We start from the raw sequence: 55972 nt of genomic DNA on the forward strand, positions 1-55972 counted from the left end.
CGATCGTGGTGGGCGCGGTCGTATCCGTGGTGGGCGCAGTTGTGAAGGGCAAGATCGAGCCCCCGGGCAGCTCGAATGCCTGAGGCAGTGCGCGACTCAAAAAGTCTGGTGCGCCCTGGATGCGCCCGGGCGGAATCTGAAACCATGTCTGACCAGGCGGTACAGTCTGTTAGCGCTTGCTTTGCAAGCAGGGGGTTAGGGGTTCGAGTCCCCTTGCCTCCACCGAACAGAAGGACCGTCTCCGGACGGTCCTTTTGTCATGTCCGGGGCAGTCACCCGGAACGACGACGGCGGGAGGCGGCGTATGAACGCACTGGTGGCGACGCTGGGCATTCTGGGAGTCTCGGCGTCCGGGCCGCTGATCTCCGGCACCCTGGCAGGGACCACGGTGGGCGCACTGGCCATCGCCTTCTGGCGCAACGCGATCGCCGCCGTCGTCATGGGCGGGCCCGAGGTGGTGCGCCGCCCGCAGTCGTTCGCGCAGCTGGGCCGCAGGGCGCTGGGCTACAGCGCTCTGGCGGGATTCTCGCTCGCGCTTCACTTCGTCTGCTTCATCTACTCGCTCTCCCTGACCAGCGTGGCGGCCTCCACCGCGCTCGTCTGCCTGCAGTCCGGCTGGATCGCCATCATCCAGCTGTTCCGTGGAGCCCGGCATTCCTGGCACGTCCTGGTGGGCCTGGGAATCTCGTTCCTGGGCGTCGTGGCCATCACCGGCTTCGACCTGGGCACGTCCCCGCACGCGCTCTGGGGCGACATCCTGGCCATTCTGGGCGGTGTCCTGGCAGGTGTCTACACCCTGGCCGGGAGCAAAGCCCGGGAGAGCATGACCACGGGCGCCTACACGGGGATCTGCTACGGCATCTGCGCCGCTGCGGTCCTGGTGATGGCCGTGGCCTCGGGGCAGCCGCTGCTCGGGTTCTCCTTCAACGGCTGGCTGGGCATCGTGGCCATCACCGTGGCGGCACAGCTGCTGGGCCATACCTCCTTGAACCACCTCGTGGGGCACCTGAGCGCCCTCGTGGTGTCCACGCTGGTACTGCTGGAGATTCCCGGAGCGGCGATTCTGGCGGTGGTGTTCCTGGACCAGGTTCCGCCTGCCGGGACCTATCTGGGGCTGGCGCTGATCCTCGTGGGCCTGGTGGTGGTCATCGTGGGGCAGCGCGGGGACAGGACGCCGCTGCTCGAAGCTCAGATCGACTAGGTCACAGACCGGTGCTCTGGTCCACGCCTCCGCGTTCGGGGACCGTGGCGGTGACGCTGTGGATGGCCCGGAGGAGTTTGGCCGGGAAATACACGGAGTAGAACACCACCATGGGCGCTTTCAGGGCGATCTTGCGGATGTTGTGGGCCTTGTAGGTGCGATCGAAGCGGGTCACGTAGTAGCTGTAGTCCCGCGGGGAGTCTTCCAGCCGGCGGGCCGACATGCCGGAGACCATGGTGGGCACGTACTGGACCCGCAGGCTGTGCTCGGCCAGGTGCAGGGACAAATCGATGTCCTCATGCATCTCGTCCTTCTCATCCAGGCAGGTCTCCGCGCGGATGATGTGCCATGCACTCCTCCGCAGGGCCATATTGGACCCGAACAGGAAGTGGTATTCGTGCCGGGCCAGGCGCAGCATGAGCTGGCGCATTTTGTCATCGGCCTTCTGCCCCCAGCGGCGCAGCGGCATGTCGTAGTAGAGGACGGGGCCCGTGGCCGCCTGGACCTCGGGATCCAGGAAGGCCAGTTGCACCTGCTCCACCCAATCGGGTTCCAGGACGGAGTCGGCGTCGATCCGGCCCAGGATCTCGCCGGTGCCGTGATCCAGCCCGGCGTTCCGTGTGGGGATGAGGCCCTGGACGGCGTCCTGCCGGATGAGCCGGATGGGGGACTCCGGGTACTCCTCCTGCATGGAGCGGACGATGTCCGCCGTCCGGTCCGTGGACTTGTTGTCCACCACGATGATCTCGTGCGCCGGGGAACTCTGGTACACGGCTGCCGTCAGGCATTGACGGATGACGCTTTCCTCGTTGTAGGCGGGGATCACGATCGACACACTGGGCCGGTTCACTCAATCCTCGATTTCCAGACAGGCGGATCCGCGTGTCTTGAGTCTCTGACTCCTCCAAACATAGCAACTGCCCCGCCCGCCGGATGGCGGACGGGGCAGTCGCTGTTCTGGATTCACTCCTTGGCGGAGCCCTCGGCCTTGTCGACGGCCTCCGTGGCCACGTGTTTGGCTTCGGAGACGCCTTCCTTGGCGGCGTCGCCGGCCTTCTGGGCCGCCTCGTGGATCCGGGCGGCGGCGCGGCGGGCGGTGTCCTTGGCCTTGTCGGTGACGTCGGCGGCCTTCACCGGAGCCGCTTCCACGGCCTCCTCGGCTGCGTCCGCGGCCTCGGTCGCCGCCTCTTCCGTCTCCTCCGCGGCCTCGACGACGTCGTCCGCAACCTCCGCCGGGGTCTCCTTGACGGCGGCGATGATCTCCTCAGCCTTCTCCTTGACGGCGGCGACCGCGCCGTCGTCGGCCGACGACGGCGCGGCGGGCTCCGGACGTTCCGACGGCACCTTCCAGGGATCCTCCACCGGACGGGCGGCCTTCCAGGCCGCGACACCGGCGGCGACCGCGGCACCGATCACCGCGACGATGAGAAGGCCCTTCTTCTTGCGCTTCTCCGGCTTCGCCAGTTCCTGGGTGACGGCCTCCACCGCGGCCGCGGCGGCCTGCTGGCCCTGGTGGCCGAGATCCGCGGCCTGTTCCTGGAGCTGCGTCACCACAGGAGACTCGGCGATGCGGCGAGCCACGGCGTCGATCTGCTCCGGGGCGTTCCCCAGGCCTTGGTGGACGGCCTCCGAGGCCTTGCCGAGCTGCTCCGAGATGAGGGGAAGATATTCCTCCACCACCTTGTCCCGGGCGATGGCGAGAGCCGGAGTGGTCTTGTCCAGGGCCTCCTGGATCTTCGGAGAGGCCTCCTCCACGGCGTCGTGGATCTTGGGGCCCAGCTGGGCGAGGCCCTCCTGGATCCTGGGGGTCACGGTGGCGACGCCGTCGGCCAGATTGCTGGCGGCGCTCTTCAGGCCTTCCTGAATGAGGGGGGACGCGGTCTCGATGCCCTGCTGGATCTTCGGCACGGCCCAATGCACCGCGGCTTCGACGCGCGGGGCCGCCCAGTCCCGGGCCTGTTCGATGCCCTGGGTCACGCTCTGCTCAAGTTCCCGCGGGGAATTGACGGTCTTCTTCATGGTGCCTCCTAGCATCAGCACGCAACGCGTGTGTCTCCATGGTGTCCGCTCCCCAGCCTATTACGCGGGGGCCCGCACCGGCGAGGGACCCGTCATGGGCGTCCCGGGGATTTCACCGCGCGCGGAACCACGGCTCACGCACAGGGTGCGCCGAGACCCGCATGGGAGAATCACACCATGAGTATCGCAACGGCCAAGGCCACCATTCACACCAACCTGGGCGACATCGTCGTCAACCTCTTCGGCAACCACGCTCCCAAGACGGTCGCCAACTTCGTGGGTCTCGCCACGGGTGAGAAGAGCTGGACCCACCCGGAGACCGGCGAGGACAAGACCGGCACCCCCCTGTACAACGGCACCATCTTCCACCGCATCATCAAGGACTTCATGATCCAGGGTGGCGACCCCCTCGGCCGTGGCGTCGGTGGCCCCGGCTACAACTTCGACGATGAGATCCACCCGGAGCTCAGCTTCAACGAGCCCTACAAGCTGGCCATGGCCAACGCCGGCATCCGCATGGGCCGTGGCACCAACGGTTCCCAGTTCTTCATCACCACCATCCCCACCACCTGGCTGCACGGCAAGCACTCCATCTTCGGCGAGGTCGCCGACGAGGAGTCCAAGAAGGTCGTGGACGCGATCGAGGGTGTGCGCACCGGCATGGCCGACCGCCCCGTCGAGGACGTCGTCATCAGCAGCATCGAGATCGAGCAGCTCTGATCCGGTCATGAGTTTTGGAACCCCGGCGGCCGAAGAGGCCCCCGTCTGTCCCCGCCACCCTGATCGCGTCTCCTATGTGAGATGCCAGAGGTGTGGACGGCCGGCGTGCCCGGAATGCCAGCGGCCCGCGGCCGTCGGGGTCCAATGCGTCGATTGCGTCCGGGAGGCCCGCGCGGCCGCGCCCCGGGCCCGTGGCGTTTTCGGCGGCCGCGCCGCTCGAGGCCGTCCCGTGGTGACGTGGAGCATCATCGGCCTCTGCGTGGCCGTGTACGTGCTGCAGCTGGCGATCCCCGGCGACTACGTCTTCCAGAATTTCGCCTTCGCCAATATGGCCGCCGTAGATGAGCCCTGGCGGATGCTCACCTCGGCATTCCTGCATTCCCAGTCGAACATCCTCCACCTGGGCCTGAACATGTACACGCTCTGGATCTTCGGACAGATGCTGGAGCCGTTGCTGGGCCGTGCCCGTTTCCTGGCCCTGTACCTGATCTCGGCGGTCGGAGGCTCCGTCGGCTACATGCTTCTGACGCCCGTGACATCCAATGTGGGTGTCATCGGCGCCTCCGGCGCCATCTTCGGCCTGTTCGGTGCCGCTCTCCTGATCCAGCGCCGCATGGGTGGCGCCATGACTCAGCTGTGGGTCCTGCTGGCGATCAACCTGGCCTTCGGTTTCATGGTCCCCGGCATCGCCTGGCAGGCGCACCTCGGCGGTCTGGCCACCGGAGCAGCGTGTGCGGGGATCCTGGTCGGCTCCGGCCACACCCGCCGTCCGGCCGTCCTGCAATGGGCCGGCCTGGCGGTGGTCGTGATCGCACTGGCTCTCCTGACCGTATGGAGGGACGCCTCCACGGTGATCTGATCCGATCCGGCGATGAGCTTCGAGCGCCCGTTCCCGTTGGGGACGGGCGCTCGTCATTTCCCTGCAGGCCGTACACCCGCGGCGATGATCCACAGGGCTTATCCACAGTGTTAATAAGTTACAGGTCTGTAGTTCACCGGAAGTTCTCCTGGATGGAGCCTCCGGCGGAGTAATCCCCATGGGTTATCCACTGCTGTGGACAACCCATGGGGATTACCTTGTGCACACTGTGGATGAGGCGGGTGGGTATTTGGGGGACGCACGGCAGAGACAAGCATCCCCTGCCATCTCTCTGCGCCGGCCCGGGCCATGATCCACGGGGATGTCCACAGAAGATATCCACATTTGGAGCTTCATGTGGACGGGGAATGGGTATGTTTTGCCCTCTGAATCCGCGGAATGACGCGGGACGCGGCGGTTTCCCACAGATTGTGTCCACAGCTGTGGATAACTTGGTCACGATCTATGCAGAGGGTGTGGGCAACTCGGAGTGGGCACTCACTTGTGTGCACAACGGTCCCTCAGAGCGATGCCGCGAGTTCGGTGCCTTCGCGGATGGCACGTTTCGCGTCGACCTCGGCGGCCAGGGCCGCCCCGCCGATGAGGTGGGTCTTCTGCCCGAGCTCCTTCAGCTCGGCGGCCAGCTCCGTGACGGACTCCTGGCCGGCGCAGATCACCACGCTGTCCACGGCCAGGATGCGCGCGTCTTTCCGTTCCGGCCCGAAACTCAGGTGGACGCCGTCGTCGTCGATCCGCTCATAGTTGACCCCGCTCAGCTGCTCCACGCCCTTCGCCCGCAGCGAGGCGCGGTGCACCCAGCCCGTGGTCTTGCCCAGTCCGGCACCGATCTTCCCGGCCCGGCGCTGCAGCAGATAGACCGTGCGGGTGCTGGGAGCGTGTTCCGGCGCCTGCAGGGAGCCCGGAATCTCCGCGTCCATGCTCACTCCCCACTCCCGGCGCCAGAGGGGCGCGTCGAGGCTGGGCGAGGAGGCGTGGGTGAGGAACTCCGAGATGTCCACACCGATTCCGCCGGCCCCGATCACGGCGACACGGTCCCCGGCGCGGCGGGTGCCACGGACCAGTTCCGCGTAGCTCATCACGCTGGGATGCTCGATGCCTGGGATGGCGGGGATCCGCGGGGTCACCCCCGTGGCCAGGATGACCTCGTCGAACGCGCCGGCGAGTTCCTTCGCCGTGACCCGGGTGCCGAGCCTCACCTCGACGTTCCGCAGTTCCAGCTGCCGTCCGTAATAGCGGAGGGTCTCCTCGAACTCCTCCTTGCCGGGGATCTCCCGCGCGATGCCGAACTGGCCGCCGATCACCGGGTCCGCCTCGAACAGCGTCACCCGGTGGCCGCGGCCGGCCGCGGTGACCGCCGCCGACAGTCCGGCCGGCCCGGCCCCGACCACCGCCACGCGCTTGGCCAGCACGGTGGGGCCGAGGATGAGGCTCAGCTCCCTGCCCGCGCGCGGATTGACCAGGCAGCTGACCTTCCGGCCGGCGAACGCGTGGTCCAGGCACGCCTGATTGCAGCCGATGCAGGTGTTGATCTCGTCCTCCCGGCCCTCGGCGGCCTTGAGGGACCAGTCCGGGTCCGCGAGCATGGGGCGGGCCAGGGACACGGCCCGGATGGCGGTCCCTTGCAGGATGTCCTCCGCCACCCGCGGCATGTTGATGCGGTTGGATGCGGCCACCGGGACGCCGACTGCGCGTGCCACGTCGTCCGTGAATTCCGTGAACGCCGCACGAGGGACGGAGGTGACGATGGTGGGGACTCGCGATTCGTGCCAGCCGATGTCCGTGGTGAACATGCCGGCACCCGCGGCTTCCAGCTCACGGGCCAGGTCCAGGATCTCGTGACGGGTCTGCCCGCCGGGCACCAGATCCGCCATGGAGAGGCGGAAGATCACCATGAAGCCGCCGCCCACCGCTGCGCGGATGCCGGAGACGATCTCCACGGCCAGCCGGCGTCGTCGTTCCGGAGTGCCGCCCCAGGCGTCCGTACGGTGATTGGTGGAGGCGCTCAGGAACTGATTGATGAAGTAGCCCTCACCGCCCATGATCTCCACGCCGTCGTATCCTGCGGCCTGCGCCAGGCGGGCGGTGCGCACGAAGGAGCGGATCTCACGGCGGACGCCGCGTTCGCTCAGCTCGCGCGGGGTGAAGCGGGTGATGGGCGCTTTCAGGCGCGACGGCGCGGTGATGAGCGGGTGATGACCGTAGCGGCCGGCATGGAGGATCTGGAGTGCGATCCGGCCACCGGCCGCATGTACCGCCTTGGTGACCAGGCGATGCTGGGCCAGTTGCACGCGTGAGTGGAGGCTGGAGCCGAACGGTGCCAGCCACCCGCTGATGCTGGGTGCGTATCCACCGGTCACGATCAGGCCCGCGCCGCCCCGGGCACGCTCGGCGTAGAAGGCGGCCAGTGCGGAAGCATCCTTCCGGCGGTCCTCCAGCCCTGTGTGCATCGAGCCCATGATGATGCGGTTCTTCAGCTGCACGCCGTCCACCGTCAGCGGGCTGAAGAGCAGGGGGTAGGCGGTGTCCGAGGCGCTGTGGTTCACAGCTCTATGTTACTGACCAGTAACTTATTCGGCCAGGGGGAGTGTGTTCTTTTCCACAGCTTTTCCCCACTGTGGGTAACTTACACCCGTGTAAGTCGCGCGATGCTCAGCGGCTCTCCGCGCATGGTCCGGACGGTTCCACATGGTTTTCCCACAGTTTTGTCCCCATTGTGGATAACCCGCCTGTGGTTTTGTGGATTCCCACCGTTCACCCGTGGCGGTCGTTAAACGCCGGACGCCGTCCCAGGCCTGGATACGGCCGGAACGGCGTCCGGAGGAAGGCGGACGGTCAGGAGCGCCAGCGGGTGGTCATGAGGAAGCCGAGGAGCAGCAGGCCGAAGCCGATGCCGATGTTCCACATCTGCAGGGCCGGCACCGGATAGACGCCGTTGGAGATGTAGAAGGTCATGATCCACAGGAGCCCCACGATCATCAGACCGAACATGAGGATCTTGTACCAGCCGGGGGTCGGCTTGATCGCCTTCTCCTGTTTCGGGGACCCCTGGCTCTTGGGCCGGCGGCGCTGCTTGGACTCGGGCATGGATCTCCTTCAGTGACACATGTTCAGTGCTTCATGCATACCCGGGCGAATGGCCGGTCTTGGTATCCTGCAAAGACACGAAAGGACCGGCCGCCGACGCCGGGGCGCGAGCGGTCTGTTCTCCATGGTAGCCGCTGGAGCCGACGCCTTCTCAGGGCGTGCAGCCGACGTGAAGTGGAACGATCGGTCACGTAAGGAGGCTTTGGTGCGCAAGACCATTCAGGTGCTTGGCGAACTCCTTCTGACCGTCGGCGTGATCCTCCTGCTGTTCGTGGGCTGGGACCTCTGGTGGACCAACGTGGTGGCGGACCACCAGCAGGACCAGGCGGTGCAGAACTTCGCCCGGGACCTGAAGGGTCCCACGGCCCCCGTGAAGCCCCCCAAGCCCGGGTCCCCTGAGGATTTCGGCCAGATCCCCGTGACTCAGCCGGCGGGCCACGGCGAGATGATCGGGGTGGTCTACATCCCCCGCTTCGGCGCCGACTACTCCCGGCCTCTCATCGAGGGGACCAGTCAGGATGTCCTGGACACGCTGGGCCTGGGCCACTATGACCAGACGTCCATGCCCGGTGCGGTGGGGAACTTCGCGCTGGCCGGGCACCGGCAGACCCATGGTGCCGTGCTGGACAACATCCACCTCCTGCAGCCCGGCGACCACGTCTACGTGCAGACCCGCCAGGGGTACTACACCTACGTCTACCGGAACACGGAGATCGTGCTGCCCCGGCGCGTGGACGTCCTGCTGCCCGTCCCCACAGATCCCCAGGCCCGGCCGAAGGAGCGCCTGATGACCATGACCAGCTGCAATCCCCGATTCGGTTCGGAGGAGCGCATCATCGCCTACTCCGCCCTGGAGAGCTGGCGTCCGTTGAGCGCGGGCCCGCCCCAGGAGATCGCCGCCCGGGTGGCGCACAACGCAGGGAACGGGTGACGCGGATGTACGCATGGATCTTCCGGCACCTGCCCGGCCCCCTCTGGCTGAAGATCATCCAGTCCCTGATCCTGGTGACTGCGGCGCTCTTCCTCATGGTCCAGTACCTCTTCCCGTGGATGGCCCATTTCACCTCCTTCACCGACTCGACGATTGGTTCGCAGCAGCACTCATGAGCACTTCAATCCTGGTCATCGACAACTACGACAGCTTCGTCTACACGCTGGTGGGATACCTCCAGGAACTCGGCGCGGAGACCACGGTGGTCCGCAACGATGACGTCTCGCTTCAGGAGGCCATCGAACTCGCCTCCTCCCGCGACGGCGTGCTCGTTTCGCCGGGCCCCGGCAACCCCGCAGGGGCGGGCGTGTGCATCGACCTCATCACCTGGTGCGGCGAGAATGCCAAGCCCATGCTGGGCGTCTGCCTGGGCCACCAGGCCCTGGCTGAGGCTTACGGCGGGACCGTCTCCCATGCGCCGGAGCTCATGCACGGCAAGACCTCCCAGGTGGAGCACGGTGACGACGGGCTCTTCACCGGTGTCCCGTCCCCGTTCACGGCCACCCGCTACCACTCGCTGGCCGCCGAGAACGACTCCATCCCACCCGTGCTGGAGGTGACGGCCCAGACCGCCAATGGCGTCATCATGGGGCTGCGGCACCGCACCGCGCCGCTCTGCGGTGTGCAGTTCCACCCCGAATCCGTCCTGACCGAGGGCGGCTACCAGATGCTGGGGAACTGGCTCGAGTCGGTGGGCCTCACGGGTGCCGCGGAGCGCGCCACGAGCCTGTCCCCGCTGATCAGGAAGTAATCTTCTCCGCGGTGAGATGACAGAAGCCCGGCTCCGAAGGAGCCGGGCTTCTTCCGTCCTGGGCGCTCAGCCCTGGGAGTTCTTGTTCCCCGGGGGCGGGGAGGTGGTGGTGTCCGACGGCGTCGGTGTCGGGGTGGGTGTCGGCTTCTGCGTCACGGTCAGGGTCACGGTGCCACCCTGCTCGATGGAGCCCTTCGCCGCGACGCTCTGCGCCGTGACCTGGCCGGCCGGGAGGGTTGTGCTGTCTACGTAGTTCGGGACGGCCTGCAGGCCCAGATCCTTCAGTGCGGCGGTCGCCTCGTCAAGGGTCTTCCCGAGCAGGGACGGGACCTCGACCCGGCCGTTGGACACGATGATCTCCACCTGGTCGTTGACTCCCACGGTCTGGCCCGGGGCCGGTTTGGTGGTGATCACGATGCCGGCAGGGACCGTGGAGCTGTAAGACAGAGTCGTCTTGATGATCGTGCTCAGCCCGAGATCCCGTAGCCGGTCACGCACGGTGGCCTCGGTCTGGCCCACGAAATCCGTGGGCATCTGGAACGACGACGGGCCGTTGGAGACGAACAGTTTCACCGAAGAGTTGATCTGGACGCTCTGTCCACCCGGCGGATCGGTCTTGATCGCGGAGCCCTTCGGCACGGTGGGGTCGGCGACGAACTGCGACTTGGGCTGCAGATGGGCGTCGTACAGCTTCTGCATGGCTTCGGAGGAGCTGAGGTTCGTCACCGACGGCACGGCCACCATCTCCGGTGGGATCGGCCGGGTGAGCCAGGCGTACACGCCGAAGCCGGCGCCGGCCAGGATCATCAGCACGAAAATCCACACGGTCACCATCAGCCCGCGGCGGTGCCGTCGCTTGCGCTGCGCCTGCTGGACCTCGGGCAGGTTGCGGATCTCCGGCAGCAGGCCACGCAGCTGATCGTGTGTCAGGGTCAGCGGGCCGTCGTCGGGGACCCCGCTCAGCGTCTGGGTGGCCGGGGCGGACGGCTGTTCCGCGGCCACCGCCGGCAGCGCCTCGGTGGCCAGGGCGGCGGCCGCCGGCAGCGCGGCGTGGGCCGCCGTCGCGTCCGCATCGACGTCGTGCACGGCGACACCGCCGCGCGCGGCACGCAGGGCGCGCCGGAACGCCGCCGCGTCCTGGAAACGGTCCTCGCGGCGCTTGCGCAGCGCCTTGGCGACCACCGAGTCGAGGGCGCCGTCGATGTCAGGATTGAGCTTGCTGGGCGGGGACGCGATGCCCTGGACGTGCTGATAGGCCACCGAGACCGGGCTGTCTCCCTGGAAGGGGGGTTTGCCGGTCAGCAGTTCGTACAGCAGGCAGCCGGCCGAATAGAGGTCGCTGCGCGCGTCCACCTTCTCGCCGAGAGCCTGCTCCGGTGAGAGGTACTGGGCCGTGCCCACCACGGCCTGGGTCTGCGTCATGGTGGCGGAGGAATCCGTCACGGCCCGGGCGATGCCGAAGTCCATGACCTTCACGGCACCGGATTCGCCCACCACCATGACGTTGCCGGGTTTGATGTCCCGGTGCACGATGCCGGCCTTGTGGCTGTACTCCAGCGCGGCCAGGACTCCCAGGGTGTACTCGATGGCCTGGTCCACGGAGAGCGGGCCCTGCCTCAGCAGATCCCTCAGGGAATGGCCGTTCACCATCTCCATGACGATGTAGGGGGCACGGACCCCGTCCTGGCCGTCTCCCTGCGACTCCTCACCGGAGTCGTACACAGCGACGATGGAGACGTGGTTGAGCCCCGCGACGGCCTGAGCCTCACGGCGGAAACGGGCCAGGAACTGCGGGTCCCGGGCCAGATCGGCGCGCAGGACCTTCACGGCGACGTCCCGGCCCAGGCGCAGGTCTGTACCCCGGTACACGTCGGCCATGCCGCCGCGACCGATCAGATCGCCGAGTTGGTAGCGCCCATTGAGGACGCGGGTGCCGGTGGCCAGGTCAATCTCCTCGCTCTGTTTCGTCAGGAAGGCGCGGATACGCTACTTGCTGGGGGTGGGGACGGGCTGGGTCTGAGTCGGCTGAGCGCTCGGAGTCGCACTCGGCTGCTCCGGCGCCGTGATCGTGTAGCTCACCTTCGACCCTGCGGGGACCTGCGCGCCCGCAGCCGGGTTCATGAAGGTGAGGCTGCCGGACCGGGCCGAGCCCTGGGTCGGTTCGGGAACCAGCCCCGCCGCCGTGAGCGCCGCCTGGACCTGCGCATCCGTGACCGAACCGCTGGGTCCGGGCGGGATGGAGGGCACGTTGACCGGTGCGGGGCCTTTGGAGGCGGTCACCGTGATCAGGCTGCCCTTCTCGACCACGCCGGTGGGGCTGACTCCGGTGACCTGACCGGCGGGCTTGTCCGAGGCGACGTTGTCGACGCTGACCTGCAGGCCGAGGCGTTCCAGGGCCGTCTGGACCTCGTCCACAGGGCGGCCCACGTAGTCGGCGAGATTGATGGCGACCGTGGACGGAGTCGCGCTGGGGGTCTCGCTCTGCGTGGTCTGCGTGACCGACGGCGGCGCCGACGACGTCTGCTGGGTGGCTCCTCCGAACAGGCCCATCGCGTTGAGCCAGAATCCGAGAAGTGCCAGGACCAGCAGCACCACCAGGGCGACGATCGGCCAGACCCACGGGCTGCGCTGCTTACGGCGCGGTTCCGGCGTGGGCTCCTGGTAGTCCTCCTCGTCCTGCGTCAGCCAGCTGTGTTCCGCGGCGATCTCCGCTGCGGGGACCACCGGCATGGCCGAGGTGGCCGGCGTCGTGCGCGACTGCGGAACCACAGTGGTGGCCGCCGTCTGCTGGACGTCCACCGGTGCCGTGATGGGGCCCGTGCTCTGTTCGAAGAGCAACATGCCGGGGACCGCCCGGTGTGCCGTGGAGATGTCGCCCCGGCGGATGGCCTCGGCGGCCTCGGACAGCTTGACGGCGTTCGCCGGGCGGTTGGCGGGGTCCTTGGCCAGCATGGACATCAGGAGCGCGCGGATCGGGGTGGCCAGGGAATCCGGCAGCGGCGGCGGTGCATCGTTGACCTGGGCCAGGGCGATCGCGATCTGTGACTCCCCGGAGAACGGGCGGTGCCCCGTGAGGCACTCGTAGCCGATGATGCCCAGTGAGTAGATGTCGCTGGATCCGGTGGCGGTCTGTCCGGTGGCCTGTTCCGGTGCGAGGTACTGGGCCGTTCCCATGACCTGGCCGGTCTGGGTCAGCGGCACCTGATCGGCCAGGCGTGCGATGCCGAAGTCGGTGATCTTCACCTGCCGTTCCGGCGTGATGAGCAGGTTGCCCGGCTTCACGTCGCGGTGCACCAGGCCCTTCTCATGCGCGACGGCGAGGGCCCGGGCGGTCTGGGCGATGATGTTGAGCGTCAGATCCGGCGTGAGGACGTGCTCACGCTCGATGATGGTGGAGAGCGGCTCTCCGGGGACCAGCTCCATGACGAGATACGCCGAGCCGGCCTCCTCGCCGTAGTCGAAGACGTTGGCGATGCCCTCGTGGTTCAGCAGCGCCGTGTGCCGTGCCTCATTGCGGAAGCGCTCCAGGAAGCCGGGGTCCCCGGTGTACTCCTCCTTGAGGATCTTGATGGCGACCGTGCGGCCCAGGACCTGGTCCTGCGCACTCCAGACCTCGCCCATGCCGCCGATCGCAATGCGCGTGGTCAGACGGTACCTCCCGCCGAGAGTGATTCCAGACGTGGGCCTCACTTGTTCAACACCGCCTCAAAGAGTTTTTTCGCGTTTGGACTGGTCAATTGTGCCCCGGTGGCCACGTCGACGCCGTGGATCGCGATCGTGACGACCACTTGGGGATTGTCCGCCGGGGCGAACCCGGTGAACCAGGAGTTGTTCAGGCCGTTCCCAAGCTCGGCCGTGCCGGTCTTGGCGGCGACCTTGACGCCGGGGACCGCCGCACCGGCGGCGAGACCGTTGTCCACCACGCCCACCATCCAGTCATTGATCTGCTGGGCCACAGCCGGGGTGGTGGCGGTCCGCAGGGCCTCGGGCTGGTATTCGGTGATCACCCGGAGATCGGGCGCCCGGAGCGTCTTGACGAGTTCCGGCTTCATCTGGACGCCGCCGTTGGCGATGGCGCTGGTGAGCATGGAGATCTGCAGCGGCGTGACCAGCACGTCGAATTGCCCGATGGCCGACTGCGCCAGCTGCGGCTGGTTCAGGCCGGTGGGGAACTTGCCCTTCCCATAGTCGAGGTGGAGCTGATCCCCGGGATCCTGCCCAATGCCGAAGGCTTTGGCCTTGTCCGCGATCTTGTTCTCGCCGAGATCCAGGGCGATGCCGGCGAACGGAGTGTTGCAGGAGTTCGCCAGGGCGAAGGCGAAGCTGGCCTGGGTCTGTGTGTAGCACTGGCCGCCGGCGTAGTTCGGCAGCTTGTAGTCGATGCCGGGGAAGGACATCTGCGCCGGGTTCGGCAGCACCGAGTCCTTGTTGTACTTCCCGGACTCCAGCGCCGCGGCGGTGTCCACGAGCTTGAACACCGAGCCCGGGGACAGCAGTGCACCCGTGGGTCCGGAGACGTTCTGGTACAGGTTGATGCCCTGTGTCCCGTCCAGCTGGGCCTTGGCGGCCGCTGCCGCGCTCCGGTCCAGGGTGGCCACGGTGTTCGGGTCATAGGACGGCTTGGAGACCATGGCGAGGATGGCACCGGTCTTGGGGTTCTGCACCACGATGTAGCCCTGGACGCCGTCCGGGATCAGGCCGTAGGCCAGCTTCTGGATCTTGGGGTCCAGGGTGGTCTCCACATTGGCGCCCTGGGGCTGCTTGCCCAGGAAGAGCTGCCGGACACGGTCCAGGAACTGCTGATCAGACGCTCCCGTGAGCTCGCTGTTCATGCTCCGCTCCATGCCGGTGGAGCCCTGCGAACCATTGGTGGAGTAGTACCCCGTGATGCCGGCGTAGACGGCGCCGTCCGGGTAGCTGCGCTTGGACTTGCAGGCCTCATTGCCGGCGACCGACTCCGCGATGGGCTGGCCGCCGGCCAGGATGGTGCCGCGGTCGTTGCACAGGCTGCGGGTCAGGGCCAGCGTGTTGAGGGGATTGGTGTTCAGATCCCTGGCACCGATCACCTGGATGTAGCTGACGGCGCCGAAGAGGAGGGCGAAGAGGACCACGGTGGCGATCCATGCGTTGCGGATGGCTTGATTCACTCAGCTCACCTCCTGGGTGACGTGGGTGTCCCTGATCGGAGCGGTGTCTCCGGACGGCGGTGCGGACGCGCCGGCCGAATCGTCATCCCCATGGTGCAGGGGGCTCGTGTCCACCGGTCCGCGGGCGGTGTTGGAGATCATCAGCAGCAGACCGACCACGATCCAGTTGGCCAGCAGCGAGGAGCCGCCGGCAGCCAGGAACGGGGTGGTCAGGCCCGTGAGCGGGATCAGGCGGGTCACGCCGCCGATCACCACGAAGCACTGCACGGCCATGACGAAGGAGAGCCCCACGCCCATCAGCTTGCCGAAGGAATCGCGGGCGCCGAGAGCCGCCCGGAAACCACGGGTGATGAGCAGAAGGTAGAGCAGGATCATGCCGGCCAGGCCGATCAAGCCGAGTTCCTCGCCGAAGGAGGCGATGATCATGTCGCTGTTGGCATACGGCACCAGATACGGCTGTCCCTGGCCGAGGCCGGTGCCGAAGATACCGCCGTCCGCCATGCCGAAGAGGCCGTTGACGATCTGGCTGCTTCCTCCAGGATCTCGGTTGTAGATCACGGGGTCGAACGCGTCGTACCAGCTCTCCATGCGGAACTTCACATGGGTGAAGAGCTGGGCCGCCACCGTTCCGGCGACGGCGATGAGGATCAGCCCGATGACCACCCAGCTGACGCGTCCCGTGGCCACGTAGATCATGACCATGAAGAGGCTGAAGAACATGAACGAGGTGCCCATGTCCCGCTGGAGCACCAGGATGCCGATGCTGACGGCCCACGCCGCCAGCATGGGGCCCATGTCCCGGAAGCGGGGCAGCTGCAGCGGACCGATCTTGCGGCCGGCCAGCAGGATGAGGTCCCGGTTCACGGAAAGATACCCTGCGAAGAATATGGCCAGGGTGATCTTGGCGATCTCCGCGGGCTGGAAGGTGAAGGGGCCGATCTGGATCCACAACTGGGCGCCGTTGATGTCGCCGGCGGTCAGGCCGGGGACCATTGGAAGCACCAGCAGCACGGCGCTGACGGCCAGCGAGATGTAGGTGAATCCGCGCAGCCGCCGGTGATCCCTGAGCACCCAGATCAGGACGATGGTGCAGGCCACGGCGATCAGCGTCCAGCGGAGCTGGTTATCCCCGGCCGTGCCCTTGGAACCGTCCAAGCGGTGGATCATGGCCAGACCGAGACCATTGAGGGCCACGGCCACCGGAAGTATAAACGGATCGGCATATTGAGCCCTGATCCGCAGCGTTATATGCATCGCGAGGGATGCGACGGCCAGGAGGCTCGACTGGAACCAGAAGGACCCGTTGAGCGAGCCGGGGTTGTTGACGCTGGACAGCACGCTGGCGCCGATCCCGACCAGGAGTGCCAGGACGAGCAGGACCAGCTCGATGTTGCGGCGCGGCTTGACCACCACGGAGTCGGTGAGGGCTGTACTCATCCGGCACCTCCACAGGCGTTGGCGGGGGATCCCGACGGGGATGGGGTGGGTCTGGCGGTGGGCGTGGCGGTGGCCCCTCCAGACGCCGAGGGCCTGGCCGTCGGGCTGCCACTCGGGCCGGGGCATCCGCGTTCGTCGAAGTTGAGATCCAGCGTCAGGCTCTTGACGATCTGTTCCGCATCGGAGAGATCATTGGCCGCGATGGTCTCATGGACCCGCTGCTGGGAGAACGGGGGCAGACTGCTGACCTGGAGGTCCGTGATGGAGTGGACGGTGGAGAGCTTGATGGGCCCGAGCTGCTGAGACACCCCGTTGTAGATGGCCACTCGCCCGTCCGCCTCTCCCACGTAGTAGCGGGTCTGCGTCCACGCGTATCCGAACCACACGCCCAGAACGACGATGGCGACGAGGAGGCCTGCCACCACCCAGCGGAACCAGTGCCTGCGCCGGCGCCCCTGGGTGACCGCGTCCTGGGGAAGCTCGATGTCCTCGCGTTCCTGGCGGTGGGTCAGGATGGAGGCCGCCCGCCGGGCGACGGCACGGCCCGCGATGTTCGGGACCTTCCCCGTCTCCAGGGCCAGGGCGGCGGCGCCCACCAGTTCGTGGGGGCGGCTCTCCAGCTCCAGGCGCAGGACCTCGGCCGTGAGGTGCGCGCCCAGATTGGGATCCGTCCGTGTGTCGTCCGCCGCCGGCGGGGCGAGGAGCACGGTGCTGGTGGTCAGCCCTGTGGACGGGGGGTCCGCCGGGGTCTTCCCATCTTCATCCTCCTGCTTGGAGGGCTCCCCGGCCGCGTCAGCGGGCGCCGCGGCTTCCGCCGCTGCGGGCGGCACGACGGCGGTGGCCCCGCCGTCGTCGTCGGGCACCAGGTCCAGGACGATCACGGTGACGTTGTCCGGGGCTCCCGCGGCGAGCGTCAGCTCGACGAGCTGGTCGGCGGCGCGGGCCACCGAGGCGGTCCCGCGGATCACGGCCTCCACCATGTGGTGCGGGACGTAGTTCAGGCCATCCGAGCAGAGCAGCCAGCGGTCGCCCTCGCGGATGTCCACGGTGCTCAGATCCAGCTCGGGACTCGCGTCCACATCGCCCAGGACGCGCATCAGCACGTTCTTGTGCGGGTGGGTCTCCGCCTCCTCAGGGCGGAGCCGGCCCTCATCCACCAGGCGCTGAACGAAGGTGTGGTCCACGCTGAGCTGTTCGAACTTGCCGTCGCGGAGACGGTAGGCGCGGGAATCGCCGATGTGGGCGAAGTGCAGCTCGCCCTCGGACAGCAGCAGTGCGGTGACGGTGGTGCCCATGCCGGCCAGCAGAGGGTCCACGTGCACCAATTGGGACAGGATCGAATTGGCCGTCTGGATCTCGTCGGCCAGGACGGTGCCCGCGTCGCCGTCGTAGTCGTCGTGATCCAGGTGGATCAGATCCAGGACGGTGGACGCGGAGGCGACATTGCCGCCCGCGTGGCCGCCCATGCCGTCGGCGACGACGGCGAGGTGCCGGCCCGCGTACGCCGAATCATCGTTCTTGGCGCGCATCAGGCCCACATCGGAGCGGGCCGCATAGCGCATGACCAGCTCAGGCGTGGAGGGTTCCGGCGCCGGGGCTGGCGTCTTCTTGTCGGATGCCAAGGTCAGGGCCTCAACTCGATGACCGTCTTGCCGATCCGGATCGGGACTCCGAGCTCCACCGGAAGGGCGCGGGTGAGCTGCTGGTCACCCAGATACGTGCCGTTGGTGGATCCGAGGTCCTCGATGAACCAGCGGCTGCCCTGCGGGAACAGGCGGGCGTGACGTCCCGAGGCGTAGTCGTCCTCCAGGACCAGGGTGGCCTCCTGGGCGCGGCCCAGCAGGACGGGGCTCGCGGCGAGCTCCACCTGGGTTCCGGCCAACGGTCCTTCCGTGACCATCAGGAGCCGGGCGTGCTGCTTGGGAGCCGGGGGCTGCGCCTGGGCCAGTTCCGGATGCTTGCGCAGCTGGCGTGCGGTGGGGGCTCCGGTCTTGGCCGTTCCGCCGATCATGAGGTCCCTGCGCATGGCGGCCACGATGCTGAAAATCAGGACCCAGATCAGCAGCAGGAATCCGAAGCGGAGCGCGGTGACCGTCAGGTCGCTGAGTTCACTCATGCATTCCTCCCCGGGCCGGCCGGAATGAGCCGGAAGATCAGGCGCGTGCGCCCCATGGTGATGACGGAGCCGTCCGTCAGTTCGATGCTGCCGTCCAGGCGCTGGCCATTCACGTAGCTGCCATTGGTGGATCCGAGGTCCACGGCCCAGGCGGTGTCGCCCTGGGTGCGGATCTCAAGGTGCCGGCGGGACACTCCGGTGTCCTCGACCGGGATGTCCGCGTCCGAGGCCCGGCCCAGGACGATGCTCGGAGCGTTCAGCGAGTAGCGCTGGTCCCCGACGTCGAGGACGGGCTGCAGCCTGGCGGGCGCGGGCTGCCGCGCCGGTGCCGGGCGCCGTGGGGCGCCGGAAGAGGTCTCCGTCTTGTCTGCCCGCGACGTCACCGTGAATGCGCCCGCCTTCAGCGAGGATTCCCGGACGAAGGCGACTCGGACGGGGCCGGGCAAGGTGTAGCCCTGACTTCGGGCATGGGCGATGACGACGTCGCACAGTTCTTCCGCGAGGGCCGTTCCCCACTCTTCGGCGCGGGCGTAGTCCATGTCACTGAGCAGGACTTCGAAGCTGTTCGGTGCGATGCTGCGGCTCGTGGACACCGTGAGGACCTTGTTGTCCATCTCCCGGCGGAGACGGCTGGAGATCTCCACGGGCTGCACCTGTGATTTGCCGCCGGAGGAGAACACACCACGGACGGCCTTCTCCAGGCCCCGCTCCACACGGTCCAGCAGACCCATGCCGTTCTCCTTCCTGCCTGATGATCGCGGGGTGCGGCCCCATGACGGCCGGTGGCGGGATGCCTGCCGGTTGTTCCGATACTACTGTCCAGGCTCGTTCCGGCCCTACCCCGGGACGGTCCGGACGGGTCGCGGAGGGGGAATTCCCAGCGGGCTCTCACCGGGGCTCAGACCTGGAGTGGAGAAGTCCGGAGCCCTGTTCCGGCGGGGCCCGGAGCCCGTTCCGGGCGCCGGGAAAACCTCCCCGTCCACCACGATTTCACTTTCCGGGCAGAACATGGTTATTATTGATCCCGTTGCTTTCACCGCTGGTGAAGGCAAAGTGCGCGCGAGTGGCGGAACGGCAGACGCGCTGGCTTCAGGTGCCAGTGTCCGAAAGGGCGTGGGGGTTCAAATCCCCCCTCGCGCACAAATCGAAACTCCCGGTTCATGTGAACCGGGAGTTTTTTGTTGCCTGGAAACGGCGCCTGAGCCCGTCACATTTGTCACATCTTTACTTGAAACGACAATACCTTCTAGATTGCCAGGACTCCGCCGCGAAAAGCCGCGGATCATTCACTGGCACACGATCCGGAGCAGGGTCCGGGTCTGAGGAAGGGACACCTTCATGGGAAACACCGACCATCGGCGGCGGCACCGCCGTTCTTTCGCGGTCGCGGCACTCGCCGCGCTGGGGCTGGGTGCCGCGGGCCTCGTCCCGGCGGCAGAGGCTCACGGCCGTCCGTCCGGCGCAGAGGCGGCCGCCTCCGTCTCCGCGGTCGCGGCAGGGCGTGGCCAGGAGACGGTCTCCGGCATCATCGTCACGTATAAAGAGAACTCATCCCACGGTGATGCCGTGGCTCATGCCTGGGGCGTCGTGGCCCGGATGCTCGGGGTGAGCCCGCGCGAGGTGCGCCATCTCGCCGTCGGGTCCACCTTGGTGTCACTGGGGCGGGAGGTGAGCGCACAGGAAGCGGACACCGCGGTGGCCGCTCTGCTCGCGTCCGGAGCGGTGGAATCGGCCGAACCCGACGCCCGGATGTGGCCCGAGCTCTCCCCGGATGACCCCCGCTACGCCGAACAGTGGGACTTCACGGGCGCGAACGGCATGAGGATCCCGGGGGCGTGGGATGTCGCCACCGGATCGGGCGCAGTGGTCGCGGTTCTGGACACGGGCATCACGCGGCACCCAGACCTGGATGCGAACATCCTTTCGGGCTATGACTTCATTTCGGATCCGGCCACCGCGCGGGACGGAGGCGGCCGGGATTCCGATCCGCAGGATGAGGGCGATTGGTACGCGGCAGGCGAGTGCGGCAAGACGACGGCCAAGAATTCGTCCTGGCACGGCACCCATGTCACGGGAACCGTGGCGGCGGTGACCGGTAATGCCGTGGGCGTGGCCGGAGTGGCGCCGGGGGCCAAGGTGGTCCCGGTTCGTGTGCTCGGCAAGTGCGGCGGCGCCACATCCGATATTGCGGATGCGATCGTGTGGGCTTCCGGGGGGACGGTGGCCGGGGTCCCGGTGAACCCTTACCCGGCGCAGGTCATCAACATGAGCCTCGGCGGGACGGGCACCTGCTCAGCCACGTACCAGAACGCGATCAACGCCGCCGTGGCGCGCGGGGTCACGGTGGTGGTGTCGGCTGGAAACAGCGCGGCGGACGCCTCCGGCAGCAGGCCCGCCAACTGCCAGAATGTGGTGGCAGTGGCGGCTGGCGACAAGGATGGCAAGCTCGCGTCCTACTCGAACTACGGGACGACGGTGGACGTCACCGCGCCAGGCGGGGACACCAGCAAGAGTGGCGGTGGAATCCTTTCGACACTGAACGCCGGGACCACGGTGCCCGGGGCGCCGAGCTACGCCTGGTACCAGGGCACCTCGATGGCCGCGCCGCACATCTCCGGCCTGGCCGCGATGATGAAGAGCCTCAAACCCGGCCTCACCCCCACCGATGTGGAGAGCTTGCTCAAACAAGGCGCGCGTCCCATGCCGGGTGGTTGTTCCCTGGGCTGCGGCGCCGGCTTGTCCGACGCTGCGGCGACGATGAGTCTCACGGCGGCCCGCTGATCGGGAAAGCCCGGAGTGGTCCCGGTGCTCGAGCACCGGGACCACCTGCTTGCTATTGACAAGCACCCCGGCCCGGATCACGCTGGAATCACTTGCAAAAAGCAAGCAGATCCTCGGTATCGGAGTTTCCTGTGAGCACCATGATTTTCGTGAACCTGCCCACCAGCGACCTGGAGCGGGCCAAGTCCTTCTACACCTCCCTCGGATTCACCATCAACCCGCTCTTCACCGATGAGAACGCGGCCTGCGTGGTGGTGGATGAGAACGTCTTCTTCATGATCCTGACCCGCGGGTTCTTCTCCACCTTCACCAGCCGTGACCTGGTGGACCCGGGCACCCACATCCAGGTCCTCAACGCCCTCAGCCGTGACTCCCGCGAGCATGTGGACAGCACCACCGAGGCGGGCCTCGCCAACGGCGGCAAGGAACACCGCGATCCGCAGGACCTCGGCTTCATGTACTCCCGGTCCCTGGAGGACCCGGACGGCAACATCCTGGAGTTCGTCTACATGGAGCCTCAGGCCGTGGAGAACGGCCCCGGCGAGCACGTGGCCGCTCAGGCCGCCGAGTGACGGCGTCCTCTTAAGAGAAGACTGAGGAGGAGAGTCGCATGGCCGCGCGTAGTTACGGCCAGTACTGCGGTGTGGTGCGGGCCCTGGAACTGGTGGGCGAACGGTGGGCGCTGCTGATCGTTCGTGACCTGCTGGTGGGCCCGCGCCGCTACTCCGACCTCAAAAGCGGCCTGAGCCGCATCCCCACCAACATCCTCAGCGACCGGCTGAAGGACCTTCAGGCCGCGGGCCTGGTGCACCGGGTCCCGGTGGCCCGCTGCGGCCTGGTCTACGAGCTGACCCCGTACGGGCGGGAACTCGAGGACGTGATCCTGGCCCTCGGCCGCTGGGGCTTCAAGGCCATGACCGGGCCCCGGGAGGGGGAGGAGGTCACGGCCGATTCCCTCACCATGGCCCTGCGCACGGCCTTTGACCCCGCCGCGTCCCGCCGCGTGCCCGCTACCGTCTTCACCCTCCATGTGGGGGACGTGACGCTCGTGGCACGCTCCGACGCGGGGCGCCTGGACGTCGTCGCGCCGTCGCGGGGGCCGGTGCCTGTCGCGACTCCCATGGGCGACGGGGACCGCCTGGAGTTCGCCGCGGCACCCGGGATCCGGGATCTCATCGCCGGAACGGTGACGCCGGCGGACGCTGTGGCGTCCGGCGCGGCGGAAGTGCTCGACGGCGATGTGAGGCTCCTGGAGCGCTTCGCGGCACTGTTCCATTTGGACGCGGCCGTGGCCGCCTGAGCCGCGGAACCGTCCTTCCGGAAAAAAATTTCACACGACGCGTAACCTTCCGGCCCACCGTGCCGGTTCAGGGGGTACAGGTCGCCACGGCGGCCTCCCGTATCTTTCATCCCCCAAGGAGCGCATCACATGTCGTTGTTCACCGCAGTCGCCACGAGCAAGCTCGCCGCCAGTGCCGTCGCCGCCCTCGGCCTCCTCACGGTCGGTGGAGTCGGGACCGCTGCCTACACCGGCTCCCTCCCCACCCAGGCCCAGGATGTGGCCCACCAGATCATCGGCGCCCCGGCAGCCCAGGTGGAGAACGTGAAGACCACCGCCACCGACGCGGCCGCGACCGCGCAGCAGAAGGTCGCCGGCAAGGCCGACGCCGTGAAGGCCGCCGCGCAGAAGGCGCTCACCGCCGCGCAGGACAAGGCCGCCGCCGTCGACGGCAAGGCCGCGGGTGTCGTCGACCAGGCCACCGCCGCCGCCCAGAAGGCCGTCTCCGGCCTCAGCAGCCTGCAGCTCCTGGACCTCTGCAAGGCAGACGCGGCCAGCACCATCGACGCCTCCTCCGCAGGTTTCAAGAGCCTCTCCGTGGCCGCCGGCGGCGCCGGCAACGTCGGCACCTTCTGCGCCGACCTGGCCGGCCAGCAGGTCTCCGTCCAGGGTTCCGCCGACGGGGGCACCTCCGTGAACGTCACCGTTCCGTCCGCCCCGAAGCTGCCCGCCCTCCCCGCCAAGCCCGCTCTGCCGAGCGTGCCGGGCGTCTCCGTTCCTCAGCTCCCCGGTCTGGGTGGCTGACAGAAACTTCGGGTAGCCTGTCTGCCCGAAGACGCCAGGGCTTCGAACACCTGGTGTGATCGCCAGGCATGGCCCGGGACGTTCCCCCACTCCCGGGCCATGCCGTCGACGAACAGGATCCACTGCTTGCAGACGTCAGAGGACCAGGGGCCGCTCACCGTCACGGACGGTGAGGACGGCCCGGAAGCTCTCTTCACGAACGCGTATCGTGCCTACTCCGGACCCGTCCGGGGATATCTTGCTGCCCGCGGAGTGGATGATCCCGACGCCGTCACGAACGACGTCTTCCTCACCCTCTACTCCCGGATGACGCCGCCGGAGGGGTCCGCGGTCCCCGCCTTCCGCGGAGGGCTCGCCGGGGCCAAGTCCCTCGCCTTCACCATCGCGCACGGCCGTGCCGTGGACCACCACCGGCACAGGGCCCGGACACCGTTCCTGGTCCCGCACGAGCAGGAGACGGACCCCAGGCGCGCCCCCGGAACCCCCGAGGAGACCGTCCTGGCCGGGCAGGGAGCCCAGGAACTCCTGGACCACCTGCCCGAGGACCACAGGGAGGTCCTTCTGCTGCGCATCGTGGCCGATCTGTCGATCGAACAGACGGCCGCCATCATGGAGAGGTCCCAGGGCGCCGTCAAACAGCTTCAGCGCAGAGCCCTCAAAGACCTCAAAGCCCACGTGTCATCCCGGAAGAGCATGCCATGACCACCGAACTCCCCCCGGATCGGACCGACGTCGTCGACGAACTGCTCGACGGCCTGGACTCCAAGGACGCCGCAGTGTTGCGGCCCGTCCTTGAGGATCTGAGATCGCTCTCCAGCGCGCCCCCCGTGACCCCGAACGCCGAACTCGCAGCGCTTCTGGCCGGGTCCGCCTCGCGGCTTGCGGCCCCCACTGAACCCATCGCCATCGTCGCGGAGAAGGTGGCTGAGGTGGTGGACCTCGACGCAGCACGTGCGGCCCGCAGGGGAGGTGCGACGCGCGGTGCCTCCGCCGTGCGCCCTTCCCGGCCGCGCCGCCGTCGGGCCGTGGTCCTCGCCGCCGTCGCCGCGGTGGCGGTCACCGCCGCGACCGCAGGGGTGGCAGCGGCGTCGCAGGACGGCGGCCTGCCGCGCATCATCAGGATCATCACCGGCCAGCCGGCCGAGGCTCCCGCACCCCCGGAGCCGGCCACGGAGGACCCGTTGCCGGCTCCCGCGCCGGCCTCCGCGAAACCACGGCCGAGCGTGAGTCCGTCCGCTCCGCCATCCACCCCGGAGGGCCCGGCACCGGCACCCGCTGTCACTCCGGCACCTGCGCCCGCGCCGTCGAGCCCGCAGTCACCCGAGCAGCCGGGGATCCTCCCGGCCCTTCCGAAGCTGCTGCCCGGCCCGCTGCTGCCGACGCAGCTGCCCACCGGTCTGCCCCTGCCGGGGCTGCACTAGAAGTACCGCCGAGTCTCTCAGGCCACGGGAAGCGGCAGGAAGCTGCGGAAGCCGCCGATCAGGGCGTCCAGCCCCATGGTGAATGCCCGGTCCGGGTTGCTGCCTCCCTCGGCCTCTTCGAAGCGGTTGACCGCCGTGGTGAAGTTCGGGGTGCTGGCGGCGGAGGCGCCGGTGTCGAAGATGTCCTCCGGCGCCGTGGCGTCGTAGGCCGAGCCGAAGATGAAGGACTCCAGAGCCACGACGGCGGGCACGATCCGTTCCTGCGGGAAGCCCGCCTGGCGGAAGCCGGCGCTGACCGCCTCATACATGGCCAGGGTGCGCGGGGCGTTCGTGACCGGCAGGACCGCGATGATCGGGATGAGCGGCGTGTGCTGGGCGAACACCTCGCGGTAGCTCCAGGCCCAGTGCCGGACGGCTTCCTCCCATGGCTGCGTGCCGAAGGCGCTGACATCCACCTGGGCGGCCAGGTGGTCCTCAATGAGGATCAGCACCTCCTGTTTGTTGGTCACGTGGTTGTAGAGGGCCGACGGCGAGACGCCGAGCTTCTTGGCCATGGCCGACATGGTGAGGCCCTCGTACCCCTTGTCCGTCACCAGCTCCAGCGCTGCCCCGACGATTGATTCGTGCGTCAGAACGGCTTTGATGGGGCGGCCCACACGTCGGCGGGGCGCCTCTGCGGGGGTGCTGGGGGTGGTCATAGGGGTCCTCTGCTCGGGTGGTCCGGGGGCTGGAACAACTGTAGCGGTCCGGCTTCTTCGTGCAGGGGTCTTTCGCGCGGTGCGTCATGTGGGTTATAGTCATTACTAAATGAATGGTGTTCATTTAGTGACCATGGTCACGGCACCGCCCGTCATCCCCTTCCTTGGAGGAAAAATGCTCAATCTGGATCGCGACGTCGTGATCGTGGGCGCCGGCCCCTCTGGCCTGACTGCTGCCCGCCGACTCAAGAAGGCCGGCCTCAGCGTGGCCGTCCTGGAGGCACGTGACCGCGTGGGCGGCCGCACCTGGACCGACACCATCGACGGCGCCATGCTGGAGATCGGCGGCCAGTGGGTCTCCCCGGACCAGACCGTCCTCATGGAGCTCCTGGACGAGCTCGGCCTCGAGATGTACTCCCGCTACCGCGAGGGCGAGTCCATCTACCTGGGCGCCGACGGCAAGCTCTCCCGCTACACCGGAGCCTCCTTCCCGGTGGGCCCGGAGACGGCCGCCGAGATGGACCGCCTGACGGCGATCATGGACGAGCTGGCCGCCGAGATCGGCGCCGAGGAGCCGTGGGCCCACTCCAAGTCCCGCGATCTGGACACCATCTCGTTCCACCACTGGCTGCGCCAGAACTCCTCCAACGAGGAGGCCTGCAACAACATCGGTCTGTTCATCGCCGGCGGCATGCTGACCAAGCCCGCCCACGCCTTCTCCGCCCTGCAGGCCATCCTCATGGCCGCGTCCGCGGGTTCCTTCACCAACCTCACGGATGAGGACTTCATCCTGGACAAGCGCGTGATCGGCGGCATGCAGCAGGTCTCCCTTCTCCAGGCCGCGGAGCTGGGCGAGGACGTCATCCTCGACTCCCCGGTCCGCACCATCAACTACACCGAGGACGGCCAGGGCGGCTACCGCGTCATCGCCGAATCCGACCGTGCAGTGGTCAACGCCCGCTTCGTCATCATGGCGGTCCCGCCGAACCTCTACAGCCGCGTGTCCTTCAACCCGCCGCTGCCCCGCCGCCAGCACCAGATGCACCAGCACCAGTCCCTGGGCCTGGTCATCAAGGTCCACGCCGTCTACGAGACCCCGTTCTGGCGTGACAACGGCCTGTCCGGCACCTGCTTCGGCGCCGACTCGATCGTCCAGGAGGTGTACGACAACACCAACCACGGTGACTCCCGCGGCACCCTGGTGGGCTTCGTCTCCGACGAGAAGGCCGACGCCATGTTCGAGCTGAGCGAGGAGGAGCGCAAGGAGGCCATCCTGGGCGCCATCGCCGAGTACCTGGGCGAAGAGGCCAAGAACCCGTCCGTGTTCTACCTCTCTGACTGGGGCTCCGAGGAGTGGACCCGCGGCGCGTACGCCGCCAGCTACGACCTGGGTGGCCTGAGCCGCTACGGCAAGTCCCAGCACGACGCCGTGGGCCCGATCTACTGGTCCTCCTCCGACCTGGCGGCCGAGGGCTACCAGCACGTGGACGGCGCCGTCCGCATGGGTCAGAAGACCGCGGACCGCATCATCGCCGCGAACCAGGAACTGCGCCAGGCCGAGCCGGCCCTGAGCCAGGCCTGATCCCCCGCAGCTGAGGATCCCCGGCGCCGCCCGCCGCCGGGGATCCTTCTGAAACGCCTCCGGCCCTTCTTACCCTTTGTGGGGCCGGGGCACGCCTCGCAACAGGCACGCCCGCCGCACCGGAGCTGACTCCCCGGTGCGGCGCCGGTGTTTAAGGTGAGCGACGGCGGCGGCCGCCCCGCGCCGCCGTCGTCGCTCACCTCGCACGGTGGCCGGGAACGCCGCCCACCGTGCCGCTCAGAGCGCCGCGAGGTCTTCCCGCAGCGCCTGCACGACGGCGGTGGCCCGGCCGGCGTCGGGCACCATCCAGTTGGTGAGGTAACCGAAGCCGATGCCGTGCACCGGATCGGCGAAGCCGAGCTGCCCGCCGGCGCCGTAGTGGCCGAAGCCTGCCGGGCTCAGCAGGTCCTGGTCCAGGCCGGGCAGCTGGAAGCCGGCCGCGAAACGGTCAGCCCACGGCTCCGGGAAGCCCAGTTCCGGCCGGCCCTCGCTCACCGGCCGAAGCGCGTTCTCCAGGGCGCCGGTGCCGAGGAGGAGGGTTCCCCCGGTGTCCCGGACCGTGGCCGACCACAGGGCCGCCAGGGCGCGGGCCGTCGAGATGCCGCCCGCCGCGGGGAACTCGGCGGCGTGGAAGGAGCGGTCGTTGGCGCCCTCGGTCTCGGTCACCAGTTCCGGCGGCAGCGCCCCGCCCATTTGCGGGCCCTTCGCTGCGAAGGGGTTGGGGAGCTGCTGCATGGCCGCCACGCCCTGACGGTAGGCCTCGGACAGGCCGATGTGCGCCACCCGGGTCTCCTCCGCGGCCGGCAGACCCAGCCACGCCTCGGCGGTGACGGGGGAGAAGACCTCCTGGAAGAGGGCGCCGGCGGTCCGGCCCGTGACCCGGCGGATGAGTTCGCCGCTGAGCCAGCCGTGCGTGATGGAGTGGTAGGCGAAGCCCGTGCCCGGTTCCCAGAGCGGCTCCTGCGCGGCCAGCAGGGCGGTCATGAAGTCCCAGTCCAGCAGCTGCTCCCGGGTCAGTTCCTGCCGGACCGCGGACAGGCCCGCACGATGGCCGAGCGCCTCACGGACGGTCAGGCGGCCCTTGCCGTTGGCGGCGAACTCCGGCCAGTAGGACGCCAGCGGGGCGTCGTAGTCCACGAGGCCCTGTTCCACCAGTCGGGCGATGAGGACGGAGGCCAGGCCCTTGGTGCAGGAGAACATCACGGCGGCCGTCTCCTCCTCCCACGGCAGTGCGCTGCGAGCGTCCCGGGTCCCGCCCCAGAGGTCCACCACCTTCTCCCCGTCCCGGTACACCGAGACCGCGGCACCCATGTCCGGGGCGCCGTCGAACCCCTGAGCGAACGCCTGGCGCGTCCGTTCGAAGCCGCGGGTTGCGGTGCCGTGGACGGTGACGCCGCTGACGGAGGCGGACGGGGTCGTAGTCATGCGGGTCCTTCCGAGGTTCTGACGAGTGCTGGACCAGACGCTACACGGTCACTCTGTCTGAGAGCCCGCGTACCCTTGAATGCATGCGAGTGAAGATGTGCAGCATCCATGTGACCGATCCCGCCGCGGCCCATGCCGTCTACACGGAGAAGTTCGGCTTCGCTTCCCTGATGGCCATGCCGGAGGCGAACCTGTTCATCGTGCAGAACCCGTCCATCCCCGGTGGCCCCGGACTCCTCCTGGAGCCCAGCGACAACCCCATCGGTGAGGACTACCGTGCGCGTGTCTACGAGGCCGGGATGCCCGCGATCGTGCTCGGTGTGGACGATGTGGCCGCCGAAGCCGAGCGCCTGGCCGGGCTCGGCCTGCGCGTGGTCGGCGAGCCCGTGGTGCACCCGTCCGGGACGTTCGTGGACGTGGACGACTCCTGCGGCAACCTGATCCGTCTGCACCAGGACTGATGAACCCGCCGCTGATGGACTCCCTGACCTTCCTGTACGTCCCCGGCGTCACCCCGGGGAAGTGGATCCGCCGCTGGGAGGAGCGCCTGCCCGACGTCGCGCTGGAGTTCCGCATGGTGGACGACGACGTCGCGGCCGCCCTCGACGCCCTTGACACGGGTGAGGCGCAGCTCGCCTTCCTCCGCGTCCCCGTGGGCATGGCCGCCGCCTTGCGTGAGGGACGGTTCGTGATCCCCCTGTACGAGGAGCAGCAGGCCGTGGTGGCCGCCAAGGGCCACGAGATCCAGGCCTTCGAGGAGATCTCTCTTGAGGATCTGGAGGGCGAGACCTTCTTCGACAACTCGCCCGAGGGCCTGCGCGCCCTGGGTGGGCTCGAGATGGCCCTGGAGGTCGTGGCAAGTGGTGCCGGACTCCTGGTGCTGCCGATGCCCGCAGCCCGCCACGTGAACAATCCCGAAGTGGTGGCCCGCCCGCTGGAGGGTGCCGAGCCCACCGAGGTGGTGCTGGCCTGGCGCAAGGACGCCGATTCGGACCTGGTGCAGGAGTTCGTGGGCATCGTCCGGGGGCGCAAGGCCGACTCGGGACGCCAGCCGTCCGTGAACAAGGAGCAGCAGGAGAACGCCGCCAAGGCCCGGAAGTCCCGGAGCGCGACGGCCGGGGCATTCGGCGCGGCCAAGGCCGGTTCCAAGGGTGCGGGCCCCAAGGGCGGCGCCCAGGGCGGCGCCCAGAAGGGCCGGTCCGGCGGGAAGCCGGGTACAGGGAAGCCTGGCACGGCCAAGCCGGGCGGCGGCAAAGGTTCCGGCCGGGGCCGCGGCAAGCCGCCGTCGTCGGGCCGCAAGGGCCGCTGAGGCACCCCACCACAAGACACCTTAAATGCCGAGGCCGCTGGTATCGGTCGAAAACGCTTGTTCACTCAGCGTTCTCGACCGAAACCAGCGGCCTCGGCGGTGCAGGCGGGATCAGACGCCCGCGGGGACCTTCTCCTCCTCGGTGGCGTCCTCGAGGACGGCCTCCTCGGCGCGCTTCTTCCGGCCCTTGCCGTAGCGGAAGTGGAAGAACACGTAGCAGGCCACCGTGAACGGGACACCGATGTAGAGGGCCGCGACCTGGGTGGGGTCGAAGGCGATGCCGATCATCGAGCCCAGGCAGGCTGCGAACGCCAGGATCGGGACCACGGGGAAGAACGGCGCCTTGTACGGCAACGTGGACACGTCCCCGCCGTTGCGGACGAACGCCCTGCGGTGGAAGAAGTGCGCGGCCGCAATGGACATCCACACGGCGACGGTGGCGAACGCCGCGATCGAGATCAGGACCAGGTACACCGTGGTGGGCGCGATGACGCTGCTGACCAGCGACGCCAGGCCGCCCAGGAGGCTCACCACGAGCGCCACCATGGGGATGCCCCGCTTGGTCAGCTTGGCGAACGACTTGGGCGCGTGGCCCTGGTCCGCCAGGGAGAACAGCATGCGGGCGCAGGAGTACAGGCCGCTGTTGCCGGCGGAGAGCAGCGCGGTGATGACCACGAAGTTCATGATGTCCGCGGCGTACGGGATGCCGAGCTCGGAGAACACCGTGACGAAGGGGCTCTCGTCCAGGCCGGCCTTGTCATACGGGATGGTGGCGGCGATGACCATGATGGCACCGATGAAGAAGATCACCAGGCGCAGGACCGTGGTGCGCATGGCGCGGGGGATGCTGCGGATGGGATCGGCCGTCTCACCGGCGGCGACGCCGATCAGCTCGGAACCGGAGAATGCGAACAGCACGGCCAGGACGGTGACCATCACGCCGGTGAAACCGTTGGGGAACAGGCCCTGGGCGGTGCTGAAGTTCTCGAACAGGTGCGGGTAGTGGCCCTGCGCGGCGGGGTGGAAGCCCAGCAGAGCGGCGCCGCCCAGGATGATGAGGCCGACGACGGCGGCGACCTTGATCATGGCGAACCAGAACTCGCTCTCACCGAACACGCGGGAGGAGATGGCGTTCATGGTGAACAGCACGGCGCCGAACACCAGGCAGAAGATCCACACCGGGACTTCCGGGAACCAGCGCTGCATCATGACGCCGGCTGCCGTGAACTCGGAACCGATGGCGACGGCCCAGGTCAGCCAGTAGAGCCAGGCCGTGGTGAAGCCCGTGGCCGGGCCCATGGTCCGGGCCGCGTAGATGTGGAACGCGCCGGAGACCGGGTAGGCGATGGCCAGCTCGCTGAGGCACGCCATCACGAGATAGACGACGACGGCGCCGATCAGGTAGGCGATCACGGCACCGAGCGGGCCGGCCTGGGAGATCGTGTAGCCGGAGCTGACGAACAGACCGGATCCGATCACGCCGCCCAGGCCGATCATGACCAGGTGGCGGGTGTCCATGGACCGCCGGAGACCCTGCTGGACGACGATGCCGGGGGTATCCGAAGGGCCGGATTCGGGGAGCGGGGCAGCGCTCATGGATCCTCCGTGAGGTAGTGCTGAAGGGGGACGCGGGCATGCTGAAAGAACCGGCACAGACCGGGTTCGGCAGGGGAGTGCGATCTTCAGAGTAAAGGTGAGGTGATCGCGGGGACGATGTTGGTGATCAAGCTAACACCGGGCGGCGTGGCACCTGTTGCGTTCGGCACAGCGGTTAAAGATCCTCACCGATGGGCCCTGAAGCGGTGCCGCGAGCAACAGTAGAGCTGATGCTCAGCTTCGGGCGGATGAAGCATTTCTGGTGGAACCTGCTAGAGTGCCCTGCGCCTCTCGCCGCTGAAACAGTGGGTTTCCGCTGAAACAGTGGTTTAAACCAACTGTCTCAGCGGAAACCCACTGTTTCAGCGAATGGGGTGCGCACGCGATGGCCGGGGCGGCCTTGGCCTCCGTGGTCCTACTCCGGGTGGACCGCCCGGTACCGCTCGATCTGCTTCAGGCGCCGGCCGAGGGAATCGCGGCGCGGGTGCGGCGTGGTCTCCGGATCCTCCGCCGTGAGTTCCACATGCTGCCGGCCGTACTTCCACAGGAGAAGGTCGTCCAGGAGGCGGTCCGGTCCGGGGGAGTAGCGGTGGTCCAGGGCGTCGCGGACCAGGCGGATCCGCTCGGGGCTCAGAAGCTCCGCCATCTCAATGGTCCGGGTCAGCCCGTGTGCGTTCAGCAGCTCGGCGGCCCAGCCCCAGTCGTCGTCGACCTTCCGGTCCACATGCGGCAGGAGGGTCTGCCAGACCCGCCGCACCCGGTCCGGGCTCAGCGGCACCGCGCCGTTGCCCTCCTCGTCCCAGTAGCTGCGGACCTCCTGGTAGCTCTCCTGCAGATCGGAGAAGGCGCCCTCCACGGTCTCCAGCATGGCCGCCGTCGCGGTGAACTGGCGGTCGAAGTGCGGCGTCCAGGCACGCGGGTCGTCCGTCTTGAAGCGGATGTCGTGCTCGATCTCGCTCCAGGCGTGCGCGAACACCGTGCGGATCTGGCACTCGAAGAAGTAGCTGCCGTTTGGCGGGATCTCCGGATTGAAGAGGTGCTGGTACTCCTTGACCACGTCGTTCTGGATGGTCCGCAGGATGAGGTGGCGGCTCGAATAGCCGTACGTGCCGGACTCGATGGAGCCGATGTCCTTCTCCCGGTCACCCCGGCAGTCGAACGTCTGGCGCTGCTTCTTGATCACATTGGCCACCGTGGCGTTGTCCGCCGGGAGCTTGGTGATGACCCGGATGCCCACCATGTCATTGAGGGTGCGGAACGGGTCCGGGAACTTCAGGGCCGGCCGGCCCCCGGGCTCCAGCGGTGCCTCCAGCCGGGAGATCTTCTCCCGGAAGGAGTCCACGGTCTTGGTCCGGCCCGTGACGAACAGCGGCGTCACCTCGGAGGCCTTCAGCATTCCGCGCAGCGTGAGCAGAACGTCCTGCGTCACGAGCTTCAGCGAGGGGCGGACCTTCCGGTAGAGGTCCACGTGTTCCTGCACGAGCGCGCGCTGGTCTTCGTCAAGCCGGTCCCAATTGCTTGCCATGGACTCAACCCTATCCCTCGGGCCTGACATCGATCCCGGCGGCGTCACGCAGTGCCACGGAGCCGTCGCCTGCTTCCGCGGACTGGCACGTGTTAGCTAGCATGAAGGACATGCTCACCGTCATCGGAGAAGCCCTGGTGGACGTGGTCCACAGCGGCGCCGGAACCTCGTCCCACGTGGGCGGAAGCCCCCTGAATGTGGCCGTCGGCCTGGCCCGTCTGGACCACCCCGTGCAGTTCCTGGGCCGGTACGGGCACGACGAGTACGGGGATGCCATCGCGGCCCACCTCAGGGCCTCCTCCGTCATGGTTCCGCTCCCGCCCGACGAACTGCCCAGCAGCATCGCCACGGCCACCCTGGACGAGAACGGCGCGGCGAGCTACGACTTCGACCTCGTGTGGCAGCTGCCCGGCCTGGTGGACCGGCTCCCCATGGTCCTGCAGGGCGGCACTCTGCTGCACACGGGCTCCATCGCCACCGTCCTGGAGCCGGGCGCCGTGGACGTGCTCGCCGCCGTCGAGCACGCACGACCCGGCGTGACCATCAGCTTCGACCCCAATTGCCGCCCCAGCCTGACCCCGGATGTGGACGCGGTCCGCACTCAGGTGGAGCGGTTCGTAGTGCTTGCGGACGTGGTCAAGGCCTCCGATGAGGACCTGGAATGGCTCTACCCCGGCGTGGACGTCAAGGACTCCGCGCGGCGGTGGCTGAGCCTGGGCGGGGAAAACGGGCCGGCGTTCGTGGTGGTCACACGCGGTGCGGACGGCCCGTGGGGCGTGGCCGCCGCCGGCGAGGTGGAGGTCCCGGCTCCGCGCGTCGACGTGGTGGACACGGTGGGCGCGGGCGATTCGTTCATGGCGGCGCTGCTCTCCGGCGTGGTCGATGCGGGGTACGACGGCGTGCTGCACCGGGAGCGCCTGCACCGGATCACCCTGGAGGAACTGACGTCACTCCTGGCGGCTTCCGCGCGCGCCGCGGCCATCACGGTGTCCCGCGCGGGCGCCAACCCGCCCAGCCGGAAGGAACTCGCCGCGAGGGCCTAGCCCGCCTCCCGCGCGCTGAGCCCGTGTTCCGTCACCAGTTCCGAGACGATGTGCTCCGCGATGGCCAGTGACGACGTCGCGCCCGGTGACGGCGCGTTGCGCAGATGCATGACCGGGCCCAGGTGCTGGATCACGAAGTCATCCACCAGGCGGCCGTCACGGGACAGGGCCTGTGCCCGGATGCCGCGCGGCAGGCGCTCGTAAGCTGCTCCTTCGATCGCCGGGACGTACCGCGCCGCGGCCCGGATGAACCGCTTGGCCGAGAGGACTCCGGCCAGCTCCCGCCGCGCACCGGCCAGATTGCGGCCCGCGAAGCGCCAGAAGCCCGGGTCCGCGGCCACGTCCAGCGAATCCCGCACGTCGATGCCCAGCCCGCGGTAGATCTCCCGGGAGAAGGACAGGAACGCGTTCGGCCCCACGGTCATGGCGCCGTCCACGCGCTTGGTCAGGTGCACGCCCAGGAACGGGTACTTCGGGTCCGGCACGGGGTAGACCAGGCCACGCGTCACGTCCCCGAAGCGCGGCTCCAGCACCAGGTACTGGCCGAAGAACGGCACGATCGACGGATCCTCGTCCGCCCCGGAACGGCGGGCGAGCCGGTCCGACTGAAGCCCTGCGCACGCCACCACGTGGTCGAAGCGCTCTTCGCCGGTGGATGAGCGGAGCCGCACCCCGCCGTCGGGCAATGCGTCCAGTCCCAGCACTTCCGTGCCCAGCCGCACGTCCGCGCCCGCCTGCCGGGCGTCCTCCACGAGGGCTCGCGTCACCGCCACGTAGTCGATGATCGCGGTGCCGGGTGAATGGATGGCGGCGATGCCGCGGGCCTCCGGTTCGATCTCCCGCAGCTCCGCACCGTCGATCAGCCGGACGCCGGGCACCCCGTTCCGCGTGGCACGGTTGAAGATCGCCTCCAGCCGTCCTCGCTCCTCCGCGTCCAGGGCCACCACCACCTTGCCGCAGCGCTCGTACGGGACCCCGTGCTCGGCCGCGAAGTCCTCCAGCAGCCCGACGCCGCGGCGGCACAGCCGGGCCTTCAGCCCGCCCGGCGCGTAGTAGAGGCCCGCGTGGACCACGCCCGAGTTGTGACCCGTCTGGTGCGCGGCCACGCCCTCCTCCTTCTCGAAGAGCGTGATCAGGGCGTCCGGCAGGCGCCGGGTCAGCTCGCGGGCGACGGCGGCACCGATGATCCCACCGCCCACGACGGCGATGCGTTTGGTTGCGGGCATGAAAGTCCTTTCGCTCGGTGTGCCCCAGTTCAGGGCCAGACGGCGTCGTCGACGCCGAGCGGCCCGGCGTCGTGGGCGAATGCCACCGGGGCGCCGTCCACGGTGCCTGGCACCGGGACCGCGAGGGCGTCGCCCCACGCGGTGTTCACAGGCTCCCGGAGCCCGTCCAGTAGCGCCCGGAGCTCCGCCTGGGAGGCGACCGCCGGAACACCGCCGGGCCCCATCGAGTACAGCAGATTCGCGGCCCCCACCAGAGACGCCGTCACCGTGCCGGCCGCGCCGCGGCCCAGCAGGGACAGCACACCCGCGGCGAGGTGATAGCCCGTGGAGTGGTCCAGCGCCTGCGCCGGCAGCGGGTGGGGAGCGTCCGACGCCGCGGCCCGGGAACCGTCGTCGGCGATCCCGCAGCTCATCTGCACCAGGGAGTCGAAACCGCGACGCCGGGCCCACGGCCCATGCCAGCCGTAGGCGTCCAGGCGTGCCACCACGAGCCCGGGCGCCACAGCGCGCAGGAGGCCCTGGTCGAGGCCCAGGGCCTCCAGGGCGCCCGGACGCAGGCCGTGGACCAGGACGTGTGCCCGTGAGAGCAGACCGAGGAACCGCTCCCGCCCGGCGGGTGACGCGAGGTCCAGGAAGGCCCGGCGCTTGCCCTGCGTCGTGACCGGCAGCAGCGCCGGCACCTCCTGGAAGCCCGGTGGGTCCAGGCGGAGGACGTCGGCACCGTGCGCGGCCAGGAAGCGGGTGCACAGGGGTCCGGCGATCACGCGGGTCAGGTCCAGTGCGCGCAGGCCCTCCAGGGGCCGGCCACCGGGGACGGGCGTCCAGGCCGACGTCCCCTCCACCACGGCGTGAACGGCCGGCTCCTGGGCCGTCGCGGACCCGGCCACGGATTCCAGCCATCCGAGGCGGCTGTGCAGCACGGCCGCCGCGCCTCCCGCCCGGAGCACAGCGGATTCCAGCTCCACGCCCGGAACGGCCAGGACATGCTCCGCCACCTCCTCCCGGGTGGCGTCCGGGGCCAGGCCGAGCGCGGCGGTGGCCGCGGCCCGGTGCGCGCCGTAGTTGGTGTGGAGCCGGATCCAGCCGTCCCGGCTGCGGTAGACGCCGGAGAGCGGGTCCCAGGGCGAGGGGAGGTCCCAGCCCTGCGGCGTGAAGACGGCCTCGGACAGGAAGGCGGCGCTCGCCTGCGCCCGGTCCACGCTGACGCGCGGATGCCCCGCCGTCGCGTTCCCGGGGCTTGCAGCCCGGCGCAGTACGGCCGCGAGCCCCAGATTCGCCGCGGCGACGGCCGAGGTGGCCAGGGACGTGACCGGGAAGGCTGAGGGCAGCACGGCGTCCGGGCCGGTCAGGACCAGGTGCTCCACGGAGTCCGGGTCACCTCCCACGGCGTCCAGGATCCTGCGGATGGTCTGAGTCGTGGTCTGCATTCACGCACCTCCTTCACTCCATAGTGCCCTGCCGTAGGCTGGTGTCCACGTACAGACTTAAGGAGACGGACTATGTCCTTCGATCCCTATGCGTCCCTTCCCCCCGTCGCCGCGTTCGACGTGACCAGCACCGATGTCCAGGACGGCGGAGTCCTGGCGTTGCCGCAGGTCAGCAAGGTCTTCGGAGCCGGCGGTGAAGACGAGTCGCCGCAGCTGAGCTGGGACGGCGCCCCGGCGGGCACCCGCAGCTACGCGGTCACCGTCTTCGACCCGGACGCCCCCACGGCCAGTGGCTTCTGGCACTGGGCCGTGCTGAACATCCCCGTGGAGATCACCAGCCTGCCGGCCGGTGCGGGATCCCCGGACGGCCGTCTCCTGCCCAAGGGCGCCCTGCAGCTGCGCAACGACGCCGGGTTCGCCGGTTTCGTGGGCGCCGCACCGCCCAACGGCCACGGCCCGCACCGCTACTTCGTGGTGGTCCACGCCGTGGACGTCCCGGCGCTGGAGGTCAGCCCGGAGGACGCCCCCGCCCTGCTTGGTTTCAACCTGTTCAGCCACAGCATCGGCCGCGCCACCCTCATCGCGAGGTACGAGCGCGCATGATGCACCGGACGCCGGCCATGCGTCTGGTGGCCAGCGATGTGGACGGCACCATCATGGGGCACGACGGCGTCATCAGCACCCGCACCCGGGCCGCCTTCGCGGCGGTGCGCGACGCCGGGGTGGAGGTGGTCTTCGTGACCGGCCGCCCGCCGCGCTGGCTGGGGCCGCTCGCCGACCAGATCGGCCACAACGGCACCGTGATCTGCTCCAACGGAGCAGTCATCTGGGACATGGCCGAGGACCGTCTGGTGGGGGTTCACGCCCTGATCCGGGAGCAGGTGCTGCGGCTGCAGGAGATCATCCGGGAGGTCCACCCGGAGGCCGGATTCGCGGCCGAATGCGTGCGGGGCCTGGTCTTGGAGCGCGGTTTCGTCGAGGCCCGCGGGGATTCCCCGCTCCTGGCGCAGGAGGTGGCACCACTGTCCGAGGCGCTCGGCCCGGAGGACCAGGTGGTCAAGTTCCTGGCCCTCTCACCCAGCCTGTCCGCGGAGGAGTTCCACGCCCGCGTGGCGGAGAAGGTGGGGGACCTGGCCCACGTGACGCACTCCGACGCACGGTTCTCCCTCCTGGAGATCTCCGCGCCGGGCATCACCAAGGCGCATACCCTGGAGGCCTACGCCACGGCGCGGGGGATCCGGGCGGAGGAGGTCGTGGCATTCGGGGACATGCCCAACGACGTCCAGATGCTCTCCTGGGCCGGCGAAGGCTACGCCATGTCCGGCGGGCACCCGGAGGCCCTCGCCGCGGCACGCTTCCAGGCCCCGGCCTGCGAGGACGACGGCGTGGCGCAGGTTCTGGAAAACAAGCTGCGGCTGCTGAACGGCGGGTCCGCCGGACATATGCCCGAAGGGGCATCAACAGGGAGTTGAAGATGAACGTCAAGGAATACTTCCGGAATCCCCTGGGCGAGGGCAAGCCGCTGATCCTGGCACACCGCGGCTACCGCCGCGGCACCCTGGACGGGGTTCCGCTGGAAGGCCTGGAGAACACCCTGCAGTCCTTCCGGGCCGCCCGGGAACTCGGCGTGACCCATCTGGAGACCGACCTTCGCCTGAGCGCGGACGGCGAGATCCTCTGCTTCCATGACCCCATCCTGGACCGGGTCACCGACCGCACCGGCGTGGTGTCCCGCCTCAGCTGGGATGAGATCCGCACGGCCCGCGTCCGGGGCCGTGTCCCCGTGCCCCGGCTGGCCGACGTCGTCGATCTGCTTCCGGACGCCCGCTTCAACCTGGACGTCAAGGACGCCGCGGTGGCGCAGCCGCTGGCGGCCCTGATCGAGGAGAAGAACCTCCAGGACCGGGTCCTGGTCACCTCGTTCTCCGATGGAGTCCGCAAGGCGGTCACCAACCGGGTCGCGTGGCCCGTGGCGACCTCCGCCGGCAAGGCCTCCACGGCCGCTCTCCTGTTCGGCAAGGCGCTCCGGCCGGGCTGGCTGGAGAGCCTCCTGGCCGGGGTGGATGCCTTCCAGGTGCCGGAGAAGTCCGGGAGGATCACCGTGGTCACCCGGGAGTTCGTGGAACGGGCGCACGAACTGGGCAAGCAGGTGCACGTCTGGACCGTCAACGAGGAGGCGGACATGACGCGGCTCCTGGACCTCGGCGTGGACGGCCTGGTCACGGACTGCCCGGAGGTGGCGCTGAGGCTGCTCGGCTGACGGCCGGGCGCCGCGGTCCCCGGGGCGCCTCAGTCCTGAACCCGCAGCACCGCCCGGACCGGGGCCGCGTCCGCGCCCACCCACGGCACGGGCAGGGCGATCAGCCCGGACACGCCCTCCGGGGCGGGTCCCAGGTCCAGGCCTTCGAGGATGACCACGCCGTGCTTCAGCGCCGCATGATGGGCCGGGAGGTCCTTGCTGTCCGTGGGGTCGAAGGAGTCCAGGTCGATGCCCAGGAGCCTGCCTCCCTGCGCCCCGAACCACTCCACCAGTTCCGGGTCCAGCCCCGGCATCCCCGGATCCCACTGCGCCGGCGGTGCCGAGCGGTGACGCAGAAGCAGGCGCTCCACCGGCGCCCTCCCGGCCGCGTCTCCGGCCACGGACAGCAGTGACCCGATGCGTTCCCGCACTTCAGCGGCCGGTGCGAACCCCGCCGTCGTGCCGTCCTGAGACAGGAGGCCGTGCACGTCCAGCACCAGGCAGTCGCCCACGCAGGCGTCCAGGGGGACGCCCTCGATGCCGGCGCCGTCCGGATCCACGTGGAACGGGGCGTCGATGTGGGAGCCCAGATGGGCGGAGGTGGTGACGGTCTGCACGTTGACGGACTCGCCGTCGGCGATGCCCCAGCGGAGACGGGCGTCGAAGGGCTGGTCGCCGGGCCAGCCGGGGGTGCCGGGGCCGATGGGCGGGCTGAGGTCGATGATGCGCATGGGTCTCGATTCCTGGTGGAGTGGCGGGTCAGGGCGCGGGAACGGGGAAGGACCCCGCGTGGTGTTCGAAGATGATCTGGGTCCGGGTGGGCCCCAGGTCCGGGTCCGAGCCGAGGTTCTGGCTGATGAAATCCCGCAAGGCCGGGACGCTGCGGCAGGCCACGTGCAGGACGAAGTCGTGGTCCCCGCCGATCACGAACACATGCTGGACGCCCGGTGCGGACTTCAGACGGGCGGCGATCTGCGGAAGCCTGTTCCGAACGTGGCTGTGGACGCCGACGAAGATCATCGCTTCGACACTCGCGCCGGCGGCTTCCGGATCGATGTCCGCCCGATAGCCGCGGATGGCTCTGGACTCCTCCAGGGCCCGCACACGCCCGTGGCAGGTGGACCGCGGCAGCCCCACGCGTTCGGCGAGGTCCTTGTTGGAGAGGCGGCCGTCGCGGGCGAGTTCCTGAAGGATCTTCCGGTCAATCTCCGTGAGCTGAATCTGATTCATGAAAAATCCCTCCTGACGGTGCGTGGTCCGGCATTTTGTCGTCCTGTCCCACTCTGGGTGAATCTTTGCCGGAAATCTAGTCGTGCCGTGGGGAACCTTGCGAAACTTGAGGAACCCCCGGCGAATCCCGTCCGGCAGATCCGCCCCACCGTCGTCGAGGAGAAACCGACATGACCATCGCCTCCACCGAGCCGCTCACCCGCGCCGCCTGCGAACAGGCCGACGCGCAGGATCCACTGGCCGGGTACCGCTCCGAGTTCGCCTTGCCGGAGGGCGTCATCTACCTGGACGGCAACTCCCTGGGCGCTCTGCCGCGGGCCGCCGTGGAGCGGGGCGGCACCGTTCTGGCGGAGGAGTGGGGCCGCGACCTGATCGGCAGCTGGAACAAGAACCACTGGTTCGAGCTGCCCGTCCGGATCGGGGAGAAGCTCAACCGGCTGCTGGGCGGCGGGGATGGCGGCTGCGTGGCCACGGACACCACCTCGGTCAACCTCTTCAAGGCGCTGGCCGCGGCCCTGAGGATCCAAGCGGAGGACGCCCCGGAACGGACGGTGATCGTCTCCGAACGGGAGAACTTCCCCACGGATCTGTACATCACGGAGGGGCTCATCGAGCTGCTGGGCGCCGGGCACGAACTGCGGCTCATCGACGCCCCGGGCGAGCTGGACGGTGCGCTGGGCGCCGACGTCGCCGTCGTCCTCCTGACCCAGGTCAACTACCGCACGGGTGCGCTGTGGGACATGGTGGAGACCACGCGCCGGATCCACGACGCCGGGGCGCTCGCCGTGTGGGACCTCTGCCATTCCGCGGGTGCCGTGCCGATCAGTCTGGCCGGCGACGGCGCGGACTTCGCCGTGGGCTGCACGTACAAGTACCTCAACGGCGGCCCGGGCTCCCCGGCTTTCATCTGGGCCTCCTCCCGGCACCTGGGGCGTGCTGTCTCCCCGCTGAGCGGCTGGTGGAGCCACGCGAAGCCCTTCGACATGGCACCCGGCTACGCGCCCGCGGCCGATGCGCGGAAATTCCTGGTCGGCACGCAGCCCATCCTGTCCATGGCCACCATGGAGGTGGGAGTGGACCTGGCCCTGAGCGTGGATCAGGACGCGCTGCGGGCCAAGTCCCTGGAGCTCACGGGCCTGTTCATCCGGCTGGTGGAAGAGCGCCTGCCCGGCCACCCGCTCACGCTGATCACGCCGCGCGAGGAGCGGCTGCGGGGCAGCCACGTCTCCTTCCGCCACCCCGAGGGCTACGCGGTCATGAAGGCGCTCATCGACCAGGGCGTGATCGGCGACTACCGCGAGCCGGAGGTGCTGCGCTTCGGCGTCACGCCGCTGTACCTCGGATACGCCGACATCTGGGACGCCGTGGAGACCCTGCGCCGCGTGCTCGACGACGAGCTGTGGCGGGCGCCCGCCTACCAGACGCGCGAAGCGGTCACCTGAGCCGTGCTCTCCTTTGCGTTGAGTGCTCAGTCGTGGTGGGTTCGTGGCCGGCGAAGTCGCCACGACTGAGCACTCAACCGTGGATACTCAGGTCATCCCACCTGTTTCGTGCACTCTTTTGCCAAATTGGATAGCGTGGAGTGAGGCCGCTCACGAACGGCACGGTTCCCTTCACCGCCGGTGCGGCCGTTCCCGTGGGGACCGGACATTTCAACGCACCGGATATGGGGTTAGAGCACTTCCATGCACGACGACATCAACCTGACCACCGGACGGGTCAGGCGCGTCCTGATCGAACGCCTCTGGCCGGCCGTGTACCCGGACAGTGTGCCCCTGGACGTGGCCTGGAACGAGCTTCCCGGCGAGCCGGTCCCGCCCGCGGAGGGCCTGGCCCTGGAGTACACGCCGTACCGGGTGGGCACCGTGTGGGGCGCCGCCTGGGGGACCACCTGGTTCCGCCTGCGTGGCCAGATTCCGGAGTCCTGGGCCGGGCGCCGCGTGGAACTCCTGGTTGACCTGGGCTTCGACACCAACATGACCGGCTTCCAGTGCGAAGGGCTGGTCTACACGCCCCAGGGCGAGCCCGTGAAGTCCATCAACCCGCGCAATCAGTGGCTCCTGGTGGCGGATCAGGCCCAGGGCGGTGAGGGGGTGGAGTACTTCATGGAGGCGGCGTCCAACCCGGTCCTCCTGGACTACCACCCGTTCCTGCCCACCCAGGAGGGCGACATCCGCACCTCCTCCCCGAAGAAGCTCTACACCACGCGCCGGATGGACCTGGCGCTCTTCGACGCCGAGGTTCACGAACTCTGCCTGGACCTGGAGGTCCTCTTCGAGCTCCAGGCCGAGCTGCCGGAGTCCTCGCCGCGCCGCATGCGGATCCTCCAGGGCCTGGACGACGCCCTGGACCGCGTGGACCTGCAGCGCATCTCCGCCACCGCCGCGGACGCCCGCGCCGTCCTGGCCCCTCTCCTGGAGCGCCCAGCCGAGGCCAGCGCCCACCGCGTCTCCGCGATCGGCCATGCCCACATCGACTCCGCCTGGCTCTGGCCGCTGCGGGAAACCATCCGCAAGGTGGCCCGCACCTGCTCGTCCATGACTGAGCTGATCGGCCAGGAGCCGGACTTCCGCTATGGCATGTCCAGTGCACAGCAGTACAAGTGGCTCAAGGTCCACCGCCCCGAGGTGTACGCCAAGGTGAAGGACGCTGTCGCGGACGGCCGTTTCGTGCCGCTGGGCGGCATGTGGGTGGAGTCGGACACCGTGATGCCCAGCGGCGAGGCCCTGTCCCGGCAGTTCCTCTACGGCCAGTCCTTCTTCCGCGAGGAGTTCGGCGCCGCGTGCCAGGGCGTGTGGCTGCCGGACAGCTTCGGCTACTCCCCGGCCCTGCCGCAGCTCATGCGCCGCGCCGGCTTCGAGTGGTTCTTCACGCAGAAGATCTCCTGGAACCAGGTCAACAAGTTCCCGCACCACACCTTCAACTGGGAAGGCATCGACGGCTCCCGCATCTTCAGCCACTTCCCGCCCATGGACACCTACAACGCGCAGCTGTCCGGCGAGGAGATGGCCAAGGCGAGCCGCCAGTTCCGGGAGTCCCGGGTGGCCTCCGGCTCCATCGCACCCGTCGGATGGGGCGACGGCGGCGGTGGCACCACGCGTGAGATGACCGGCAAGGCGCGCCGCCTGGCCGATCTGGAGGGCAGCGCCACGGTCCGCTGGGAGAACCCGGACGACTTCTTCGCCGCGGCCCGGGCCGAATTGCCCAAGCCGCCGGTCTGGGTGGGGGAGCTGTACCTGGAGCTCCATCGGGCCACGCTCACCAGCCAGCACCGCACCAAGCAGGGCAACCGCCGCCTGGAGCACCTCCTGGTGGAGGCCGAGCTGTGGAGCGCCACCGCAGCGGCACGCACCGGGTTCGCCTATCCGCACGAGCAGCTCGACGCCCTCTGGGAAGACCTCCTGCTGCACCAGTTCCACGACATCCTGCCCGGCACCTCCATCGCCTGGGTGCACCGCGAGGCCGTGGAGACGTATCGCCGCCTCATCTCCCAGGCGGAAGCGCTCATTGATGCTGCCCTCGATGCGCTCGCGGGCGACGGCGGGCTGCCGCTCACGTTCAACGCCGCCCCGTTCATGCGCGACGGCGTCGCTGCACTGGGTGCCTCGGCTGTGGTGAGCGACGCGGAGCCGGCGTCCGTCACGGAGGAGGCGCGCGGCGTCGTACTCCTCAACGGCGTGGTGGAGATCGTCCTGAACGCTGAGGGGCACATCGTCTCCGCCGTCGATCTGGCGAGCGGCCGCGACGCGATCCCCGCGGGCGCCGAGGCGAACGTGCTGCAGCTGCACCAGGACTTCCCGAACATGTGGGATGCCTGGGATGTGGACCGCTACTACCGCAACCGGGTCACCGATCTGCGCGAGCTCTCCTCTCTGACCGTGGAGGAGAGCGACGGCGAGGCGCGGGTGGTCCTGGAGCGCACCTTCTCCGGCTCCACCGTACGGCAGGTGCTGCGCCTGGCGGCAGGGTCCCGGACGCTGCGGATCGACCAGGAGACGGACTGGCACGAGACGGAGAAGTTCCTCAAGGTCGCCTTCCCGCTGGACGTCCGGGCCGAGCACACCGCGGCGGAGACCCAGTTCGGCTTCAACAAGCGCGTCACGCACACCAACACCAGCTGGGAGGCGGCGAAGTTCGAGACCTCCATGCACCGGTACGTGCTGGCGGAGGAGCCCGGCTTCGGCGCGGCGCTGGTGACCGAGTCCAGCTATGGCTTCGACATGACGCGCGACGCTGACGACGACGCCGGCGTGACCACCACGCTGCGACTGTCCCTCCTGCGGGCGCCGCGCTTCCCGGACCCGGAGACGGATCAGGGCCCGCACAAGCACTCGTACGGCCTGGTGATCGGTGCGGACGCCCTCATCGCGACGCAGGAAGGCATCCACCTCAACAGCCCGGTCCGCACGCGTTCCGGCGCCGCGTCCGTGGAGCCGCTGGTCCGTATCGAGGGTGAAGGCGTGCTGGTGTCCTCCGTGAAGCTGGCCCACGACCGCTCCGGCGACCTGGTGGTCCGAGTCTATGAGCCGCAGGGCCGCCGCGCCGCCGCCGTGCTGCACGTGGACCCGGCCTTCGGGAGTGGACGCGAGGTGAGCCTGATTGAGGACGAGTTGGTGGATGCGCCCGTCCTCACCGCTCCCGATGGCGGCGCTGAGCCGAGTGGACAGACAAATCCGGGCGCCGGCGTCGCGCTCTCCCTGACGCCGTTCTCCGTGCGGACGTTCCGCTTCAGCAGGGTGTAGGTCCTGCCACCCACACTCCCTCGCCACGCCATCCACCCCAGCCGAAACAGTGGGTTTCCGTTGAAACAGTGGTTTAAACCCACTGTTTCAACGGAAACCCACTGTTTCGGCGTATGTGGGTGAACTACCGCCACCCCCAGGATTGTTCAACAAAGCCTTGCTCGATTGTTGAACAATCTTCTATGATGTGAGTCACGCGGCCTCGTGAGGGCCGCCACGATCAGCTCCTCTGGACCGCACGGTCCCGCCCGGAATGGACTCACATGCTAGTTCTCATCGGGGTTCTGCTGGTGATCATCGGCTTCGCCGTCCGCCTGAACCCACTCATCGTCGTCACCGTCTCGGGGATCGTGACCGCGCTGCTGGGCGGGATGAACCCGCTCCAGATCCTGGACGCCTTCGGCTCTGGATTCGCCAGCAGCCGCTCGGTCACCATCTTCGTGGTGGTCCTGCCGGTCATCGGCATCATCGAGTACTTCGGCCTGCAGGAACAGGCCAAGAACCTCATCAGCAAGCTCGCAAAGCTCACCGCGGGCCGCGTACTCCTGGCGTACCTGGCCATCCGCCAGCTCACCGCCGCGGTCGGCCTGACCGGCATCGGCGGCCACGCCCAGGCCGTCCGCCCCCTGGTCTTCCCCATGGCCGAGGGTGCCGCCATGCGCCGCTACGGGCACGTGCCGGAACACATCAAGGAGCGCATCAAGGGACACTCCGCCGCCGCGGACAACGTGGGCGTGTTCTTCGGCGAGGACGTCTTCGTGGCCGTCGGCTCGGTGGTCCTCATCACCACCTTCGTGGACACCACCTACCACCTCCAGCTCGAGCCGCTCCAGGTGGCGCTCTGGGCCATCCCCACCGCCATCGCGGCCTTCCTCATCCACGGCTTCCGCCTGCTCCGCCTGGACAAGCAGCTGGACAAGGAATACGCCCAGCTGACCGGACACGCCGCCACCGCCGACGCAGGGAGCGCCCAGTGATCAATGTCGAAGCCGTCTACTGGTTCATCGGAGCCCTCTTCATCCTCTGGGCGTCCCTCATCGCCGGGGACGCCAACCACCGGCACCGGATCGGCAGCTCAGCCTTCTGGGGCCTGCTGGGCCTCTGCTTCTTCTACGGCACCTGGGTCCAGAGCAAGCAGGCCCCGGCCTGGGTCCTGGGCATCGCCGTCCTGGTGCTCGTGGCCCTGGCCGCCACCGGTCAGCTGTCCGACGGCAAGGCCAAGTCCTCCACCGAACAGGAGCGCATCGCCTCCGCCAAGCGCTTCGGCAACAAGCTGTTCATCCCGGCCCTGGCGCTGCCCCTGGTGACCGTCATCCTCGTCCTTGCGGCGCCGTACCTGAAGATCGGCGCCACGCCGGTCCTGGACCCCAAGAACACCACCCTGGTGGCGCTGGCGATCGCAGCGATCGTGGCCGTCGTCATCGCCGTCCTGCTCCTGAAGCCCAAGAACAAGCTGGCACCTGTGCTGGAGAGCCGCCGCATCCTCGAGTCCATCGGCTGGGCGGCCCTGCTGCCCCAGATGCTCTCCACGCTCGGCATCCTGTTCACCCAGGCCGGCGTGGGCACGGCGGTGGGGACCATCACCGGCGCCATCCTGCCGCATGGAAACCTGCTCGCCGCCGTCGCGGTCTACTGCGTGGGCCTGTTCCTCTTCACCGTGCTCATGGGTAATGGCTTCGCGGCGTTCCCCATCATGACCGCGGCCATCGGCTGGCCGGTGCTCATCCAGGAGTTCCACGGCAACCCGGCCGTCGTGTTCGCCATCGGCATGCTCGCCGGCTTCTGCGGCACGCTCTGCACCCCCATGGCCGCCAACTTCAACCTGGTCCCGTCCGCCCTGCTGGAGATGAAGAACCGCTACGGTGTCATCACGGCGCAGGTCGGCACGGCCATCCCGCTGCTGGTGGTCAACATCGGCCTCATGTACTTCCTGGCATTCTGAGAAAGGCCCCTTCATGACGGACACGCTCTTCCCCGACGCCGCCGCACACTGCGCCGCCGTGGTCCTGGACAACCTCGGCCGGGCCTACCCCTACGCCTCGCACCACGTGGAACGGTCCCGCGAAGACCTCCACACCCCGGCCGAGCTGCACCCGGCCTTCCACACCTCCTTCGACTGGCACTCCTGCGTCCACATGCACTGGCTGGGCGCGAGCGTCGTGGAAGCGGCTGCGAACGGTGAGGCCGAACTCCCCGAGGGGGTCCAGGAGCAGCTGCGCGCGGCGCTGGAGGCGAATCTGACCGAAGAGAACCTCGCCGTGGAAGCCGCTTATCTCCTGGACAACCCGTCCTGGGAGCGGCCGTACGGCTGGGCCTGGCTTCTCCGCCTGGCCGCCACGTGCAGCACCGCCCGGGACCCGCAGCTCCGCGAGTGGGGCCGCCGTCTGGAGGGCTGCGTGGACGCCGTCGCCACCCTCCTGATCCGCTGGACCGCCACCGCCGAGCACCCCGTGCGGCACGGCCTGCACACCAACTCGGCCTTCGGGCTGTCCTATCTGCACACGGCCTTCCGCGCGCTGGGACTCGAGGAAGCGGCGCTGGCCTGCGACGACGCCGGGCGGCGCTTCTTCGCGGACGACCGCGCCTGGGCCACGGAGTGGGAGCTCAGCGGCCAGGACTTCCTCTCCGCCGGCCTGAGCGAGGCCGATCTCATGCAGCGGCTGCTGCCCTCCGGCGAGTTCGCCCAGTGGCTCCACAGTTTCCTCCCGCGGCTGCACGCTGAGTCCCGGATGCTCGCCGTCGTGGGCGTGGCCGACGAGAGTGACGGCTACATGGTCCACCTCCACGGCCTCAACCTCACCCGCGCCGGGCAGCTGGCCCGCGTGGCCGCCGCACTGCCCGCGGAGGACGCCCTGCGCCCGGTGCTGCGCGCCGCCGTCGAGCCCCTCTTCCGCGCCGGCATGCACGGCCTGGCCAGCGGCGACTTCATGTCCACGCACTGGCTGGCCAGCTTCGCCTGGGACGCCCGCGAATCCATCGGGGCCCTGGCTTGAGCGTCATCGACCTGAACAGCGACGTCGGGGAGTCGTTCGGCAACTGGAGCTTCGGGGACGACGCCGCGATCCTGGCGAGCGTCTCCAGCGCCAATGTGGCGTGCGGCTTCCATGCGGGCGACCCGGTGGGCATCCGCGCCACCGTCCGGGCCGCCGTGCGGACCGGGACCACCGTGGGCGCGCACCCCGGGTACCGGGACCTGGCCGGTTTCGGGCGCCGTTTCATCGACATGGACCCGGGCGAACTGCGGGATGATGTGATCTACCAGATCGGTGCGCTGCAGGCCCTGGCCCGGGCCGAGGGCACCACTGTCCGTTACGTGAAGCCGCACGGGGCGCTATACAACACGATCGTGCACCACGAGGTGCAGGCGCAGGCCGTGGTGGACGCCGTTCGGGCCGTGGACTCCGCCCTGCCGATGCTGGTCCTCCCGGGTTCCGTGGTGGAGCGGCGGGCCGCCGAGGCCGGGCTGCGCACCGTGGCCGAGGCTTTCGCGGACCGCGCCTACCGGCCGGACGGCACGCTGGTGCCGCGCAGCCAGCAGGGCGCCGTCCTGCATGACATGGACCAGATCCTGGAACACGTGTTCCGCCTGGTGGACGGGGCCGTCCGGGCCGTGGACGGCACCGTGCTGCCCGTGAACGCCGGGAGCATCTGCGTGCACGGCGACAGCCCTGGAGCCGTCGCCATGGCCGAGAACATCCACCGTGAACTGACCGCACAGGGCGTCACCGTTCAGAGTTTCGCCTGACATGGGACGACTGCTGGGACTGCGCCGTGCGGGGGACCGTGCCGTGCTCGCCGAACTGGACAGCCTGGACGCCGTGCTGGCACTCCAGGCGGGGCTCCTCGCCGAGCCGCCGGCCGGCGTCGTCGACGTCGTGGCCGCCGCCCGCACCGTGCTGGTGACCGTCGGCCTGCCGCGCGCGCTCGCCGGCGTTGCAGAACGCATCCGCGCGGTCGACCTGTCCGCGCCGCCGGTGACCGCCGGGCGGCTGGTCACCGTGGAGGTGGTGTACGACGGCGAGGACCTGGCCGACGTCGCGCGGCTCACCGGGGTGAGTGCGGAGGCCGTGGTGGCCGCGCATACGGCGGCCGAGTGGACGGCGGCGTTCGGCGGCTTCGCGCCAGGCTTCGCGTATCTGTCTGCGCCCGGCGTCGTGCCGGTGCCGCGCCGGACGTCCCCGCGCACCCGAGTCCCGGCGGGATCCGTGGCCCTGGCGGGCGAGTACTCGGCCGTGTACCCGAATGACTCTCCGGGCGGCTGGCAGCTGATCGGCCGGACCGGTGCCGCGCTGTGGGACCCGTCGCGGGAGGAGCCCGCGCTCATCCAGGCCGGGGACCGGGTGCGGTTCACGGCCGTGCGCGAGGTGGTTTCCGCGGTGTCCGCCGTGACCAGCGCGGACTCCGGGCCTGTCGCGCTGGAGGTCCTGGCGCCCGGGCTGCAGACCCTGATCCAGGACCTGGGCCGCCCCGGGCATGCGTCCTCCGGGGTGAGCGAGTCCGGTGCGATGGACCGCGGCGCCCTCAAACGCGCCAACCGCATGGTGGGCAATCCGGCCGGCTCTCCGGGCCTGGAGACCCTCCTCGGCGGTCTTCGCCTGCGGGCCGCGGAAGATGTGATCCTGGCGGTGACCGGCGCGCGGGTGCCACTCACCATCACCACGGCCGAGGGCGCCGAGGCCTCCGTGGCCATGGACTGCCCGTTCCCGTTGCTGGCCGGGGAGTCCCTGGAGCTCGGAATGGCCGACGCCGGTCTGCGCAGCTATGTGGCCGTGCGCGCCGGAGTACGGGCGGAGACCGTTCTGGGCAGCGCGGCGAGCGATGTGCTGTCCGGGCTGGGGCCTTCGCCGGTGGCTGCCGGGACGCGGCTCGGGGTGCTGTGCGATTCGATCTCCGGAGCGGTGGGTTCTCCCGAGGCGCCCGCACCCTTGCCCGGTGCGGTGACTGAGCTCCGCGTGGTGCCGGGCCCGCGGGCCGAGTGGTTCACGGACGAGTCCGTGGAGGCGTTTTTCTCGCAGGAATGGAAGGTGACGGCCGAGTCCAACCGGGTGGGGATCCGGTTGGCCGGTGAGTGGGCCGACGGCGGCGAGGGTCCCGGGCGGAGCGGATCGAGGCCGGGGAGCCGACGGGGATTGACCCGGGCCGTGGACGGTGAGCTGCAGAGTGAGGGCACCGTGCGGGGCGCCGTGCAGGTGCCCGCGTCCGGGCTGCCCCTGGTGTTCATGGCGGACCACCCGGTGACGGGCGGGTACCCGGTGATCGGTGTGGTCCTGGATGCGGACCAGGACCGGATGGCGCAGCTGCCGCCCGGGAGCGCGGTGCGGTTCGTCCGGGCCGAGGATGGCGGCTGTGAGCTCTGAGGGCCGCGTTCCGAGGCCACCCCTCCCGTGAAACAGTGGGTTTCCGTTGAAACAGTGGTTTAAACCCACTGTCTCAGCGCAAACCCACTGTTTCACGGGAGGGCGAGCCGGGGACCAGGGTCTCGGGGCGGGCCCGCAGCAGCGGCGGGGTGGGTCGCAGCGTGACGGCGATGCCGGGATGCCCCGGCCTGGAACATAAGGTGGGCGTGTGAGTTCTGACGAGGTCCTGGAAGGGCTGCGGCGTGAGGCGCGGGCCGCACATGCGGAGACCGCGCAGTGGGTTGCGGCCGTGCTGAGGCAGCGGATCGCCGACGGCAGCCTGACACCGGGGACCAAGCTCCCGGAGGAGCCGTTCCGCGAGGCGCTGGGCGTTTCACGGAACACGCTGCGGGAGGCGTTCGCCACGCTCCACGCCGAGCGGGTGGTCACCAGGATCCCCAACCGGGGCGTGTTCGTGGCCCATCCGACGGCGGACGACGTCCGGGAGATCTACCGGGTCCGGAAACTCGTGGAGCCGGCCGCGCTGCTCTGGGCGACGCGCCTGGATGTGGCGGAGCTGGCGGCGATCGTGCGACGGGGCCGGGCCGCCGTGACCGCCCTGGACGTGCCGGGCATGGCCGGGGCGAACCAGGAATTCCACCGGAGTATCGTGAGCGCCTCCGGGAGCGAACGGCTGGACGTGCTCATGGAGCAGGTCCTGGCCGAGATGCGCCTGGTGTTCGCCGCCATGGGCTGGGACCCGCGGTTCCACGCCCCGTACGTGGAGGGCAATGAGCGGATCGTGGCACTCCTGGAATCCGGGGACCGGTCTCGCGCCGCGGAATACCTGGGTGAGTATCTCGGCCGTGCCGAGGAGCAGCTGCTGGAAGCGGTGCAGGCCCGCGGCTGAGCTGCCCAGGGACTGGTGGAGCGTGAGCACGCCACCGAGGGTCAGAACTCGCTGTCAGCGGCAGCGTGTTCGCACCGGGAATAGCGAGTTCGGCGGACGCCTGGGTCCTTTCAGCCCTTCGGCTGTTTCGGGTAGAACCGACCGCGCCGGGCCAGGACCCAGAACATGGATGCCCCGCCCACTACGGCCAGGCCGATGCCCAACGGCAGGGAGAACGCCGAGTCGCGGGACACGAATGCCGCCACGATCAGGATCATGATGAGCAGGCCGAAACTGGCCGAGTTGATGGCGAGCTTGCCCTGGAGTCCCGGTTTCACCTGGCCGTAGACGGCCGCATGCACCACGATGAACACCAGGAACGCGCCGGCGTTGACCAGGTGCCACGGCGACGGGACCGTGGTGAAGAAGCCGAGGAACACGCCGAAGGCCAGAGACAGGCCCAGCCAGTACTGGCGGGCAGTGCGCAGGACCGGGGGTTCGGTGCGTGCCATGCGGGTGATACTCCTCTGGGCGCCGTCCTGGAGGGATCGGCGCATTCGGTACGTGGGTCGGTGAACGGGTCGTTCGCGGTGGTCAGGGCAGCGGCAGGACCAGGCAGGGGCCGCCGTCGTAGAGCCCTCCGTCAATGTCTACCACAAGGCCCTCCGCGTATACGTCCGGGCCGTCGGTGAGTGGCGCCGGGTGGCCGAGGGCGTCCCCGATGATGCTGTGGCCGTGGATCATGCGCACGCCGCCGAACTCCCGCAGGAACCCGGCCGCCACGGAGGAACGTCCGCGGAAGGCGTGCCGCGTGGTCAGCCGGGCCCACACGTCCCAGTGCCGTAACGGGTCGTCCGAGCTCAGGCGCTCGGCCAGACCCGCGTTGACCTCCTCCACCGTGGAGCCGAAGGCTCGGTACTCGGTGGTGTCGGCGTGCAGCAGCAGCTGCGGACCCGCCGTCGACGGCGCCAGCGCCATGCCGGGCAGCCGGGCCAGCCAGGCGAAATCGTCTTCGTCCAGCTCGCGGTGATCGCCGTCCCGGCCGCCGTTGCGCCGCCAGGAGTCCTCGAAGGAGCGTGGCCCCGCGGCGGTCTCGAGCCGACGCGTCCCGAAGCGATGACGGCCCAGCGCCAGAACCTCGTGGTTCCCCAGCAGCGCGTGGACGGCGCCGCCGTCGTCGGCCGCCTCGGACTGCAGGTGCCGCACCAGGTGCACCACGCCCGCGCCGTCCGGCCCGCGGTCCAGGTAGTCACCCAGGAACCACAGCGTCCGGGTGCCGCCGGCCCAGTGTCCGTGGACGTCCAGGAGGCCCGCGTGCCGCAGCGCGGCCATGAGCGGGTGCAGCGCGCCGTGCACATCGCCGACGACGGCGGAACGCGCCGGCGCTTCGGCGTCAGGCACGGGGAGACTCACTCGGTCTCCGGGTCCGCGTCGGTGCCGCGCACCTTCGCGATGGCCTTCATGCCGTGGTAGACCACCAGCGAGGCGATGGAGCCGAGGGCGATGCCGGAGAAGCTCAGATCGCCTAGGTTCCACGTGTAGTCGCCGATGCCGATGATCAGGGCTATGGCCGCGGTGGTCAGGTTGACCGGGTTGGAGAAGTTGATCTTGCTCTGGACCCAGATCTTCACGCCCAGGATCCCGATCATGCCGTACAGCAGAGTGGCGACGCCGCCCAGTACGCCGATCGGGACCGTGTTGATGAGCGCTCCGAACTTGGGGGAGAAGCTGAGCAGGATCGCCACGATGCCGGCCACCCAGTAGGCCGCCGTGGAGTAGACCTTGGTGGCGGCCATGACGCCGATGTTCTCCGCGTAGGTGGTGGTGCCGGAACCGCCGCCGGCGCCGGCCAGCATGGTGGAGAGGCCGTCCGCCATGAGCGCGCGTCCCGCGTAGGGGTCCAGATTGTCGCCGGTCATGGTGGCCACGCTCTTCACATGCCCGATGTTCTCCGCCACGAGCACCAGGACCAGGGGGACGAAGAAGCCGATCACGCCCACGTTGAAGGTGGGGGTCTGGAACTGCGGCAGGCCGATCCACGCGGCGGAGTCGATGGCGGTGAAGTCCACCTCACCGCGGGCCATGGCCACGAAATAGCCCACCAGGACGCCCAGGAGGATGTTCAGGCGGCCCAGGACGCCGCGGAACAGCACCGTGACCAGGATGGTGGCCAGCAGGGTGATGAATGCCGTGAAGGGGCTCTTGAAGAAGTCCGTCTTGGCCACCGGCGCCAGGTTGAGGCCGATCAGAGCCACGATGGCGCCCGTGACCATGGGCGGCATGATGCGGTTCACCCACTCGGTGCCGACCTTCTGAACCACCACACCGACCACGAAGAGCCCGGCGCCGGCCATGAGCACGCCGCCCAGGGCCCCGGCCACACCGAACTGGTGCTGGGCCGCCAGCACTGGGGCCAGGAAGGAGAAGCTGGAACCCAGGTAGCTGGGCACCCGGCCACGCGTGATGACCAGGAACAGCAGGGTGCCGACGCCGGAGAAGAGCAGGGTGGTGGCGGGCGGCATGCCCGTCAGGATGGGCAGCAGGAATGTGGCACCGAACATGGCCACCACGTGCTGCGCGCCGATGCCGATGGTCCTCGGCCAGCTGAGCCGTTCACTGGGGGTGACCACTTCACCGGGACGGATGGTCTTACCGTCACCATGAAGCGTCCAAGAGGTTCCGAGCAGGCTCACGCGAGGCCTTTCTGGGGAGAAAAAGAGGGGATCCCTTGATTTTACGGGCCGGAATCCTTGTGACTGCCGCGTAGGACGTGACACATTTCACATTCAATCGGGGAAGAACCGGCAATCACTTGAAGTTGAAACCAATCGAAGCCCACGGAACTCCCCGAAGGAAATACACATGAGCATTGCGCACGAAGAAGCAGTCCTGGACGCCGCCGCCGTCGACGCCCTCTTCCACGAAGCCCGCACGGCCAACACCTTCCAGGGTGAGGTGACCGAGGAGCAGCTGAAGGCCATCTGGGAGCTGACCAAGTTCGGCCCGTCCGCCTTCAACGCCCAGCCGCTGCGCGTGACCTTCGTGCAGTCCCCGGAGAAGCGCGCCGAGCTCGTCGACGCCATGATGGCAGGCAACCAGCCGAAGACCGCCTCCGCCCCCGCCGTCGCCGTCCTGTCCTACGACGCCGAGTGGCACGGCAAGTGGGAGTCCTTCTCCCCGGGCTGGGACGCCCCGAAGGCCATGTTCGCCTCCAACGCGGAGCTGAGCAGCACCTTCGCCAACAACAACGCCCACCTGCAGGCCGGCTACTTCATCCTGGCTGTCCGCGCCCTGGGCCTGTCCGCCGGCCCGATGACCGGTGCCGACTTCGCCGCCATCGACTCCACCTTCTTCCCGGAGGGTGACCAGAAGAGCTTCCTGGTGGTCAACATCGGCCAGGCCGGCGAGGACGCCTGGGGCGCCCCGAAGCCGAAGTTCGGTTTCGACGAGGCCGTCACGGTTCTCTGATCCCTGTCGCGGCGAAGGCCCCGGCTCCCTTCTGGGAGCCGGGGTCTTCGTCTTCCCCGAGCCTTTGGACATTCCCCGGCGCTCAAGCGCCGGGGAATGTCCGTTTGGGCGGGGAAAGTCAGCCGGGGACGGTGGACGACGACGGCGCGGCGCCTCACGCGCTCACGCGGCTGCGGTCCTCCCGCCACTGCGCCCAGACGGTGCGGACTTGCTTGCGCACCGTCCCCTCGCCCCAGCGGCTCACGAGTGCCAGGCCGACGATGCCGGCCACCAGCGCGACGGCGCCGCCACCGAACACCGCCCAGCGGGGCCCGAACTCGTTCGAGATCCAGCCGACCAGCGGCCCACCGAGGGGCGTTCCGCCCTGGATGACCGTCATGTAGAGGGCCAGGACGCGTCCCCGGTACTCCGGCTCGGTGCGCATCTGCAGGAGCGTGTTCGCGCTGTTCAGGAAGGTCAGGGCGCACAGGCCCACCAGTACCAGCAGCACCGCGTAGAGCACGTAGCCGGGCATGAAGGCTGCCACGCAGGTGGCGACACCCAGGCCCAGGGCTCCGACCACGAGGTACCGCATGCGAGGAGCGGGGCGGCGTGCGGCGAGCAGTGCGCCGCTCAGAGTGCCGATGGCCATGACGGACCCCAGGAGGCCGTACGCGTCCGGGCCGGCGTGGAACACGGAGGCGGCCATGACCGCGTTGGTGAGCTGGAAGTTCATGGTGAAGGTGCCGATCAGGCCCGCCATGACCATGATCAGGAGCGCTCGCGGACGGCCCATCACGTAGCGGACGCCGTCCATGAGCTGGCCCCGGGACCGGGGAACCGGGGTGCTCCGCTGCAGGGCGCCGACGTTCATTCGCAGGAGCCCGACGAGCACCGCTGCGAAGCTCACGGCGTTGAGCGCGAACACCCAGCCCGTCCCGATGAGCCCGATCAGCAGGCCGGCCACGCCAGGACCGGCCAGGCGGGCCAGATTGAAGGACGCGCTGTTCAGGGCCACGGCGTTGGCCACGGAGTCCCGGCCCACGATCTCGGAGACGAAGGCCTGGCGGGCTGGGGCGTCGAAGGCGCTGGCCACGCCGAGCGCGAAGGCGATCATGTAGATCTGCCAGAGCTGGGCGGTTCCGGTGAGCACCAGCACGGCCTGCAGGAGGGCCAGCAGGCCCATGGCCGCCTGCGTGGTGAGCAGGATCTTCCGCTTGTCCAGCCGGTCGCCGAGCAGCCCGGCATAGGGCCCCAGAAGGAGGATGGGCAGGAACTGGAGGCCCGTGGTCAGGCCCACCGCCGCGCCGTCGTGGTCCGTCAGTTGCGTCAGGACCAGCCAGTCCTGCGCCACGCGCTGCATCCAGGTGCCGATGTTCGACACGAGGGCTCCGGCCGCCCAGAGGCGGTAGTTCGGGTTCTTCAGGGACTGGAACATACGGCTGCTCATACGGTGGGGGTGCGCCTCCTTGGCTTGGAACCGCCGGGGGCGGTGCGGGTCATGTCCACCAGGAGCCGGGCCGCGTCGCGCAGGGTCTGCCGCTCCGTCTCGCCCAGGCCGTCGATCCTCTCGGCGAGCCAGGCGGCCCGGAGGCGGCGGGACTCCGCCAGGACCTCGGCCCCGTCG

General features: G+C 69.0%; 53 protein-coding genes and 2 tRNA genes (2 of these 55 running past the window's edge). 31 read left to right on the plus strand and 24 right to left on the minus strand.

The features are described 5' to 3' along the window. From Q9R02_RS07115 to Q9R02_RS07125, 3 genes are all read left to right on the plus strand, one after another. Positions 1 to 83, plus strand: the end of a protein-coding gene (locus Q9R02_RS07115) for a hypothetical protein (protein WP_305995962.1). It extends 1192 nt beyond the left edge of the window; only the last 83 of its 1275 coding nucleotides appear in the window; its start codon lies beyond the left edge, outside the window; it ends in the stop codon at positions 81 to 83. A gap of 72 nt (positions 84 to 155) precedes the next feature. Beyond that, positions 156 to 222, plus strand: a tRNA-Ala gene (locus Q9R02_RS07120). Between the two features lie 82 nt (positions 223 to 304). Beyond that, positions 305 to 1201, plus strand: coding sequence for a DMT family transporter (locus Q9R02_RS07125; protein WP_305995963.1), 897 nt, complete (start codon positions 305 to 307; stop codon positions 1199 to 1201). 1 nt (position 1202) lies between these two features. On the opposite strand, the gene Q9R02_RS07130 is transcribed toward Q9R02_RS07125, so the two are convergent. Next, on the minus strand, positions 1203 to 2051 hold the full coding sequence (locus Q9R02_RS07130) for a glycosyltransferase family 2 protein (RefSeq protein ID WP_305995964.1): 849 nt from the start codon (positions 2049 to 2051) through the stop codon (positions 1203 to 1205). Between the two features lie 113 nt (positions 2052 to 2164). Then, on the minus strand, positions 2165 to 3220 hold the full coding sequence (locus Q9R02_RS07135) for a hypothetical protein (RefSeq protein WP_305995965.1): 1056 nt from the start codon (positions 3218 to 3220) through the stop codon (positions 2165 to 2167). Between the two features lie 177 nt (positions 3221 to 3397). Here Q9R02_RS07135 and Q9R02_RS07140 point away from each other — a divergent pair, with 177 nt between their 5' ends. Next, on the plus strand, positions 3398 to 3940 hold the full coding sequence (locus Q9R02_RS07140; RefSeq protein WP_305995966.1) for a peptidylprolyl isomerase: 543 nt from the start codon (positions 3398 to 3400) through the stop codon (positions 3938 to 3940). Positions 3941 to 4169: 229 nt separating this feature from the next. Continuing rightward, on the plus strand, positions 4170 to 4799 hold the full coding sequence (locus tag Q9R02_RS07145) for a rhomboid family intramembrane serine protease (RefSeq protein WP_425279225.1): 630 nt from the start codon (positions 4170 to 4172) through the stop codon (positions 4797 to 4799). Between the two features lie 521 nt (positions 4800 to 5320). Here Q9R02_RS07145 and Q9R02_RS07150 read toward each other — a convergent pair. Beyond that, positions 5321 to 7363 (minus strand): NADPH-dependent 2,4-dienoyl-CoA reductase, encoded by a 2043-nt coding sequence (locus Q9R02_RS07150; RefSeq protein WP_305995968.1) that lies wholly within the window; start codon positions 7361 to 7363, stop codon positions 5321 to 5323. Between the two features lie 289 nt (positions 7364 to 7652). Continuing rightward, complete coding sequence (locus tag Q9R02_RS07155; RefSeq protein ID WP_305995969.1) at positions 7653 to 7904, minus strand: cell division protein CrgA; 252 nt, start codon at positions 7902 to 7904, stop codon at positions 7653 to 7655. Positions 7905 to 8028: 124 nt separating this feature from the next. Between Q9R02_RS07155 and Q9R02_RS07160 the strand changes: the two genes are divergently transcribed. From Q9R02_RS07160 to Q9R02_RS07170, 3 genes are read left to right on the plus strand one after another with little or no spacing between them, the layout of a single operon-like run. Continuing rightward, on the plus strand, positions 8029 to 8835 hold the full coding sequence (locus Q9R02_RS07160; RefSeq protein ID WP_305995970.1) for a class E sortase: 807 nt from the start codon (positions 8029 to 8031) through the stop codon (positions 8833 to 8835). Positions 8836 to 8840: 5 nt separating this feature from the next. Then, the gene (locus Q9R02_RS07165) at positions 8841 to 9011 is read left to right on the plus strand and encodes a hypothetical protein (RefSeq protein WP_305995971.1); all 171 of its coding nucleotides are present in this window, start codon (positions 8841 to 8843) and stop codon (positions 9009 to 9011) included. Further along, positions 9008 to 9646 carry an anthranilate synthase component II gene (locus Q9R02_RS07170; RefSeq protein ID WP_305995972.1) on the plus strand — a complete coding sequence of 213 codons (639 nt, stop codon included), beginning with the start codon at positions 9008 to 9010 and terminating at the stop codon, positions 9644 to 9646. The genes Q9R02_RS07165 and Q9R02_RS07170 overlap by 4 nt, the downstream gene beginning before the upstream one ends. A 66-nt stretch (positions 9647 to 9712) precedes the next feature. On the opposite strand, the gene pknB is transcribed toward Q9R02_RS07170, so the two are convergent. From pknB to Q9R02_RS07205, 7 genes are all read right to left on the minus strand, one after another. Beyond that, entirely contained in the window at positions 9713 to 11629 is a 1917-nt protein-coding gene (gene pknB / locus Q9R02_RS07175) for a Stk1 family PASTA domain-containing Ser/Thr kinase (protein ID WP_305996092.1), read from the minus strand. A gap of 3 nt (positions 11630 to 11632) precedes the next feature. Continuing rightward, positions 11633 to 13336, minus strand: a complete 1704-nt coding sequence (locus Q9R02_RS07180) for a protein kinase domain-containing protein (protein WP_305995973.1) — start codon at positions 13334 to 13336, stop codon at positions 11633 to 11635. Continuing rightward, positions 13333 to 14793 (minus strand): peptidoglycan D,D-transpeptidase FtsI family protein, encoded by a 1461-nt coding sequence (locus tag Q9R02_RS07185; protein WP_305995974.1) that lies wholly within the window; start codon positions 14791 to 14793, stop codon positions 13333 to 13335. The genes Q9R02_RS07180 and Q9R02_RS07185 overlap by 4 nt, the downstream gene beginning before the upstream one ends. Then, positions 14794 to 16230, minus strand: coding sequence for an FtsW/RodA/SpoVE family cell cycle protein (locus tag Q9R02_RS07190; RefSeq protein ID WP_305995975.1), 1437 nt, complete (start codon positions 16228 to 16230; stop codon positions 14794 to 14796). Next, positions 16227 to 17792, minus strand: coding sequence for a PP2C family protein-serine/threonine phosphatase (locus tag Q9R02_RS07195; RefSeq protein WP_305996093.1), 1566 nt, complete (start codon positions 17790 to 17792; stop codon positions 16227 to 16229). Before Q9R02_RS07195 ends, Q9R02_RS07190 begins: the two co-directional genes overlap by 4 nt. Positions 17793 to 17854: 62 nt before the next feature. After that, the gene (locus tag Q9R02_RS07200) at positions 17855 to 18346 is read right to left on the minus strand and encodes an FHA domain-containing protein FhaB/FipA (RefSeq protein ID WP_305995976.1); all 492 of its coding nucleotides are present in this window, start codon (positions 18344 to 18346) and stop codon (positions 17855 to 17857) included. Further along, complete coding sequence (locus tag Q9R02_RS07205) at positions 18343 to 19077, minus strand: FHA domain-containing protein (RefSeq protein ID WP_305995977.1); 735 nt, start codon at positions 19075 to 19077, stop codon at positions 18343 to 18345. The genes Q9R02_RS07200 and Q9R02_RS07205 overlap by 4 nt, the downstream gene beginning before the upstream one ends. 326 nt (positions 19078 to 19403) lie before the next feature. On the opposite strand from Q9R02_RS07205, the gene Q9R02_RS07210 reads away from it, so the two are divergent. The 7 genes from Q9R02_RS07210 (at position 19404) to Q9R02_RS07240 (ending at position 24631) form a co-directional block, all read left to right on the plus strand. Further along, positions 19404 to 19486, plus strand: a tRNA-Leu gene (locus Q9R02_RS07210). Positions 19487 to 19684: 198 nt separating this feature from the next. After that, positions 19685 to 21127: a S8 family peptidase gene (locus Q9R02_RS07215; protein ID WP_305995978.1), complete on the plus strand. Its 1443-nt coding sequence runs from the start codon at positions 19685 to 19687 to the stop codon at positions 21125 to 21127. 140 nt (positions 21128 to 21267) lie between these two features. After that, positions 21268 to 21699, plus strand: a complete 432-nt coding sequence (locus Q9R02_RS07220; RefSeq protein WP_305996094.1) for a VOC family protein — start codon at positions 21268 to 21270, stop codon at positions 21697 to 21699. A gap of 38 nt (positions 21700 to 21737) precedes the next feature. Continuing rightward, positions 21738 to 22427 carry a winged helix-turn-helix transcriptional regulator gene (locus tag Q9R02_RS07225; protein WP_305995979.1) on the plus strand — a complete coding sequence of 230 codons (690 nt, stop codon included), beginning with the start codon at positions 21738 to 21740 and terminating at the stop codon, positions 22425 to 22427. 129 nt (positions 22428 to 22556) lie between these two features. Beyond that, positions 22557 to 23210: a hypothetical protein gene (locus tag Q9R02_RS07230; RefSeq protein WP_305995980.1), complete on the plus strand. Its 654-nt coding sequence runs from the start codon at positions 22557 to 22559 to the stop codon at positions 23208 to 23210. A gap of 126 nt (positions 23211 to 23336) precedes the next feature. Next, positions 23337 to 23912, plus strand: a complete 576-nt coding sequence (locus Q9R02_RS07235) for an RNA polymerase sigma factor (protein WP_305995981.1) — start codon at positions 23337 to 23339, stop codon at positions 23910 to 23912. Continuing rightward, positions 23909 to 24631, plus strand: a complete 723-nt coding sequence (locus Q9R02_RS07240) for a hypothetical protein (protein ID WP_305995982.1) — start codon at positions 23909 to 23911, stop codon at positions 24629 to 24631. The genes Q9R02_RS07235 and Q9R02_RS07240 overlap by 4 nt, the downstream gene beginning before the upstream one ends. Before the next feature lie 17 nt (positions 24632 to 24648). Here the strand turns inward: Q9R02_RS07240 and Q9R02_RS07245 are convergent, their stop codons facing one another. Next, positions 24649 to 25329, minus strand: coding sequence for a TetR/AcrR family transcriptional regulator (locus tag Q9R02_RS07245; RefSeq protein WP_305995983.1), 681 nt, complete (start codon positions 25327 to 25329; stop codon positions 24649 to 24651). Between the two features lie 175 nt (positions 25330 to 25504). Here Q9R02_RS07245 and Q9R02_RS07250 point away from each other — a divergent pair, with 175 nt between their 5' ends. Next, a complete protein-coding gene (locus Q9R02_RS07250; RefSeq protein WP_305995984.1) occupies positions 25505 to 26911 on the plus strand; it encodes a flavin monoamine oxidase family protein in 1407 nt (468 codons plus the stop codon). A gap of 237 nt (positions 26912 to 27148) precedes the next feature. Here the strand turns inward: Q9R02_RS07250 and Q9R02_RS07255 are convergent, their stop codons facing one another. Next, positions 27149 to 28336 carry a serine hydrolase domain-containing protein gene (locus tag Q9R02_RS07255; protein ID WP_305995985.1) on the minus strand — a complete coding sequence of 396 codons (1188 nt, stop codon included), beginning with the start codon at positions 28334 to 28336 and terminating at the stop codon, positions 27149 to 27151. 83 nt (positions 28337 to 28419) lie between these two features. On the opposite strand from Q9R02_RS07255, the gene Q9R02_RS07260 reads away from it, so the two are divergent. Beyond that, entirely contained in the window at positions 28420 to 28797 is a 378-nt protein-coding gene (locus Q9R02_RS07260) for a VOC family protein (protein ID WP_305995986.1), read from the plus strand. Then, the gene (locus Q9R02_RS07265; protein WP_305995987.1) at positions 28797 to 29645 is read left to right on the plus strand and encodes a LysR family transcriptional regulator substrate-binding protein; all 849 of its coding nucleotides are present in this window, start codon (positions 28797 to 28799) and stop codon (positions 29643 to 29645) included. The genes Q9R02_RS07260 and Q9R02_RS07265 overlap by 1 nt, the downstream gene beginning before the upstream one ends. Positions 29646 to 29756: 111 nt before the next feature. Here Q9R02_RS07265 and Q9R02_RS07270 read toward each other — a convergent pair whose 3' ends face one another. Together Q9R02_RS07270 and Q9R02_RS07275 are read right to left on the minus strand one after the other, a co-directional pair. After that, positions 29757 to 31241: an amino acid permease gene (locus Q9R02_RS07270; RefSeq protein WP_305995988.1), complete on the minus strand. Its 1485-nt coding sequence runs from the start codon at positions 31239 to 31241 to the stop codon at positions 29757 to 29759. 415 nt (positions 31242 to 31656) lie between these two features. Beyond that, on the minus strand, positions 31657 to 32766 hold the full coding sequence (locus Q9R02_RS07275; RefSeq protein ID WP_305995989.1) for a GTP pyrophosphokinase: 1110 nt from the start codon (positions 32764 to 32766) through the stop codon (positions 31657 to 31659). A 110-nt stretch (positions 32767 to 32876) separates the two neighbouring features. Between Q9R02_RS07275 and Q9R02_RS07280 the strand changes: the two genes are divergently transcribed. Continuing rightward, a complete protein-coding gene (locus Q9R02_RS07280; protein ID WP_305995990.1) occupies positions 32877 to 33809 on the plus strand; it encodes a carbohydrate kinase family protein in 933 nt (310 codons plus the stop codon). Here Q9R02_RS07280 and lhgO read toward each other — a convergent pair. Beyond that, entirely contained in the window at positions 33806 to 35035 is a 1230-nt protein-coding gene (gene lhgO / locus Q9R02_RS07285; protein ID WP_305995991.1) for an L-2-hydroxyglutarate oxidase, read from the minus strand. The two genes, Q9R02_RS07280 and lhgO, sit on opposite strands and share 4 nt — an antisense overlap. A 29-nt stretch (positions 35036 to 35064) precedes the next feature. Next, positions 35065 to 36462, minus strand: a complete 1398-nt coding sequence (locus Q9R02_RS07290; RefSeq protein ID WP_305995992.1) for a CoA transferase — start codon at positions 36460 to 36462, stop codon at positions 35065 to 35067. A 72-nt stretch (positions 36463 to 36534) separates the two neighbouring features. On the opposite strand from Q9R02_RS07290, the gene Q9R02_RS07295 reads away from it, so the two are divergent. From Q9R02_RS07295 to Q9R02_RS07305, 3 genes are read left to right on the plus strand one after another with little or no spacing between them, the layout of a single operon-like run. Then, a complete protein-coding gene (locus Q9R02_RS07295; protein ID WP_305995993.1) occupies positions 36535 to 37065 on the plus strand; it encodes a YbhB/YbcL family Raf kinase inhibitor-like protein in 531 nt (176 codons plus the stop codon). Further along, positions 37062 to 37934 (plus strand): HAD family hydrolase, encoded by an 873-nt coding sequence (locus Q9R02_RS07300; protein ID WP_305995994.1) that lies wholly within the window; start codon positions 37062 to 37064, stop codon positions 37932 to 37934. Before Q9R02_RS07295 ends, Q9R02_RS07300 begins: the two co-directional genes overlap by 4 nt. A gap of 2 nt (positions 37935 to 37936) precedes the next feature. Further along, entirely contained in the window at positions 37937 to 38722 is a 786-nt protein-coding gene (locus tag Q9R02_RS07305) for a glycerophosphodiester phosphodiesterase family protein (RefSeq protein WP_305995995.1), read from the plus strand. 29 nt (positions 38723 to 38751) lie between these two features. On the opposite strand, the gene Q9R02_RS07310 is transcribed toward Q9R02_RS07305, so the two are convergent. Both Q9R02_RS07310 and Q9R02_RS07315 read right to left on the minus strand, forming a co-directional pair. Continuing rightward, on the minus strand, positions 38752 to 39432 hold the full coding sequence (locus tag Q9R02_RS07310) for a cyclase family protein (protein ID WP_305995996.1): 681 nt from the start codon (positions 39430 to 39432) through the stop codon (positions 38752 to 38754). A 28-nt stretch (positions 39433 to 39460) separates the two neighbouring features. Further along, complete coding sequence (locus tag Q9R02_RS07315) at positions 39461 to 39931, minus strand: Lrp/AsnC family transcriptional regulator (protein WP_305995997.1); 471 nt, start codon at positions 39929 to 39931, stop codon at positions 39461 to 39463. Positions 39932 to 40101: 170 nt separating this feature from the next. On the opposite strand from Q9R02_RS07315, the gene kynU reads away from it, so the two are divergent. From kynU to Q9R02_RS07355, 8 genes are all read left to right on the plus strand, one after another. After that, complete coding sequence (gene kynU, locus Q9R02_RS07320; RefSeq protein ID WP_305995998.1) at positions 40102 to 41373, plus strand: kynureninase; 1272 nt, start codon at positions 40102 to 40104, stop codon at positions 41371 to 41373. Positions 41374 to 41616: 243 nt separating this feature from the next. After that, a complete protein-coding gene (locus tag Q9R02_RS07325) occupies positions 41617 to 44673 on the plus strand; it encodes an alpha-mannosidase (RefSeq protein ID WP_305995999.1) in 3057 nt (1018 codons plus the stop codon). 263 nt (positions 44674 to 44936) lie between these two features. Further along, positions 44937 to 45650, plus strand: coding sequence for a DUF969 domain-containing protein (locus Q9R02_RS07330; protein ID WP_305996000.1), 714 nt, complete (start codon positions 44937 to 44939; stop codon positions 45648 to 45650). Then, positions 45647 to 46615, plus strand: coding sequence for a DUF979 domain-containing protein (locus Q9R02_RS07335; protein ID WP_305996001.1), 969 nt, complete (start codon positions 45647 to 45649; stop codon positions 46613 to 46615). Before Q9R02_RS07330 ends, Q9R02_RS07335 begins: the two co-directional genes overlap by 4 nt. 13 nt (positions 46616 to 46628) lie before the next feature. Continuing rightward, positions 46629 to 47666 carry a DUF2891 family protein gene (locus Q9R02_RS07340; RefSeq protein WP_305996002.1) on the plus strand — a complete coding sequence of 346 codons (1038 nt, stop codon included), beginning with the start codon at positions 46629 to 46631 and terminating at the stop codon, positions 47664 to 47666. Further along, positions 47663 to 48418, plus strand: a complete 756-nt coding sequence (locus Q9R02_RS07345; RefSeq protein ID WP_305996003.1) for a LamB/YcsF family protein — start codon at positions 47663 to 47665, stop codon at positions 48416 to 48418. The genes Q9R02_RS07340 and Q9R02_RS07345 overlap by 4 nt, the downstream gene beginning before the upstream one ends. A 1-nt stretch (position 48419) precedes the next feature. Next, positions 48420 to 50030, plus strand: coding sequence for a 5-oxoprolinase subunit B/C family protein (locus tag Q9R02_RS07350; RefSeq protein ID WP_305996004.1), 1611 nt, complete (start codon positions 48420 to 48422; stop codon positions 50028 to 50030). Positions 50031 to 50238: 208 nt separating this feature from the next. Further along, positions 50239 to 50919: a GntR family transcriptional regulator gene (locus Q9R02_RS07355; RefSeq protein WP_305996005.1), complete on the plus strand. Its 681-nt coding sequence runs from the start codon at positions 50239 to 50241 to the stop codon at positions 50917 to 50919. 110 nt (positions 50920 to 51029) lie between these two features. On the opposite strand, the gene Q9R02_RS07360 is transcribed toward Q9R02_RS07355, so the two are convergent. The 3 genes from Q9R02_RS07360 to Q9R02_RS07370 all read right to left on the minus strand — a co-directional run bounded on the left by Q9R02_RS07360 (position 51030) and on the right by Q9R02_RS07370 (position 53591). Next, positions 51030 to 51410, minus strand: coding sequence for a hypothetical protein (locus Q9R02_RS07360; protein ID WP_305996006.1), 381 nt, complete (start codon positions 51408 to 51410; stop codon positions 51030 to 51032). 82 nt (positions 51411 to 51492) lie between these two features. Beyond that, the gene (locus Q9R02_RS07365; RefSeq protein ID WP_305996007.1) at positions 51493 to 52299 is read right to left on the minus strand and encodes a metallophosphoesterase; all 807 of its coding nucleotides are present in this window, start codon (positions 52297 to 52299) and stop codon (positions 51493 to 51495) included. An 8-nt stretch (positions 52300 to 52307) separates the two neighbouring features. Further along, entirely contained in the window at positions 52308 to 53591 is a 1284-nt protein-coding gene (locus tag Q9R02_RS07370) for a uracil-xanthine permease family protein (RefSeq protein ID WP_305996008.1), read from the minus strand. 169 nt (positions 53592 to 53760) lie between these two features. Here Q9R02_RS07370 and Q9R02_RS07375 point away from each other — a divergent pair, with 169 nt between their 5' ends. Continuing rightward, entirely contained in the window at positions 53761 to 54366 is a 606-nt protein-coding gene (locus Q9R02_RS07375) for a malonic semialdehyde reductase (RefSeq protein WP_305996009.1), read from the plus strand. 154 nt (positions 54367 to 54520) lie between these two features. On the opposite strand, the gene Q9R02_RS07380 is transcribed toward Q9R02_RS07375, so the two are convergent. Continuing rightward, positions 54521 to 55795, minus strand: coding sequence for an MFS transporter (locus Q9R02_RS07380; RefSeq protein ID WP_305996010.1), 1275 nt, complete (start codon positions 55793 to 55795; stop codon positions 54521 to 54523). Further along, positions 55792 to 55972, minus strand: partial view of a MarR family winged helix-turn-helix transcriptional regulator gene (locus tag Q9R02_RS07385; protein ID WP_305996011.1) — the 3' portion only. The gene runs 293 nt beyond the window's last position; the window shows 181 of its 474 coding nt (coding positions 294–474); the start codon falls outside the window, past its right edge; the stop codon is at positions 55792 to 55794. The genes Q9R02_RS07380 and Q9R02_RS07385 overlap by 4 nt, the downstream gene beginning before the upstream one ends.

The sequence above is a fragment of the Arthrobacter horti genome (genome assembly GCF_030731045.1).
In the GTDB taxonomy this organism is placed as follows: Bacteria; Actinomycetota; Actinomycetes; order Actinomycetales; family Micrococcaceae; genus Arthrobacter_E; species Arthrobacter_E nanjingensis.

Bases quoted from the DNA above. Each gene is read 5' to 3' on its own strand.
- Q9R02_RS07140 (WP_305995966.1), top strand. From the start codon at position 3,398: ATGAGTATCGCAACGGCCAAGGCCACCATTCACACCAACCTGGGCGAC.
- Q9R02_RS07255 (WP_305995985.1), bottom strand. From the start codon at position 28,336: ATGACTACGACCCCGTCCGCCTCCGTCAGCGGCGTCACCGTCCACGGC.
- Q9R02_RS07260 (WP_305995986.1), top strand. From the start codon at position 28,420: ATGCGAGTGAAGATGTGCAGCATCCATGTGACCGATCCCGCCGCGGCC.
- Q9R02_RS07325 (WP_305995999.1), top strand. From the start codon at position 41,617: ATGCACGACGACATCAACCTGACCACCGGACGGGTCAGGCGCGTCCTG.
- Q9R02_RS07240 (WP_305995982.1), top strand. From the start codon at position 23,909: ATGACCACCGAACTCCCCCCGGATCGGACCGACGTCGTCGACGAACTG.
- Q9R02_RS07375 (WP_305996009.1), top strand. From the start codon at position 53,761: ATGAGCATTGCGCACGAAGAAGCAGTCCTGGACGCCGCCGCCGTCGAC.
- Q9R02_RS07305 (WP_305995995.1), top strand. From the start codon at position 37,937: ATGAACGTCAAGGAATACTTCCGGAATCCCCTGGGCGAGGGCAAGCCG.
- Q9R02_RS07340 (WP_305996002.1), top strand. From the start codon at position 46,629: ATGACGGACACGCTCTTCCCCGACGCCGCCGCACACTGCGCCGCCGTG.
- Q9R02_RS07195 (WP_305996093.1), bottom strand. From the start codon at position 17,792: ATGCGCTATGCGGCCCGCTCCGATGTGGGCCTGATGCGCGCCAAGAAC.
- Q9R02_RS07380 (WP_305996010.1), bottom strand. From the start codon at position 55,795: ATGAGCAGCCGTATGTTCCAGTCCCTGAAGAACCCGAACTACCGCCTC.
- Q9R02_RS07135 (WP_305995965.1), bottom strand. From the start codon at position 3,220: ATGAAGAAGACCGTCAATTCCCCGCGGGAACTTGAGCAGAGCGTGACC.
- Q9R02_RS07245 (WP_305995983.1), bottom strand. From the start codon at position 25,329: ATGACCACCCCCAGCACCCCCGCAGAGGCGCCCCGCCGACGTGTGGGC.
- Q9R02_RS07205 (WP_305995977.1), bottom strand. From the start codon at position 19,077: ATGGGTCTGCTGGACCGTGTGGAGCGGGGCCTGGAGAAGGCCGTCCGT.
- Q9R02_RS07220 (WP_305996094.1), top strand. From the start codon at position 21,268: ATGATTTTCGTGAACCTGCCCACCAGCGACCTGGAGCGGGCCAAGTCC.
- Q9R02_RS07225 (WP_305995979.1), top strand. From the start codon at position 21,738: ATGGCCGCGCGTAGTTACGGCCAGTACTGCGGTGTGGTGCGGGCCCTG.
- Q9R02_RS07360 (WP_305996006.1), bottom strand. From the start codon at position 51,410: ATGGCACGCACCGAACCCCCGGTCCTGCGCACTGCCCGCCAGTACTGG.
- Q9R02_RS07280 (WP_305995990.1), top strand. From the start codon at position 32,877: ATGCTCACCGTCATCGGAGAAGCCCTGGTGGACGTGGTCCACAGCGGC.
- Q9R02_RS07295 (WP_305995993.1), top strand. From the start codon at position 36,535: ATGTCCTTCGATCCCTATGCGTCCCTTCCCCCCGTCGCCGCGTTCGAC.
- Q9R02_RS07290 (WP_305995992.1), bottom strand. From the start codon at position 36,462: ATGCAGACCACGACTCAGACCATCCGCAGGATCCTGGACGCCGTGGGA.
- Q9R02_RS07250 (WP_305995984.1), top strand. From the start codon at position 25,505: ATGCTCAATCTGGATCGCGACGTCGTGATCGTGGGCGCCGGCCCCTCT.
- Q9R02_RS07125 (WP_305995963.1), top strand. From the start codon at position 305: ATGAACGCACTGGTGGCGACGCTGGGCATTCTGGGAGTCTCGGCGTCC.
- Q9R02_RS07230 (WP_305995980.1), top strand. From the start codon at position 22,557: ATGTCGTTGTTCACCGCAGTCGCCACGAGCAAGCTCGCCGCCAGTGCC.
- Q9R02_RS07350 (WP_305996004.1), top strand. From the start codon at position 48,420: ATGGGACGACTGCTGGGACTGCGCCGTGCGGGGGACCGTGCCGTGCTC.
- Q9R02_RS07215 (WP_305995978.1), top strand. From the start codon at position 19,685: ATGGGAAACACCGACCATCGGCGGCGGCACCGCCGTTCTTTCGCGGTC.
- Q9R02_RS07275 (WP_305995989.1), bottom strand. From the start codon at position 32,766: ATGGCAAGCAATTGGGACCGGCTTGACGAAGACCAGCGCGCGCTCGTG.
- kynU (WP_305995998.1), top strand. From the start codon at position 40,102: ATGACCATCGCCTCCACCGAGCCGCTCACCCGCGCCGCCTGCGAACAG.
- Q9R02_RS07155 (WP_305995969.1), bottom strand. From the start codon at position 7,904: ATGCCCGAGTCCAAGCAGCGCCGCCGGCCCAAGAGCCAGGGGTCCCCG.
- Q9R02_RS07165 (WP_305995971.1), top strand. From the start codon at position 8,841: ATGTACGCATGGATCTTCCGGCACCTGCCCGGCCCCCTCTGGCTGAAG.
- lhgO (WP_305995991.1), bottom strand. From the start codon at position 35,035: ATGCCCGCAACCAAACGCATCGCCGTCGTGGGCGGTGGGATCATCGGT.
- Q9R02_RS07265 (WP_305995987.1), top strand. From the start codon at position 28,797: ATGAACCCGCCGCTGATGGACTCCCTGACCTTCCTGTACGTCCCCGGC.
- Q9R02_RS07300 (WP_305995994.1), top strand. From the start codon at position 37,062: ATGATGCACCGGACGCCGGCCATGCGTCTGGTGGCCAGCGATGTGGAC.
- Q9R02_RS07270 (WP_305995988.1), bottom strand. From the start codon at position 31,241: ATGAGCGCTGCCCCGCTCCCCGAATCCGGCCCTTCGGATACCCCCGGC.
- Q9R02_RS07330 (WP_305996000.1), top strand. From the start codon at position 44,937: ATGCTAGTTCTCATCGGGGTTCTGCTGGTGATCATCGGCTTCGCCGTC.
- Q9R02_RS07170 (WP_305995972.1), top strand. From the start codon at position 9,008: ATGAGCACTTCAATCCTGGTCATCGACAACTACGACAGCTTCGTCTAC.
- Q9R02_RS07315 (WP_305995997.1), bottom strand. From the start codon at position 39,931: ATGAATCAGATTCAGCTCACGGAGATTGACCGGAAGATCCTTCAGGAA.
- Q9R02_RS07190 (WP_305995975.1), bottom strand. From the start codon at position 16,230: ATGAGTACAGCCCTCACCGACTCCGTGGTGGTCAAGCCGCGCCGCAAC.
- Q9R02_RS07310 (WP_305995996.1), bottom strand. From the start codon at position 39,432: ATGCGCATCATCGACCTCAGCCCGCCCATCGGCCCCGGCACCCCCGGC.
- Q9R02_RS07160 (WP_305995970.1), top strand. From the start codon at position 8,029: ATGGTAGCCGCTGGAGCCGACGCCTTCTCAGGGCGTGCAGCCGACGTG.
- Q9R02_RS07200 (WP_305995976.1), bottom strand. From the start codon at position 18,346: ATGAGTGAACTCAGCGACCTGACGGTCACCGCGCTCCGCTTCGGATTC.